The organism is Mesorhizobium sp. ES1-1 (genome assembly GCF_020164785.1).
Classification (GTDB): domain Bacteria; phylum Pseudomonadota; class Alphaproteobacteria; order Rhizobiales; family Rhizobiaceae; genus Mesorhizobium.
Genome location: NZ_JAIUGX010000004.1, coordinates 286,424 through 342,547, shown reverse-complemented (window position 1 = coordinate 342,547; position 56,124 = coordinate 286,424). Strand labels below are relative to the sequence as shown.

The following is a 56,124-nucleotide window of genomic DNA, read 5'->3' as shown; positions in this document are numbered from 1 at the left end:
ATGATGCGGCGCACCGCCCGCGCCTCGGCAATACGGACCGGCATGGTCGCCTCGCGACCGTCGAGGCCGTTGCGCGGCGAGCCCATCGACTTGAAGTGCACGAGATAGAGCGTCAGCGGCACGCCACCGATGGTAAGGTCAATCTCCAGGCAGTCGCGCCGGAAGATGCGCTCATTGGCCTGATTGCCGAGAGCCATCAGTTCAGGGGTGTGCATCCCGAACTGTTCGTAGGTAAGATAGGCATGGCTGGTCATGCGCACGAACTCGATGGGCTGGCCCTGGGCGGTCTCGTTGCGCATCATCACAGCCACATCGATGCCGCGCATATCATTGCCTGATGTGGTGTATTTCTGGCGGAAGCCCTGCCCCACCATCTTGAACAGATAGCCATATTCGAAGGCCTTCAGGGCCTCGATGTTGTCGACCTCCTGCAGACAGATGATGTCGGCGCGGGTTGCCGCGATCGCCAGCGCCGTCAGCTGGCGCGTATCGTCGGACTGGGCGATGGCGCGCGCCTGTTCCAGCATCCTGTATTCGGCCTCGCTCTGGATGTCGAAGAGCGCCAGAGTGCGATCCTCGTTGAGCTGGTTGCGATAACCGGAGAAATCGAACCTGTTCATCAGGTTCTCGACGTTGAACGTGGCAAGGCGCAGCGGCATGCCCGGAGCTTTGCCCGCAAGTGCGGCGGAAAACAAGGCCGCCGAACCACCCGCTGCGATCGATGAGCGCCGGGCTATTCGCGTCATGGTTGACGGAACCTTTCCGTTCATCCGCCGTTCAGACGCAAAGGTCCACTGTGGCCCCATCCTCGGGTAGGCGTGGGGCCTTTATCTCTTGGAGAGTGTTATGAACTCGCTCTTGTCCTCAACGGTCAAATCCGGGCTGATCGCCTTGGCCGCCATATCTGGCGTTACGTCGACATCCCTTGCCGGCCCGGTGATTCAGCCCGGCCTGTCAGTTCCTGCAAGCACCGCCGCGCCAACAATTACCCAGGTCAGGGATAATTGGGCTGGCGGCAACGATTGGAGATGGCGTCGGTCCGGCAACTGGAGCGGCAACCATTGGAATGGCAAGCATTGGAACGGCAACCACTGGAACGGCGGCGATAACTGGCGGTGGCGTCACCGCCATCACGGCGGTCGCTACTACGACGATGGCGCCAGCGCAGCGATCCTCGGACTTGGTCTTGGGCTAGGCCTGGGGAGCATGTACAACAACTACAATTATTACGACGCTCCGGCCCCGCGGCGCTATTATCGCGCAGGCCGGCTTTCCAATGCCCACGTGCAATGGTGCTACGATCGCTATCGCTCCTATCGGGCCTACGACAATACGTTCCAGCCCTATAATGGCCCGCGTCAACAGTGCTGGTCGCCCTATAGCTGAGTGGCAGAGCGGCTGTAGCCGAGAACCCAACAGACATGAAAACGGCGCCGTGTGGCGCCGTTTTCATTCCTAGGACTGGACCGGTCAGTTCTTGGCCTTGTCCACCAGCTTGTTCTTCGAGATCCACGGCATCATGGCGCGCAGCTTGGCGCCGACCTCCTCGATCTGGTGGCTGTCATTGTTGCGGCGGATGCCTTTGAAGCGGGACATGCCGGCGCGATATTCCTGCATCCACTCCGACGTGAACTTGCCGGTCTGGATATCCTTCAGCACTCGCTTCATCTCGGCCTTGGTCTCAGCGGTGATGATGCGCGGACCCGAGACATACTCGCCCCATTCGGCGGTGTTCGAGATCGAGTAGTTCATGTTTGCGATGCCGCCTTCATAGATCAGGTCGACGATCAGCTTGACCTCGTGCAGGCACTCGAAATAGGCCATTTCCGGCGCGTAGCCGGCTTCCACCAGCGTCTCGAAGCCGGCGCGGATCAGTTCGACCAGGCCGCCGCACAGCACGACCTGCTCGCCGAACAGATCGGTCTCGCACTCTTCGCGGAAATTGGTCTCGATGATGCCCGAACGACCGCCGCCGACGCCGCAGGCGTAGGAGAGCGCCAGATCCAGCGCATTGCCCGAAGCGTCCTGATTGACCGCAACCAGGCACGGCACGCCGCCGCCCTTCTGGTATTCGCCGCGCACAGTGTGGCCGGGGCCCTTCGGCGCGATCATGACGACGTCGACGCTCGATTTCGGCTCGATGAGGCCGAAATGGACGTTGAGGCCGTGCGCGAAGGCGATCGCGGCGCCATCGCGGATGTTCGGCGCGATCTCGTTCTTGTAGATGTCGGCCTGCAGTTCATCTGGCGTCGCCATCATCATCAGGTCGGCCCACTTCGCGGCTTCCGCCACGCTCATCACCTTGAGTCCATCGGCCTCGACCTTCTTGGCCGTAGCCGAGCCGGCCTTCAGGCCGATGGCGATCTCCTTGGCGCCTGAATCCTTCAAATTGAGCGCATGCGCCCTGCCCTGGCTGCCATAGCCTATGATGGCGACCTTCTTGCCTTTGATCAGGTTCAGATCGGCATCACGATCGTAATAGACACGCATTTTGTCTTCCTTCCCGTTTATTAATTAGAGGCCTTGCGGCCCGGTTTTGCTCCGAACAGAGCGAGAAACTGCTGCGCCGCCCGCGCGGCATCGCCGCCGATCGCCACCTCAGTCAATTCCAACCGGTCGCCAAGCAGCAGACGGATCTGCACGTCCCGGGCGACCAGCCCGAAAAAAGTGCGAAACGCCGTCTCGGCGTCCGCGAAATCGAGCAGCCCGGACTGCCTGCCGGCTTCCAGCACTGGCTTCAGCCTCTTGGCCAATGCGAAGCGGCCGTTCTCCAGAACGACGGCGCCAAGATTATCCTTGCCGGAGCCCGCATGACCGACCGCGACGCGGTTCAACGCGATCGACGTATCGCTGGAGATTACCCTCAGCCAATCGGAGGCAAAGCGCTCAAGGCTTGCCGTCAGCGAGGCAATGTCGAGGCCCTTGGCGTCGACCGGCGCCACCCGCACCTTGGAAGCCTGCCACTGGACGGTAGCTGTCAGCAGGCCGTCGCGGTCGCCAAACCATTTGTAAAGCGTCTCCTTGGAGCAACTCGCCCGGCGCGCAACCGCCGCCATGGTCAATTGATCGCCCTCCTCGACCAACAGCCGCAGGGCTGCGTCGAGGACGGCCTTTTGCCGCTCCGTCAGCGCTTCCGCGGTCTCGATGTCTGGTACGATGTGCAACACGCTCTTCCCTCAAGGACGGCTCACAGAAACCTCCTGAGCCGTACCGTACGTTACGGTTCGGCATATTGCGCAATCCGTTCCCATGCGCAAGAGGGCGGATTGGAATATTGTGTTGACGCTTCCAGACGAGGTCTCGTGCCGACTTTACCCAGTTTCCCAGCAGAGAGGCTTCACGCCCTCTGTCAGCGAAGACATCCTTCCCTTCAAGCCTCGTCGGCCAAGCGGCCCGGCCATTTCGCTTCCGCAAGTCCTATCCGTCTGAACGGGTCAATCACGGTCCCGGCCACCATTGAAGCAAGCAGCCTCGGGACAGGCGGGAGTCTCGCCACCCTCGCCACCAGCCTGTCACGCAAGAAGGGCAGCGCCACGGAGTCCGATTGATAGAATGGTGTGAATGCCAGCGAAAGCGCCTGGAAGACGCGAACATGCCAACGTCGTGCTGCCACATAGGCTTCGAGCGCTGCTTCGACGCTTCCCGTCCGCGCCAGCGCATAGCTCAGCGCAGCGGCATCGAGCAGCGCCATATTCGCGCCCTGACCCAGTTGCGGACTGGTCGAATGCGCCGCGTCGCCGATCACGGCCAGCCGCCTGCTGGTCGGGCGCTTCATTGTGTGGTGCCCATAGCGCGCCAGCGAAAGCTGATCGAAACTGTCGATCTGGCTGGTGTATGCCCGGCACTCGGGCCACAGCCGCACCACCCTCTCCTTCCATCGTTCCAGGCCCGCCGCGCGCACTGTGTCGGCGTCAGCCGGCTTCAGGCTCCAAAAGAAGGCCGCCATCTTTCCGGCGCCGGGCTCCGGCCGGCCTATCGGCAGCACGCCGATCATCATGCTGGCTTTGTCATAGCGCTGCAGCAGCGCGTGCTCGTCGAAGACCTCGCCGCGCCAGGCGAGCGACGCCCAGAAGGCGCCATAGACAAGCGGCCGTGGCTCGCCTGCCTCGGCGTTGCGTCGAAGTTTCGACTTCGACCCGCTGGCGTCGACGATCAGATCAAACGACCCTATCCGTCGCCCGCTGCGGCCAATCAGCGTTGACCGTTCGCCGACTTCCGTGGCCTCGACCTCGACGCTGGTCTCGATGCTGACCGCCTCGCGCCGGGCCGCGCGAAAAGCACGCCGAACAGCGCCGACCGATGCACCGCCAGGCCGAAGCGATGGCCGCGTTGCGCATCATATCGGACATCAAGCACCGTGCGGCCGGTGCCGGCCTCAGCGCCATGCAGCCGGTCGATGCGGCTGCCGAGCGCAAGAATCTCATCGAGCAGCCCGAGGTCGGCAAGCACGGTCAGGCCGGTCGGCTGCAGGATTAGCCCGGAGCCAACGGGCTTTGGTTCTTCAAAGCGCTCGAAGACGGTGACGTTGTGCCCGGCGCGCTTAAGGTAGAACGCCATGGCGAGCCCCGCCGGGCCGGCGCCGGCAATCGCGATATCGTAGGAAATGCGGATGCCCCCAGGCTAATTGCTCCGGACATTCCTTCAGCGGCTGGACGAAATCAAGCCAAGGCTCCGGTTTGGCCGGCTGCTCCGGCCATCGCCCCATCAAATCGCGCGCGCGCGGCGCGCACGGCGTCGTGGTTGAGTTCGGCCCACTCAAGCAGATGCCGCAAGGCGCCGAACATCGATCGTCCGAGATCGGTAAGGCTGTATTCGACGCTCGGAGGCTTGGTTGGAAACACTTCGCGATGCACATAGCCGTCACGCTGCAGGTCACAAAGCGTTTGTGTGAGCATACGCTGCGAGATGTCGGGAACCAGCCGCCGCAACTCGCCGAACCGATAGGGCTGCTCGGCCAGCGCTGCCATCAGCAATGAACTCCATTTGCCGCTAAGGCCCTGGATCACGTCACGGACCGGGCAGTCAGACAGGTTTCCACCACCGGTCATCGCCTTGTAGACGTCGAGCTTGGATTTCAGATCGACGATGCGGCTGTCCATGGTGGTTACCCTTCCGTGCCTACCTTCCCAAAAACTGCCTCCTTTACGCCGACGGGTCAATTCCTATTTTAGCGCTGGTCTCTTTTTGAGACCGCCCCTCGAACCGCCCTCGGCGCAAAGTCAGGATTTTCCATGACCGCAACCCTTCTCGTCACCGGCGCTTCCGGCCAGCTCGGCCGCAGCGTGATCAATCATCTGCTCGACACCTACAAGGTGCCGCCGGCGCAGATAATCGCAACCACTCGCACGCCCGCGACCCTGGCCGACTTGGCTGCGCGCGGCGTCACCGTTCGCGAGGCCAATTTCGACGACACGGCTTCGCTTGCCGCGGCCTTCGAAGCCGCCGACCGTATGCTCATCATCTCGACCAACGAACTGGCAGTGCAGGGAAAGCGGCAAGAACAACAGCTCGCCGCCGTGGCCGCGGCCAAGCAGGCGGGCGTATCTCATATCCACTACACCTCGATGCCGACCCCTGAAGGTTCGCCCATCCTCTTCGCACCAGATCACTACGCCACCGAACAGGCCATCAAGGCGAGCGGGATCCCCTACACGATCTTCCGCAATGGCTGGTATGACGAGAACCTGTTCATGGCGATGCCGCAGGTCCTTGCACCGGGCCAATGGTATACATCCGCCGGCGATGGCGCCATCTCGTACGGCGCGCGCGACGACTACGCGGCCGCCATTGCTGCCGGCCTGGCCTCGGACGCGAGCGAAAGCACGACCTACACGCTGACCGGCCCGAAGGCCTACACGGCGGCTGAAGTCGCCGCCCTCGTGACCGAAGTCACGGGCAAGCCCATCCAGATCGTCCAGCTCTCCGACGATGCGCTGACGGAAGGCATGAAGGCAGCTGGCCTTCCCGAGCCGATCGCCAGGCTTCTTGTCTCCTTCGACGCCGCCACCCGGGCCGGCGGCCTGGGCATGGTGACGGACTCTGTCGAAAAGCTCTCGGGCCGTAAGTCGGTTTCGCTCGAGCAGTTCCTCCAGAACAACAAGGCCGCCCTGGTTGGCTGAAGTCAGCACGGCGGAAGGCTTGGACCTTCCGCCGTGCTACTTCGATGATTTGAGCAGGCCGAGCCTGACCAGGCTCTCGCCGGTCGCGGCCAGTGCCTCCTCGCGCGGACGCGGCGCCCAGCCCAGCATGCGCACCGCTTTGGCGCTCGAGGCGTTCTTGGTCTTGCCCAGTTCCGGCACGATTTGTGCGGCTTCGGCGCTGAACAGTCCGACGAACCCGACCAGCCAATCGGGTAGCACCCGCGTCGAGACGCGCCCGGCCGAGGCGCCCAGCCGCGCTTTCAGGGTCTCCGCCATCTGCCGGACCGTCATGAAATCTCCCGCGACCGCCAGGAAGCGCTCGCCTCTAGCAACGGGATTGGTCATCGCGCGCAGGTGCAGGTCCGCTACGTCGCGCACATCGACGACACCGAACGACAGGCGCGGCAGGCCCGGTATCGCACCGTCCATCAGCCGCCGGATGAATCCGGTCGAGGTCGAATGATCGGCACCAAGGACCGGGCCGAAGATACCGACCGGATTGACAACCGCGAGTTCCAGCGAGCCGCCCTCTCTGGCAATGAAATCCAAAGCCGCTCGCTCCGCCAGCGTCTTCGATTTCACATAGGCACTGACCTTGCCCGAAGGGTCTGTCCAGTTCTCCTCGGTGAACGGCCGTCCGCCGGCTGGCGGCTCGCCATAGCCTATCGCGGCGAAGGATGAGGTCAGGACGACGCGTTTGACTCCGGCGTCACGTGACGCCCGCAAGACCCGCAGCGCCCCCTCCCGGGCCGGAACAATCAAATCGTCCTCATGCTTCGGCACACCGGGCGGGAAAGGCGACGCGACGTGCAGGACATAGTCGCAACCGGCGACGGCCGCCGGCCAGCCGGCTTCGGTCATCAGGTCGGCGACAGCGAAGGAGAGTGCGGCTCCCGGCTCCGCGCCCCCGGCCTTGAGCATGCGCAGCACGTCGGCTTCTCGCGTCGCCGATCGCACGGTCGCACGCACGCGATAGCCGGCCTTCAGCAGATGGAGAATGCAGTGAGCGGCGAGAAAACCTGAGCCGCCCGTAACAAGCACCAATTCGCCGCGCATTGCCGCTCCTGAACGAGCCGTCACCTCAAATGGCGACCTGCGTGCCGATCTCGACCACGCGGCCCGTCGGGATCTGGAAATACTCGGTCGCGTCGGCGGCCGTGCGCGCCAGGCCGATGAACAGCTTGTCTTGCCACACAGGCATGCCCGAATTGGGCGAGGCCTTGAGCGAGCGGCGGGACAGGAAGAAGGAGGTCGTCATGATGTCGAACTTCCAGCCCTGCTTGCGGCAGATCGCCAGCGCGCGCGGGATGTTGGGCTGCTCCATGTAGCCGAAGGTCAGCGTCACCCGCATGAACAGCTCGTTGACCGTCTCCATCTTGACCCGCTCGCTGTCGGGCACCACGGGCTGCGGTGCCGTCACCACAGACAGGATGACGTTCTGCTCATGCAGCACCTTGTAGTGCTTCAGGCTGTGCATCAGTGCTGTCGGCGCGCTCAACGGATCGCTGGTCAGGAACACGGCGGTGCCCGATACCAGCTGCGGCTTCTTCTTGAGCAGATTGCCGGCGAGGAAATCGAGAGGAATCTCGTTGCGACGGGTCTTGTCGAACAGATAACGGCTGCCGCGCACCCAGGTCCACATGGCCGTCACGATCGTGAACGCCACGGCAAGCGAGGCCCAGCCGCCTTCAAACACCTTGACGATGTTGGAGGCAAAGAAGCCGACGTCGATGAAGGCGAAAACCGCCGTCATCGCGATGGCCACCCACAACCGCCATTTCCAGATGCGCGTCATGACCACGAAGAGCAGCACCGTAGTCACCAGCATGTTGCCGGTCACCGAGATGCCATAGGCCGAAGCGAGCTTGCTGGACTCGCCGAAGCCGACCACCAGCATCATCACGACGAGCGCGAGCAGCAGGTTCACGCGCGGCATGTAGATTTGGCCGGACTGCCTCTCGGAGGTGTGCAGGATCTCCAGGCGCGGGAGCATGTTGAGCTGCACAGCCTGCCTGGTCAGCGAGAACGCGCCCGAGATCACCGCCTGGCTGGCGATGACGGTCGCCATGGTCGCCAGCACCACCATCGGGATCAGCGTCCAACCTTCGTTCATCTCGAAGAAGGGGTGGCCGACCACGCCGTTCTTGGCCAGCACGAAAGCGCCCTGCCCGGCATAGTTGAGGAGCAGGCAGGGAAACACGATCCACAGCCAGGCGAGCACGATCGGCTTGCGGCCGAAATGTCCGAGATCGGCATACAGCGCCTCGGCGCCGGTGACGGCCAGGAAGATGGCGCCGATGGTGACGAAGGCGACGTCGGGCGAATTGATCAGGAAGGCGACGATATAGTGCGGGCTGATCGCCCACAGGATTTCGGGGTCCGCAACGATGTGATTGAGTCCGGAGAGGCCGATGGCCAGGAACCACACCGCCGTGATCGGACCAAAGATCAACGCGACGCCACCGGTTCCGAAACGCTGTACCGAGAACAGGATCGCCAGGATGACCAGGGTCAGCGGTACGACATAGGGTTGGAAGGTTGGCGTGACCACATTCATGCCCTCGACCGCCGACAGCACGGAAATCGCTGGCGTGATGACGGCGTCGCCGAAGAAAAGGGACGCGCCGACAATGCCGATGCCTAGAATCACAGCCGAGCGTTTGGGGAAACTGCCGCGCGCCAGAGCCATCAACGACAGCACGCCGCCTTCGCCGCGGTTGTTCGCACGCAGAACGAAATTGATATATTTGACGGTGACGATGATCGTCAGTGACCAGATGATCAGCGACAGCACGCCCAGAATATCGCCGCGTTCGGCGACATTGCCGCCTGAGGACGCCACCAGCGCCTCGCGAAAGGCATAAATCGGGCTCGTGCCGATATCGCCATAGACCACGCCGAGAGCGCCCAGCATCAGAATCTTGGTGCTGTGCTGTTCGACCTCCGGATGGCTCGATTGTTCGACGGGTTCTGCCTCACTACCAGCGTTGGCAAGGGCCATGGACGACACTCCGATAAGCGCGCGGTGCTCTACGCTTGCTGCGATGCAATATCAAGTGCCGTGGCGTCATGCCCGCCATGACGGCGGCGCACGGCTGCCACCGCTACCATCCGCAAGCCTTGAGAAACCTGCCCACGGTAGCGGCCATGCCATACTCCAAGGCGTCCGCTGTCAACCCATGGCCGATCGAGACTTCGGCCAGAGCCGGAATGCGTCTGGCAAGCGGAGGGATGTTGCTCACCACAAGGTCGTGACCGGCGTTGACCTGAAGACCGGCGGCGATGGCGGCCTCCGCGGTTTTAGCCAGGCTTTCCAGTTCCCTGAGCGCTTTGGCGGAATCTGAATGATAGCCGCCGTAAGGACCCGTGTAGAGCTCTATCCTGTCGGCGCCGGTGTCGCGCGCTGCCGTTACGCCGAGAGGATCGGCATCGGAAAACAGCGATACGCGAAAGCCTCCCTTCTTCAGCCGCCTGACGATAGGCGTCAGGAACGCGGACTGGCCGGCGAAATCCCAGCCATGATCCGACGTCGCCTGCGCCGGGTCGTCGGGCACCAGCGTCACCTGTTCCGGCTGGTGCTTTTCCACAAGCGCGAGGAAATCCTCCGTAGGGTACCCTTCGATGTTGAATTCGGCCTTCGGAAACTCATCGTCGATCAGGGCCCGGATCTCGGGCAGATCCGAATGGCGGGTGTGCCGCTCGTCGGGCCGCGGATGCACTGTCAGCCCATGCGCCCCGGCCGCCAGCGCGATGCGGCCAAGGCCGGTCACGCTCGGCCATGGCAGGTCGCGCCGGTTGCGCAGCATGGCCACGGCATTGAGATTGACGGAGAGCTTGGCTGGCATGTGGAGAGCCTCGGAGATCATTCGACGCGCCACCTTAATGGGTTTGGCGGGAACAGACAGGGGGTTTCGGGTGTTCCAGCCATGACGACGATATGCTGAAAGGAACCGCACATGAATTTTCTGGATTCCATGCCGGCGATACGCCGTATCGAGACCAGCCGTGACGATCTGTTCGCCATCGACGTCGTCGGCCATGTTTCCTCCGCGGACGCGGAAAACCTGTTCGGCCTCTTGGAAGCAGCCTACGCGCTGCACCCCAGGATCGATGTCCTGGTGCGGCTGATCAATCATGATGGGGTCGATTGGGCAGATGTCGCGAGCGAAACTTTGAAACAAGGCGAGGCCAACGCCAAGCAGCATGTCGCGCGCTGCGCATCGGTCGGTGAACCCAATTGGATACCGGATGTGCAAGGCTGGTTTAGCGCGCCGATCCCGATAGAGCTCCGGCATTTCAAGGCCGAGGACGAGCAGGACGCCTGGCAGTGGCTTGGCGCCACGCCCATCGACGAGCCCGTGTGACGACCGACTATCTCACGATGGTCAGTCGTTCGGCCGCCCGGGTGATGGCGGTGTAAAGCCAGCGCTGCCGGGTCTCCTTGAAGGCCCAGCTTTCGTCGAACAGCACGATCTCGTTCCACTGCGAGCCCTGCGCCTTGTGCACCGTCAGCGCGTAGCCATAGTCGAAATCGTCGAAGCGCTTCTTCTGTTGCCACGGAATGTCTGCGTCTGGGTCTTCGAACGCCGCCTTCAGCAGCTTGATCTTGGCGACACCGCGATCCGGATCGTCTTCTTCCGGCGCCACCAGCAGGTTGATGCCGGGCTTCACCGTCTCGCGCGACGAGGTCATCACCTTCCACAACGAGCCGTTGAGCAGACCCTTGGCCGGATCGTTGCGCAGGCAGACCAGCTTGTCGCCGGCCTGTGGGTAGTCGGCGTTGAACCCCTTGAGCTCGCGCAGGCGGTGGTTGTAGCGGCGCCGCGTGCGGTTGGTGCCGACAAGCACCTGGTCGGCCTTCAACACAAGGTCCTGGTTGACGTCTTCCTTGCCGATCACCTGCGCCGTGCCATAGTCGCCGCGCATGAACTCACGGCCTTCGCGCACGTCCAGCGCCAGCCGCAGGATCGGGTTGTCGCGCGCCTGACGGTGGATTTCGGTGAGGAGTATGTCGGGTTCATGGTCGGTGAAGAAGCCGCCGCCCGAGATCGGCGGCAACTGGCCGGGATCGCCCAGCACCAGGATCGGCGTGCCGAAACTCATCAGGTCGCGGCCGAGCTGCTCGTCGACCATCGAGCATTCGTCGATGACCACAAGTTTTGCCCGCGAGATCGGGCTTTGCCGGTTGAGCGAGAAGGTCGGCGACATCGAGGTCTTGCCGGTGACCTCGTCCTCCACCGATTCCTCGCCCTTGGGCCGGTAGATCAGCGAATGGATGGTGCGGGCATTGACCGCGCCCTTGGAACGCAGAACCTGCGCCGCCTTGCCGGTGAAGGCGGCGAACTGCACCTGACCGTCGACATGTTCGGCGAAATAGCGCGCCAGCGTGGTCTTGCCGGTGCCGGCATAGCCGAACAGCCGGAACAGTTGCGGCTGGCCGACCTTGAGCCAGCGAGCAACCGCCTGCAACGCCTCATCCTGCTGGGGGGAGAATTCCATCGGCTCGACAGACCGGATTCGCAAGGGAAAGACAAGGAGCCGCCACCATCGTGGATGGCCGCGTGAGGGCCGTAGGCCAATCAGGGTATCAGGTGGATGTCAGAACGTAAAGAGAACATGTCGACTGACGAATTTGGAATTGAGCGCCTAACTCCCGACTGCCGGCCCGGACCTCGTAAGGATTCGCATACAAGCTGGTCTTCCGAAATTCAAGTGGAGGAAAGCTGTTTCCTACCTCCGTAGGATTGCAAGCGGCAACTGCCCGGAAATGCCACAATGACATACATATAATTCCTGATGATGGAATGCGGAAGCACAATCCTGAACAGACATATTCTCGCCTATGCGGTGGCTTTCACATGTCTGGCGGTCTTGGTGACCGGCACTGCAAATGCCGATGAAGTGCCTTTCTTCGCCAACAGCAATGTTCCTGATTACTCGGCATGGATGAACGTGTGGCGGGGGCACGGCAGGCCGCAACCTTATTCGCGCTCAGTCGTGCATCATAACGGTTTGACGCATGTCGAAGAGACTAATGATGGACGGAGCGAGATCTACTATGGAAATTTCTTCGGTAACGTCGTCCTACAGGCGGAGAAAAACGCCGCCGGAGACTTCACTTCGTTCCGCGTCAACACGACTGCAACGCAAGGCGGCTACCTGGATTTACGCGGTTCCAGGCTGACGGTCGAGAGCGATAGTCAGGCTGGTGAACGTTGCAGATGGTGGGAGATCGTCCGGCAGTCCTTACAGGACAGGCAGCAGAGCGGACCGTTATGGTTCAGCTGTCTGTCCGGCGACGGCATCGAAGTCGCTACAAAAGTGTTGTTTTCCGACGGAACGCCAATGGCAAAAACGCAGTTGGTGAAACTGGTGAGAAGACCCGTCGCGGATTCTGAAGTGAACCCGCCGGCGATTCTCTTTGACCCTGGCTTCTGGCTGAAGCCGTTCCGTCAGTATTCCGCCAAGCCTGCTACCGCTGCGGACTTCGAAGCTTCGATGGTCGGACGAAACTCGGAAATCAAACTGTTGAGGCACTATCCCTGGCGATCTGAAGAGTTTCGCGGCAAGGACGGCTCCAGCCGTTTCATGGTTTGGAACGAACTCGAAAACCAAGGCATCCGCGTCTACTCTTCCAAAGGCCACCAGCACCTCGATGCCTCCCGTAGGCCGCTCAATCCCAAGTCTCCATGGGATAGCTTCGACCACACAACAGGTCGCGTCGACCTAAACAAATCTGAATCACTTGAAGAGAGCTGCGCCTGGTTCGACATGATGCCCAACGTGGCCGACGCTGGACGTAGGCAGTGTCTGACCGCGGACGGCATTCCGTTGCGGGACGTGATTACGTCCGGATGGGGAGGTGGTGAAACCTACGAGGCTGTCAGCATCAAGCGCCGCTCGGTCGATCTGAAGGAGATGATCGCGCCTTTGGAATTGCTCGATCCATCGAAATGGGGCTTTTCTGTTGCGAACTGACCAGCCGTCCGTTGCAGCTATGCCTGACCCCTCGTAGGCCAATTGACACCGAGACAGGACCGACAATCGGATCCTATGGTCGAACCGGTCTATCGGTTGAGCCGCTACGAGTTCCGGTCGGGCCGGGATCGTTCTCCAGCAGGATCGGCTTGCCATGCGGCGTGGCGTGAGCGGCGCGCTCCCAGGCCTGCGCCACCGCATCGACATCGGATTTGACAGCCAGTCCTTTCGAGGCCAGCAACCCTTCCAGCGCGGCCAGCCAGTGCTCGTAATAGTCGTGTCCGTCGGCGGCCGCGCCCGGCTTCTTGACCTCCGCCGACAGGGCACCGGCCCACTCGCTCCACGAAAACAGGCCCTTCTCGTGCAGCGCCACCGTCATTGCGAAAGCCTCGGCCTGCCAGGGCTCGGCGAAGACCGGCGCATCCACGCCTGGCGGCAATTCGGCGGCGGCGCCGTCACGCCGGCTCAAGATAGCTCTCCCAGGCGTCGATCGATACGGTCAGCGTCGGATCGGCGCCCTCGCCCCATATCTCGATGCCATCGAAGACCACCGTGTAAACCCATTGCGGGTTCTCACCCTCTCCATGCGCATTGGTGTCCGGAAAGACAAAGCCGCCACGCACGGCCTCGATGAGGCCCGGTCTGTCGCGCGCATAGCGCGGCAGCCTGGTGTGCCCGGTCGGATTGAAATTCTTCGTCCGCACATGCTGGCCGACCTTGAAACGTGCAGGCGTGACGACCGGCCGGTCGCAGGGACCGCCCTTGGCCAGCACAGCCGGCACAGTCTCCGCCTTCAGCACCCTTTTGGGCACCGTTGTCGGATCGAGCGCGTCACCTGCCGCGAGATCGCGTTCGCTGACGAAGCCGTGACGTTTGAGCAGCGTCTCCAGCGCCTTGATCCAGATCTCGTAATAGGAGGAGGCATAGTAATCGGCCGGATGCAGCGATTCCCGCGCGTGCCGGCTCTCATCAATGTTCCACGCGCCCATGGCGCCGGCGGTGAGCGTCACGCCGAGCGCACGCTTTTCCCACGCGGCGTGGAAAGTGGGTTCGTCTCTTTCCGGCGCCACGGGGCCGAAGCCCATCTGTCCGCCGAGATCCTGCGGCCCATTCATGCCGGCTGCCCAGCCTGTTCCGGTTCCTTGGCCAGCCCCGTGCCGATCATCGCGTCGCGGCTGACGAGGTCGGCCAGCCGCTCCTCGCTCCAGCCTTCGGTGCCAGCAGGCCGCATGGGCACGACGAGATAGCGCAGTTCCGCCGTCGAATCCCAGACGCGGATCTTCATGGTCGCCGGCAAGGCCAGTCCGAATTCCTCGAGCACGCCGCGCGGATCAATCACCGCGCGCGAGCGATAGGCCGGTGCCTTGTACCAGACCGGCGGCAGGCCGAGGACCGACCACGGATAACAGGAGCAAAGCGTGCAGACGACGAGATTATGCGTGTCCTTAGTGTTGAAAACCGCCTGCATGTGCTCGCCCTGGCGCCCGGAATAGCCGAGCGAGCCTATGGCGGCCGTGGCGTCACTTCTCAGCCAGTCGGCGAATGCCGGATCCGCCCACGCCTTGGCCACCACCCTGGCGCCGTTGCGCGGACCGACCTTTGTCTCATAGGTGTCGACGATAACATCGATCGCGGCCGGATCGATCAGTCCCTTCCGGGTCAGGATCGTTTCCAGCGCGCGGACCCGTGCCGCGAAGGGATCAAGCTCATTGTCGTGGTGATGATCGTGTGACATCGCGACAAATTACGGTCCCACTTGCGCCGCCGCAAGCGCAAGCCCTTGGACCAGTCGCCGGCGGTGGGCTATTCGGCGGCCGCCTGTTGCGGAGACATACTTTCCCGCGGCGTGAACAACGAGGGCTGGTCGCCATCTTCGACCTGGCTTGGCCCGCCTTTGCCTCTCGACCACAGTGCGAGCAGCCAGCCGGAGAAGATTTCCATGTAAACATAGATCACCGGTGTCACGAACAGCGTCAGCGCCTGCGACGCCACGAGGCCGCCCACCACCGCCACGCCGAGTGGCTGGCGCAATTCGGCGCTGGCGCCGGTGCCGAGCGCGATCGGAATGGTGCCCATCAGCGCCGCCAATGTCGTCATCATGATCGGGCGGAAACGCATGATGCAGGCCTTGCGGATGGACTCGATCGGCGACATCCCGTCGCGGCGCAATTCGAGCGCCACATCGATCATCATGATGCCGTTCTTCTTGACGATGCCGATCAGCATCAGGATGCCGATCACGGCGATCACCGACAGATCCATTCCCGCCAGCCGCAAGGCCACCAGTGCACCCAGGACCGCCGAAGGCAGTCCTGTCAGTATGGTCAGCGGGTGGATGAAGCTCTCGTAGAGGATGCCAAGCACGATATAGATGGTCAGGATGGCGCCGCCGATCAGCAGGCCCTGATTGGCGAGGGAATCCTCGAACGTCTTGGCCGTGCCGGCGAAGGTGGTCGAGATTTCCTTGGGCAGGCCAATCTTGTCCTTCAGCGCATTGATGTGGGTGACACTGTCGCCAAGGGCGACGCCCTGCGGCAGATTGTAGGAGATCGTCACCGCCGGCAGCTGGCCGAGCTGGTTGAGCGTCAGCGCGCCCGCGGTGCGATCGACGCGCGCGAAGGCGCCGAGCGGCACCAGGTTGCCGCTGGCTGTTCGAACCTGGATGGCCAGCATCCGTTCCGGCGACCAGGCGATCTTCGGATCGAGTTCCATGATCACCTCATAGCTGTCCGCCGAGCCGAAGATGGTCGAGACCTGCTGTGTGCCGAAACCGCCATAGAGGCTCGAACGCAATGTGTCGGTGTCGACGCCGAGCGTCGCGGCCTTGTCGCGATCGACCACGAGCGTTGCCTGCAAGGCGTTGTTCTGCAGGTCGTTGGTGACGTCGGTGAAAGCCGCGTGGTCCGTCGCCATCGCGTCCGACAGTTTTTGCGCCCAAGTGTCGGTCGCCTGCGTGTCCAGGCCCTGCACCACCAGCTGGTAGGCGCTGGCCGATGAGCGGGAGCCCAGCCGAAGGTTCTGGACCGGCTGCATGTAGGTCTCGATACCGGGCACATTCGCCAGTTGCTTGCGCAGGTCCGAGAGCACCTTGTCCATGTCCGGGCGCTGGTCCTGGTCTTTCAACTGCACATAGAGCTGGCCCTGGTTCAGCGCCCTTCCGCCCCCGCCGGCCGAATAGGCAACATGCGAGACATAGGGGGAGCGGGAAAAGACGTCAGCCACCTGCCCCTGCAGTTTGACCATGGCGTCGAAGGAAATGTCCTGTCGCGCGATGCTGGTCACCGAGATCTGGCCGATGTCTTCCTGCGGAAAGAAGCCCTTGGGCGAAATCTGGATCAGCCAGACGGAAGCCGCCGCCGTGGCGACGAAGACTAGGAACACCAGGAAGGTGTGGCGCAGACAGAAAGTCAGCATCCAGTCATAGCCGCGCAAGAAAAAGTTCTGCTTCTTGTCTGGATCGTGCGCGGCATCACGATCGGCTTTCGAGACCGACAGCAGCCTCGAGCACAGCATCGGCGTCAGCGTCAGCGAGACGAACATCGAGGCCAGGATGGCGACCGTCACGACCACGGCGAATTCGTTGAAGATGCGCCCGATGACGCCGCCCATCAGAAGCACGGGGATGAAGACGGCGACCAGCGATATCGAGATCGAGATGATGGTGAAGCCGATCTCGCGCGCGCCTTTGAGCGAAGCCTCGAAGGCCGACAGCCCGTCCTCCTCCATATGGCGGAAGATGTTCTCCAGCATGACGATGGCATCGTCGACCACAAGCCCGACCGCCAATGTCAGTCCCATCAGCGAGATGTTGTCGATCGAGAAGCCGCATAGGAACATTACGCCGAGCGTTGCGATCAGCGAGATGGGCACCGCCACCGCCGGGATGATCGTCGCCGTGACCCTGCGCAGGAATATAAAGATGACCATGATCACCAAACCGATGGTGAGCAGGAGCGTGAACTGAACGTCGTCGACGGCAGCCCGGATCGAGGTCGAGCGGTCGTTGAGCAGCTTGATGCTTGCCGCCGCCGGCATCTGGTCCTGGAAGGATGGCAGCATCGCCTTGACACGGTCGACGACGTCCACCGTGTTGGCGTCGGGCTGGCGTTGCACCGCCAGGATCACCGCCCGGGTGCCGTCATACCAGCTAGCCGTTGTCGTGGTTTCGACCGAATCGATGACGCGGGTGACCTCGCCCAACCGCACCGGATGTCCATTCTTCGTCGCGATGATGAGATCGGAGAAGCCCGCCGCGTTGTTGAGCTGCGTATTTGCGGTGATGGTCAATTGCTGCTGGTTGTTCTGTAGAACGCCGAGCGGCGTGTTGCTGTTGGCGGACGCGATGGCGGTCTGCAGCTGGTCGATCGAGATGCCGCGCGCCGCGAGCGCCGTCGGATCGATCTGGACGCGCACGGCGTATTTCTGCTGGCCGAAGATCGACACCTGCGCCACACCGTCGATCGTCGACAGCGATGGCGAGATGACATTCTCGGCGAAGGCATCGAGATCGGTCAACGGCACCGTATCGCTGACCAGTGACATCAGCAGGATCGGTGCATCGGCGGGATTGACCTTGCGATAGCTTGGAGGCGCGGTCATTTCCTGCGGCAGTTGGCGTTGCGTGCGCGCGATCGCCGCCTGCACGTCCGCCGCCGCCGCGTCGATGTCACGGTTGAGCACGAACTGGATGGCGATGGAGGTCGAGCCGAGCGAATTGGTGGTGGAGATGGAATCGATGCCGGCAATGGTGGCGAACTGCTTGATCAGCGGTGTGGCCACCGAAGTGGCCATGGTCTCAGGCGACGCGCCCGGCAGCGAGGCCGACACATTGACCACCGGGAACTCGGCGCTCGGCAACGCCGCGACCGGCAGGAACTTGTAGGCGAACAACCCTCCCAGCACGAGGGCGAACGACATCAGCAGCGTGGCAACCGGCCTGCGGATGCAGAATTCGGAGATCATTGCGATGCCCCGCCGGTGCCGGTCGCCGCAACTTTGGCAGCAGCTTGGCCGTCGCTTCCCGCGGCGGCTTTGCCTTCATGCACCGCCGCACCGTTCTTCAGCCTCGTCTGGCCCTCGACGACAACGCGCTCACCGCTGTTCAGTCCCTGGCTGATGGCGCTGTTCGAGCCTTCCGTCATCGCCACGCTCACCGGCCGCATCTCCACCGTGTTGTCCGGCTTGACCACATAGACGAACGGTCCCTTCTGGCTCGGTTGAACCGCTACCGTCGGAACCGATGTCATGTGCGGCATGGTGCCGGCTTGCAGGACGACATTCACATATTGTCCCGGCCAAAGCGAAAGATCGGCATTCGGCACGCTCGCCCGTGTCGCGATCGTGCCCGAAGCGGTGTCGACGCTGGAGTCGACGAAATCGAGCGTCCCCTTGCCGATGGGCGTCGGGCTCCCGTCAGTGGTCAGCGTCACTGCGCCTTGCACCGGCGCGGCCAGCGCCTTGTGCAGCAGCGCAAGATTGCTTTCGGGGAGATTGAAGTTGACCTGCAGCGGATCCATCTGCGTGATCGTCAGAAGCGGAGTGGCCGTGCTGCTGTTGCCGCTGCTGGTGGTGACGAGATCGCCCACGGCCACGCTGACCGCGCCCAATCTGCCGGAGATCGGCGCCGTGATCGTGGCGAAGCCGAGCTGGACGTTGTCGGCCTCGATCGTCGCCTTGTCGGCATCGACGGTCGCCGCGGCAGCCTTCTGTGCCGCTGCCGCCTGGTCGTATGTTTGTTGCGTGCCGGCCTGCTTGGCGACGAGATCCTTGGCGCGCTGAAGATCGGATTGGGAACTGGCCAGCATGGCCTGGTCCTTGGCCAGCGTTGCCTGATCCTTGGCCAATTGTGCTTTCAAGGCGCGATCATCCAGCGAAAAGAGAACGTCGCCCGCCTTGACCATTTGTCCGTCCTTTACGGCGATCGACACGATCTGGCTGGACACCCGCGCGTTGATGTTGACCACAGCGGGCGAGGAAACGAAGCCAATGGCATAGCGCCGGACCGGGAAATCAGCCGTCGATGCTACAGCGGAGAGGATCGACGTCGAACGCGACGTGCCCGCTGCCTGCTGGCCAGAGGCAGGCTTGTCGGATGCAACGGCCTGCTTCTGGCCGATGATTTGTTGCACTTCGCCAAGCAATGTCGGTGACAGATAGAGCGCCGCCGCGACGACACACGCCACCGCCAGCAGCGAAACGACGAATTTTCCACGCATCGAAAAGGCCTCTCCGTCCGACACGCCGCGGCAGGGTGGTCGTATTGCAGCGAAACACACGGCCGGTGCCGTGACTTCGTCGAATAGATAGCGCCCAGCTTTGTCCGAAAAGGGCCAAAAGACGGCATTACGAAGATTTAATGTGCACTGCACAATGGACGTGCGACCTGCCGGTGATCCGGACAGGCAGCCGTGCCGGACACCGCAGGTTTGGCTTTAAGCCTTGCCCAGATGCCTCGGCCAAAACGCCTGATGAAGTTCGGCGGCCTCGTCTTCAAGGATCGGGCCGATCACGGTGACGACGCGCGCGCCCGTTTCCAGGACCGCACGGCTGGGCACGTTCAACCCAATCCCGGCGATCTCGCCAAGCCGCGCTTCGGAGCAGGCAAACACCATGCGCCCGATGCCTGACCAGTAGATTGCGCCAGCGCACATCGCGCAGGGTTCGGTGCTCGTGTAGAGGGTGCAGCCAGCAAGAAAAGCCCGGTCGTAGTCCCGCGCCGCCAGCTTGACCAGGTTCAATTCGGCGTGGTTGGTCATATCATGCCCGGTGAAGACACTGTTCTCGGCGCGCAGGATGACCTCGCCGTCCTTCACCAGCACGGAGCCGAACGGCTCGTCGCCGCGCTCCATTGCCGATTTCGAGAGCGCAATCGCCTCGCGTAAGAACGGCTCGTGACTTTCCATCGGGGCCTCCCAAGAGGTACGGCGAGATATCTTGGCTGGAAGACAAGGGATTTCCAAGGGGCTGCGCCGAAGTCTTTGGGCCGGTCCTCAGCGCAACATCGGCCAAAGCGTCGCGGCCAGCATCACGCCCATCACGATGTTGAACCACTTCAACCGCACCGGGTCCGACAGGAATCCGCGCAGCGCCGTACCGAATCCCGCCCAGATCGAAACGCTTGGAAGGTTGACGGCAGCAAAGGCCATCGAGATCAGAGCCACCGAGATGAATGGGTGATCGGGGTTCGTGTAGACCGCCATGGCGGTGATCGCCATCACCCAGGCCTTGGGGTTGACCCACTGAAACGCCGCCGCCTCGATGAAGCGCATCGGCCGCGCATCCGCCTCACCCCTGCCGCTCAATGAGCGCGACATGGCGATCTTCCAGGCGAGATAGAGCAGATAGGCGCCGCCGGCGATCTTGAGCGCGTTGTGCAGCGCCGGGAACGCCGCCAGCACCGCCCCAAGCCCGAAGCCGACGGCGAGCAACAGGACCAGAAAGCCGATGCTGATGCCCAGCATGTGCGGCACCGTCCGGGCAATGCCGAAATTCACGCCGGAGGCCAGCAGCATGAGGTTGTTCGGCCCCGGCGTGATCGATGTCACAAAGGCGTAGACGAGCAGAGCAAGGAACGACTCGAGTGACACGATGTCCTCCCGGACAAAAACAGCGCCGTCGCTCCACCATTGGGATGCGACCGCCACAGCCGGCCGCGGCGGGCGCGCCACCCTTCGAAGCTCGCGTATACCGAGAAATGACGACTACATCGCCTGCGGGCCGCGGTTCAAAGCAGCCACGCCGGTGCGGCAGATCTCGATCAGGCCGAGCGGCTTCATGATGGCGATGAACTGATCGATCTTGGTGCCCTTGCCGGTGATCTCGAAGATGAAATGCTCGGTGTTGGCGTCGATGACGCTGGCGCGGAACGCATCGGCCAGCCGCAGCGCCTCGACTCGGGCTTCGCCGGTGCCGGCCACCTTGACCAGCGCCAGTTCCCGCTCCAGCGGCCGCTCCTGGCCGGATTCGTGCGAGCGCACGGTGAGATCGACCACGCGGTGAACCGGCACGATGCGTTCGAGCTGGTGCTTGATCTGCTCCAGCACATGCGGCGTGCCGCGCGTCACGATGGTGATGCGCGACAGGTGCTTTTCATGCTCGGTCTCGGAAACGGTCAGGCTCTCGATGTTGTAGCCGCGCCCCGAAAACAGACCGATGACCCGGGCAAGCACGCCCGGCTCATTGTCGACCAGGACGGAGAGCGTGTGGTTCTCGGGCTTCTCGGTTTCCTTGGCAATGAAATAGGCGGAGCCGGTCGGTTGAAGCTGTGCGTTCATGACATGAATCTCGATTTCAAACTCTTGTTCTAACTCTGCGTTCGCGCACGGCTTCTTGCGACAAGCCTGCTCGGACACGACTGGCTAAACCAGCTCCCTGCCCTTGGCGTCGATGGCGTTGGCCACCGCTTCGTCGGTCGCCTCGTCGGGCAACAGCATCTCATTATGCGCCTTGCCGGACGGGATCATGGGGAAGCAGTTGGCGAGGTTCGCCACGCGGCAGTCGAACAGCACCGGCTTCCTGATCGAGATCATCTCCTTGATCGCATCATCGAGTTCATCCGGCTTTTCGCAGCGGATGCCATGGCCGCCATAGGCCTCGGCCAGCTTGACGAAATCGGGCATCGCCTCGGTGTAGGAATGCGAAAGCCGGTTGCCGTGCAGCAGCTGCTGCCACTGCCGCACCATCCCCATATATTGGTTGTTGAGGATGAAGATCTTGATCGGCGCGTCGTGCTGAACCGCAGCGCTCATCTCCTGCATGGTCATCTGCACCGACGCGTCGCCCGCAATATCGATGACCAGCGCATCGGGATGCGCGATCTGCACGCCGAGAGCCGCCGGCAGGCCATAGCCCATCGTGCCGAGGCCGCCCGACGTCATCCAGCGGTTCGGTTTCTCGAAATGATAGTGCTGCGCCGCCCACATCTGGTGCTGGCCGACCTCGGTGGTGATGTAGGTGTCCATGTCCTTGGTCAACTCGTAGAGCCGCTCGATGGCATATTGCGGCATGATGACGTCGTGATTCATCTTGTAGGCCAGTGAATCGCGACCGCGCCATTTGGCGATCTGCTCCCACCAGGGATAGAGCGCCTTCTTGTCGGCCTTGGCGCTCGCCCGCCACAACCGCACCATATCCTCAAGCACGCGGCCGACATCGCCGATGATCGGCACATCGGTGTGGACGTTCTTGTTGATCGACGACGGATCGATGTCGATGTGGATCTTCTTCGAATTCGGCGAAAACGCATTGAGCCGCCCGGTGATCCGGTCGTCGAAGCGCGCGCCGATGCAGATCATCACGTCGCAATCATGCATGGCCATATTGGCTTCGTAGGTGCCATGCATGCCGAGCATACCCAGCCAGTTCTTGCCCGATGCCGGATAGGCGCCCAGCCCCATCAGCGTCGAGGTGATCGGGAAGCCCGTCAGATCGACCAGTTCGCGCAGCAGATGGCTCGCTTCCGGGCCGGAATTGATGACGCCGCCGCCCGAATAGATGATCGGCTTCCTGGCGCTGGCCATCAGCTCGACCGCAGCCTTGATCCTGTCCAGGTCCCCCTGGACCTTGGGCTGGTAGCTGGTGCGCGGCGCAATCTGCGGCGGCACGTAGAACCCCTTGGCGAACTGCACGTCCTTGGGGATGTCGACCACGACCGGCCCGGGACGGCCCGTCGTCGCGACATGGAAAGCCTCGTGAATCGTGGCCGCGAGGTCGTTGACGTCCTTCACCAGCCAGTTGTGCTTGGTGCAGGGACGCGTGATGCCGACCGTATCACACTCCTGGAACGCGTCGGAGCCGATCAGCGATGTCGGCACCTGGCCGGTCAGGCAGACCAAGGGAATGGAGTCCATCAACGCATCTTGCAGCGGGGTCACCGCATTGGTGGCGCCGGGTCCAGACGTCACCAGCATCACTCCAGCCATGCCCGTCGCACGCGCATAGCCCTCCGCCGCATGGCCGGCGCCCTGCTCGTGGCGGACCAGTATGTGCTCGACCTCGTCCTGCTGGAAGATCTCGTCATAGATCGGAAGAACAGCGCCGCCCGGATAGCCGAACACATGCTTGACGCCATTGTCCTTCAGCGCCTGCACCACCATTTCGGCGCCCGTCATTTCGCGCCGCTCACTCTGTCCGTTGCTCATCGGTATGGTCCCGTACTGTCCGCCGTCTGGCGATTGCTGGTCGTTTAGTCGTGTCATGGGCAATAAAAAAGGCCCCCGAGGGAGCCTGTGTCTTGCGCATGGGGGGGGTTCGCCCGGCGGTTACACCGCCTTGCCCACGCGCCTTCCTACTACGAGAATGAGTGCCTTTTTCATGATGGCGGACAATAGGATTGGTTTTGCAGCGCTGTCAACGGCCAATATGCGGGCGATTTATCACAAGGGGCCGATGGCGTCGCCCAGTCCTGGTCGGGCAATTGCAGGTCCTTTCGTGCCAAATGCATGGATAACCCGTTGAAAACACTCCAAACTATTGGAGGACGTGACGCCGGACCAGTTTTCGCGAAATACTTCGCCCGTTCCGGACGCCCATGTCCGACTCGCATCCGCTCGATCAAGAAGCGGTCCGACCACGGAGGAAACGCATGCTCGACAAGGCCCCAAACAAGAAACTGTCCGACTTGCTCGATAAATTCGGCGGCGCTCTCGCCGCCGGCGACATCGAATTGGCGGTCGATTGTTTTCAGGAGGACTGCTACTGGCGCGACCTCGTGGCCTTCACCTGGAACATCAAGACCATGGAAGGGCGCGACCAGATCCGAGACATGCTGAAGAGCCAGTTGTCGAAGACCAAGCCCTCTCACTTCGCGATTGCCGAGGGCGAGGACGCCACCGAAAGCGGCGGGCTGATCGAAGGCTGGATCAGCTTCGAGACGGATTTGGCGCGCGGTTTCGGCCACATAAGGCTGAAAGACGGCAGGATCTGGACCTTGCTCACCACCATGGTCGAGTTGAAGGGCCATGAAGAGCCATCCGGCTTTGCGCGGCCAATGGGCGCCAAACATGGTTCGGGCAAGAACCGTCCGACCTGGAAGGAGGAGCGCGAGAAGGAGGCAGCCGAGCTGGGCTTCGTGACCCAGCCCGACACGGTCATCATCGGCGGCGGCCAGGGCGGCATCGCGCTCGGCGCGCGGTTGCGGCAGCTCGGCGTGCCCACCATCATCATCGAGAAGAACGCGCGGGCTGGCGACAGCTGGCGCAACCGCTACAAGTCGCTCTGCCTGCACGATCCGGTCTGGTACGACCATATGCCTTACATCGACTTCCCGAAGAACTGGCCGGTCTTCTCGCCGAAGGACAAGATCGGCGACTGGCTGGAAATGTACGCCAAGGTTATGGAGCTGAACTACTGGTCTTCCACGGAAGCCAGGAGCGCTTCCTATGACGAGGCGACGAAAGAATGGACGGTCGTCGTCCGCCGTGACGGCAAGGATATCACGCTCAAGCCAAGGCAATTGGTGCTAGCCACAGGGCAATCCGGCAAGCCCAACATTCCGAAATTCAAGGGCATGGAGAGCTTCAAGGGCGAGCAGCACCATTCCTCCAAACATCCCGGGCCAGACGCCTATGTTGGCAAGAAGGTCGTCGTCGTCGGGTCCAACAATTCGGCCCACGACATCTGCGCCGCACTTTGGGAAGCCGGCGTCGACGTCACCATGGTGCAGCGCTCTTCGACCCATATCGTCAAATCCGACACGCTCATGGATATCGGCCTCGGCTCGCTCTATTCGGAACAAGCGGTGCAAAACGGCATGACAACCGCCAAGGCGGACCTGATTTTCGCTTCGCTGCCCTACAGGATCCTGCCTGACATCCAGATCCCGCTCTATCAGAAGATGAAGGAGCGTGACGCTGCCTTTTACGAAGGACTGGAAAAAGCCGGCTTCATGCTCGACTGGGGCGATGACGGTTCCGGCCTGTTCATGAAATATCTCAGGCGCGGTTCGGGCTACTACATCGATATCGGCGCCTCGCAGTTGATCATCGACGGCGCCATCAAGCTGAAGAGCGGCGTCGACATCACGGAAATCAGGGAGCACTCGGTGCTGCTTAGCGACGGCACCGAACTGCCCGCCGATGTCATCGTCTACGCCACGGGCTACGGCTCGATGAACGGCTGGGCGGCGGACCTCATCTCGAAAGAGGTCGCCGACAAGGTCGGCAAATGCTGGGGACTTGGCTCGAACACCACCAAGGATCCAGGCCCCTGGGAAGGCGAGCAGCGCAACATGTGGAAGCCGACCCAACAGGAGGCGCTTTGGTTCCACGGCGGCAATCTCCACCAGTCGCGTCACTATTCGCAGTTCCTGGCGCTGCAGCTTAAGGCCAGGCAGGTCGGTTTGCCTACGCCCGTCTATGGGCTGCAGGAGGTGTACCACAAGGGTTAGCTGCGAGCGCCCCCGCCTCGGGGCGCCCATGACCGGCAGCCGACCTGCCCCGCTTGCGGCCGGTACGCTTCCAGCAAATCTTTGTGCTGGTCAGTCCGCCATGCGGTGGGTGGACGGTCGAGCAGCGTCACCGTGCCGAACAGGATGTCTCCGTCCGAAGCAACACCGCTTGTCTACAATCGTAGCGGGTTTCTTAAGCCCTCTTAAACCCTCCTGCCTCATCCGACCTTAACCCAGGTTTCGTAGGATCACAGCTTGGGAAATGGGAAACGGCCTCTCCATGTTTGTCGAACACGAAGCCTCCGTCGGCGAACTGACATCTCAGGAACGCCGCGACGCGATACAAAGCGAACGGCGCATACTCGGCAATGTGGTGCAATGCGACGGGGCCCGCGCCACCATCAGTGCCTATGCCGATGACATCGACGGCGCAGTCACAGGCCTGTGGACAGTCGGCAAGATGATTTCCATCAATCTGGGCGCGACGCGAACCGTCGGTCTGGTCTATGCGATCGGCAAGTCGGACCGTGCCTGGAGCAATGAGGGCCAGAACCCGATCGAGGTCAGCATCGAACTTATCGGAGAGGTGCGCGACGCAGCCGAGCCCGGCGCCAAACCGATCTTCGACCGCGGCATCACCACCTACCCCCATATCGGCGCCGTTGCGCATCGCATCCGCAGCCACGACCTGCAGGCCGTCTATGACCTGGCTGGGCGTCATTCGATCACCATCGGCGCGCTTTCCCAGGACGAGGCGATCGCCGCCAACATCGCTATCGACGACACGCTGGCCCGACACTTCGCCATCGTCGGGACCACCGGCGTCGGCAAATCCACCGCCGTTTCGCTGCTCTTGCGCAAGTCGATCGTGGCGCGGCCCGACCTGCGCATCCTGATCCTCGATCCGCACAATGAGTTTGCGGCATCGCTTCCTGAATATTGCGTCCGGGTCGATTCCAAGACGCTCGACCTGCCGTTCTGGATGTTCAAGCTGGAAGAATTCGCCGAGGTGCTGTTTCGCGGGCGCGAGACCGTACCGGAGGAAATCGATGCGCTGCGCGACCTCATTCCGATCGCCAAGAACCTCTACCGAACGCCGAATTCGGGTGCGTTCCTGCGGCGTGGCGGCGATGGACTGACCGCCGATACGCCCGTGCCCTACCGCATCGCCGACCTCATCAAGCAGATTGACGAGCGCATGGGCATGCTGGAAAGCAAGAATGATCGCCCGACCCTGAAATCGTTGAAGACCCGCATCGAATCGGCAGCTTCGGATCCGCGCTATCGGTTCATGTTCAATTCGCGCCTGATCGAAGACACCATCCACGAAACGATCGGCAACATCTTCCGCGTGCCGCATCATGGCCGCCCGGTGACCTGCTTCGAAATGGCCGGCATGCCGTCCGAAGTGGTCAATTCCGTCTGTTCGGTGCTGGCGCGCCTGGCCTTCGACCTCGCCTTATGGAGCGAAGGCAAGCTGCAATTGCTCCTGCTATGCGAGGAAGCGCACCGCTACATGCCCGCCGATCCGCGGCTCGGCTTCGCGCCGACCAGGCACGCGCTGTCGCGCATCGCCAAGGAAGGTCGCAAATATGGCTGCTATCTCGGCGTCGTCACCCAGCGTCCAGGCGAACTCGACCCGACCATCCTGTCGCAATGTTCGACCTTCTTCGCCATGCGACTTGCCAATGAGCAGGACCAGGCGATCATCCGCTCGGCGATCGCCGATTCTTCGGCTTCGACCCTGGCCTTCCTGTCGTCGATGGGCCAGCGCGAGGCCATCGCCTTCGGCGAAGGCGTCGCGACGACCATGCGGCTGAAATTCGAGAAATTGGCGGCCGAACTGATCCCCGGCGCCGCACGGCACGAAGAGGACACATTGAAGTCCGGCGAAGTCGATCTGGTCGCAATCGTCGATCGGCTGCGCAACGTACCCACCCACACGCAGCAGGGCATGCCCTTCGCTGAAGTGGTCGATTCCAGCCGCCAGGCCGGCGATCCCGATTATCGCAAGCCGCAGCCTTCCCGCATCCAGCCCGACGAAGACTTCGACATGCGCTACGGCCTCAAGCCCGCGACATTCGGCCTACGCCCGCGGAGCGGTTGAGTCCAATCTCCGGCCGATCGACTGGAAGAAGCACCAAGCCAACAGGTCCGGCTTCGCGAGCGCCTTGGGTAAATCCCGTCAGGGAATTCGTCAGCCTGAGTCCTGTTTTCGAGAACCGGAGCGGAGCGGACATTCAGTCCATGAGCACCGGAAGCGCGAAAACAGCTGCAACCGGCCGCGATTCAAGACGGATTTTAGGCGCAGACCCGGTTGCGGCCTTGCCTCTTGGCCTCATAGAGCTGGCGATCGGCGCGACGGTAGAAATCCTCCGCCGTCTCGTTCCCGTCCCAGACGGCAAGCCCGACGCTGGTGGTCACCTTGAGGCGCACATGACCCGACAGGACCGACATGCTGGCAATCGCTCTGCGGATGCGCTCTGCGAACTTCGCCAGGAGTTCGGAATCCATGTTGGGCGTGACCACGGCGAACTCCTCGCCGCCCAGCCGTGCCACCACGTCGTGATAGCGCGTCATGTCCTTGAGGCAATTGGCGACGGCCCTAAGGACGTCGTCGCCGACATCATGGCCGTGGCTGTCGTTGACCGACTTGAAATGATCGAGGTCGAGGATCATCAGGCCGACGGGCTTTTCGATGCGCCGGAACTCCTCCAGATACTCCCTCAGCGCATCGTCGAAATAGCGCCGGTTCTGCATGCCTGTCAGGCTGTCGGTCAGCGCGGCATGTTCCAGCGTTTCGGAACGGGCGCTGAGCGATACCGTCATGGCGCGCAGCTTGCCCTCTTCCTTGGCCTGCCTGCGGATCAGCGGATAGATGAAGAAGATGCCGAAGAACAGCGCGGTGGCCAGGAGGACTCCGATCGCCACCAGCAACTTATTGAGATAGACGACCTTGTCGAGACTCGAAACCGAGTGCAGTTCCGCGGTGAAGCTCTGCATCTGCCCATAGCTGTAGAGGGTCACCAGGCCGGCGGCCAGGATCACGAAGATAAAGACGAAAAACGCTGATTCCGCCTTGTGGAAACGCATCTGCTCCCCAGTCGAAAAGCACCCGCCGACCTTATGACATGGCCGACCTTACGGAGGGTTAAATTCCGACAACCATAACGCGAAACCTTCCCTGAGCGTCAACTTTTCAGGTTGTAGAGAAGATGCGCGTCATAACATGGTTTCCAGATCGTCACGAGAATGGATACGTTGCCATTCCGGCCCCATTTGGTGCCTGAACCACGTCGCCTGCCGCTTGGCATATTGCCGGGTCGCGATCTTGGCGCGCTCGATGGCCTCGGCAATATCCATCTCCGCAGCCATCGCGGCTCCCAATTCGCGAACGCCGATGGCTTTCATGGCCGGTAAATCCGGATCAAGGTTTAGCGCCGTCAACCGCTTCACCTCCTCGAGCGCGCCCTGATCCAGCATCCGGTCGAAGCGCGCCTGGATGCGGCCGACCAAGGCCGCGCGATCAGGCTCGATCACAAACAATCGCGCACTCTCCCTGTCGATCAGCGGGCGCCCGCGCTCAGCCTGCCACTCGAGGATCGAGCGGCCCGACGCGTCCAGCACTTCAAGCGCGCGCACCACGCGCTGGCTATCAGTCGGCTTCAAGGTCATTGCGACGGCCGAGTCCTGGCGCAGCAGCAGATCGTAGAGTTTGACGGCGCCTTGCTCCTTGAGTTCGTAGCGCCAGCGGTCACGAATCCGTTGCGGAATTTCGGGCATTTCGGAAATGCCCTCGGCCAGCGCGCGGAAATAGAGACCGGTGCCGCCGACAAAAATCACCGGCCCTTTCCCCAAGACTCCATCGTCGATCAGCCTCATCACATCACGCAGCCAGGCGCCGGTGGAATAGGCGGTGGCAGGATGGACATGGCCGTAGAGAAAATGCGGCGCACGGCCAAGATCGGCAGGACCCGGTCGCGCGGTCAGCACGTCGAGGACCGAATAGCCCTGCATGGAATCGGTGTTGACGATCACACCACCCTTGCGCTGGGCCAGTTCGAGCGCCAGCGCCGACTTGCCGCTCGCGGTCGGCCCGGCTATCAGGATCGCGTTCTTCACGCGGCCCTCGCCCGCCTGTCCGCCGGAATCTTCCATGCCGCTAGTCGCCACCCTTGTTTCCCATCCCACCGAACGCGCCTTGTCGGCGTCGCTTGCGAATATGGCGTCGCAGGCGGTCGGCGCAAGCGCTGTTGCATGGCTTGACGAAGGCATCGCCTGCGATCTTGCCTTGCCGTTGACCATGGACGCCGCGGATGCTCTTGCAACCCTGCGCACCGCACTCGCGACGCAGTCGATCGACGTGATCGTGCAGCAGGCTGAAACGCGCCGGAAGAAAATCCTCGTCGCCGACATGGATTCGACCATGATCGACCAGGAATGTATCGACGAATTGGCCGACGAGATCGGCGTCAAGGATCGCGTCGCCGCCATCACAGCACGATCGATGAATGGCGAGATCGCCTTCGAGCCAGCCTTGCGCGAGCGCGTCGCATTGCTGGCAGGCCTCGACGCCGCCGTGGTCGACCGCATCGTCGCCAATCGGCTGACGCTGGCTTCCGGCGGTGCCACCCTGGTCAAAACCATGCGGGCCAACGGCGCCTGGACGGCTCTCGTGTCAGGCGGGTTCGAAGTTTTCACAACCCGCATCGGCGCCTTGCTCGGCTTCCAGGAGAATCGCGCCAACCGGCTGCTGGAACAGGACGGGCGGTTCATCGGCCTGGTCCGAGAGCCGATCCTGGGACGGGCTGCAAAAGCCGAAGCGCTGATCGAGATTTCAGCGCGCCTCGGCCTGACACCGGGCGACGTTATCGCCGTCGGCGATGGCGCCAACGACCTCGACATGATTCACCTTGCCGGCACCGGGGTAGCGCTGCACGCCAAGCCCGCGGTGGCGGCACAGGCAAAGGTCCGCATCGACCATGGGGACTTGACCGCGCTGCTCTATATGCAGGGCTATCGCCGGGACCAGTTCGCTCAATGAAACCTATGCGCACCGCGCGTCTTATCCTGCGCAACTGGCAAGAGCGCGACCGCGAACTCTTCCATCGCATCAACTCCGATGAGCGCGTAATGGCATTCTTCCCGTTCCGGCGTGACCGTGCCGCCGCCGACGCCAAGATGGACGAGATCCGCGCATTGATCGACGAGGCGGGCTACGGCTTCGCGGCGGCCGAGATCGCCGCCACTGGCGAATGTATCGGCTTCGTCGGTCTGTCTGCAACAGAGGACATCGACGTCCTGCCTGCGGGTGCGATCGAGATCGGCTGGCGTCTGGCTCCTGAATTCTGGGGCAAGGGCTATGTCACCGAGGCCGCTCAGGCTTGGCTGACATACGGTTTCGAGACATTGGCAGTCGACGAGATCGTCTCCTTCGCGGTCGCGCAAAACCACCGCTCGACCGCCGTGATGAAGCGCCTCGGCATGACGCACGATCCCTCAGCCGATTTCGATCAGCCCGCTATTCCCGACAGCCATGCAGCGCTCAGGCGGCATGTGCTCTATCGGCTGTCGCGCGAAGACCGGCAGACGAAAAAGGCGGCTGGTTAGCCGCCTTTTTGAACTCGCCGGATTGGATCTCCATCCAACCGTATGGATTGTAAAATCAGTCCATACGGATCGTCACGAAACGCAACTCGCCCGTCTTGGAAGCCAGCATCAGAAGCGCATTCTTGCGGCCTTGCTCCTTAAGCGCGCCGATCCGCTCCATGACGTCCTTCGGCGTGGCAACGGATTCCTGGGCGATCTCGGTGATAACCTCGCCGGGCTGGATGCCGCGTTCGGCGGCAGCAGAATCCTTGGCGACGTCGGTGATCACGACGCCAGAAACATCGGCGGCGATGCCGAACTTCTTGCGCGTCTCGTCATTCAGTTCTCCGACGGTCATGCCAAGCACCGAGGCGGTCGAAACCGGCGGTGCCTTATCGCCCTTGTCCTGATCCGTGTTCTTGTCGTCCTCGCCGCTCGCGAGCTTCTCGCCATCCTCGAGGCGGCCGAGCGTCACCTTCACGGTTTGCTCGACACCCTTGCGCACGACCAGCACATCGACCGCCTTGCCAACCGGGCTTTCGGCGACCACGCGCGGCAGGTCGCGCATTTCATGGATGTCCTTGCCGTCGAACTTGATGATGACGTCGCCCGCCTGGATGCTGCCATTGTCGACCGGCCCACCCTTGATGACACCGGCCACCAGGGCCCCCTTGGCGGTCGCCATGCCGAGGCTCTCGGCGATGTCGTCCGTCACCGGCTGGATACGCACGCCGAGCCAGCCGCGCCGGGTCTCGCCGAACTGGCGCAACTGGTCAACGACGCCCGAGGCGAGTTGCGAGGGGATCGAGAAGCCGATGCCGATCGAGCCCCCCGAGGGCGAAATGATCGCGGTGTTGATGCCGATCACCTCGCCGGAGGTGTTGAACAGCGGGCCGCCCGAATTGCCGCGGTTGATCGCGGCATCCGTCTGGATGAAGTCGTCATAGGGACCGGAATTGATGTCGCGGTTGCGGGCAGAGACGATGCCGACCGTAACCGTGCCACCGAGGCCGAAGGGATTGCCGATGGCCATCACCCAGTCGCCGACACGCATCCTGGTCGAATCGCCAAATTTGACCGCCGTGAGCTTGTGGCCCTTCGGGTCGACCTTCAACACCGCGACATCCGTCTTGGTGTCGGTCCCGACGAGTGTCGCCTTTAGCGTGCTGCCGTCGGAGAAGTTGACCTCAATGTCGTCGGCGTCGGCGATCACATGGTTGTTGGTGACGACGATGCCTTGCTCCGCATCGATCACGAAACCAGAGCCCAGCGATTGGACCTTTTGCGATCCGCCATCCTTGTCGCCACCCCGGTTCTTGAAAAAGTCGTCAAAGAAATCCTGGAAGGGGGAGCCTTCGGGAAGCTGCGGCATCGGCACCGCACCTGGGCCTTCCGTGCCCTTGACCGTTTGCGAGGTCGAGATGTTGACCACCGCGCCAAGCAGCCCTTCCGCCAGATCGGCGACCGAGGCCGGTCCGTCGGCGGCGAAGGTCGGCGTCGTGAAAGATGGGACAGACGCAGTGCCTAGGAGCAGTGCCGCCGCGCCCGCGATCAGCGTCCGCCGCGCCGCGCGCAAAAGAGAATTGGATGTCATCGAGAAGCCTCCCGGTATTTCTGAAAGAAAAAGCGCTTCGACGAAAACGCCGCGTGGCGCCATGTTGGCAAGAAATACGGCACGTTTGCGGCTATGACCATCCGCCAGGGACAAATCACCCCTTGCCCTATAACGAAGCGCCCGCCCTCATCCACTCCGGACGAGCCAGACGATGCCGACACCGATGGCGATCGACGCCAACCCGGCGATCCTCAAGATCGTCTCAGGCAGCGACAGCACCTCGGTGGCAAGCTTCCTGGCCAGGCCGGGAAAGCCGCCATAGACCAGACCTTCTATCACAAGGACGAGGCCGATGGCGGCGAGAAAATCCTGCACCGGCGCCTACTGGCCGGTGGCGGGTTGAGCCGCAGGCGCCGCGGGTGCCGGCGGCGGAACAACCGGCCCCGAAGTGGACGAGCCCGGCGTCGACGGCGTCTCCTTGCCGCTCGGATCCCGGAAGAAGCGGAAGAACTCCGAGCTCGGCGACAGCACCATCGTCGTTCCGGTATTGTCCAGAGCCGTGCCATAGGCGTTCATCGACCGGTAGAAATCGAAGAAGGCCGGATCACGCTGATAGGCTCCCGCGAAGGTCGCACTGCGCTGGGCTTCGCCCTCGCCGCGAAGGATCTCGGATTCCTTGCGCGCCTCGGCAACGATCTCGACCACTTCGCGATCGGCGCGCGCCGTGATGCGTTGCGCCGCTTCGTTGCCCCTGGCCCGCAGCCGCGCGGCCTCAGCCAGGCGTTCGGCCTTCATGCGGTCGAAGGTTTGCTGCGAAACCTCGGCAGTGAGGTCGGTGCGGCGGATGCGGACATCCTCGATCTGCAGGCCAAGCGACGTGGCGTCGGGCCTGAGCTGGTCGCGAACCTCGCGCATCATAACCGCCCGCTCTTCGGAGAGAGCGGCCTCGAAATCGCGCAGGCCGTAGACGCGGCGCAAGGCTGCGTCGAGACGCGTGCGGAGCCGCGCTTCGGCCAGTTCGATCTGACCGGAAACCGCGGAGCGGAAAACACGGGGATCCGAGATGCGATAGGCGATGAAGGCATCGACCTCATAGAACTTGCCGCCCGACACCTGCACGCGGATATTGTCGAGGTCGAAGCGCAGCACCCGGTTCTCGATAAGCTGCACCGTGTCGGCGTCGAAGAACGAGAACGGCGCCTTGAAATAGATTCCCGGCTCGCTCTTGACGTCGACGATCTCGCCGAACCTGAGAACCAGTGCCTGCTGGCGCGCATTGACCACGAAGACCGACGAATAGATCAGGAACAGAATAACCGCCGCGACGACGACGAAGATGGGGAGACGATTGGCCATCACTGGGCACCTCCCGTCACGCCGCTAGCGGCCGGCACCGGCGCCTTCGGCTGCAATGCCGGCAGCGGCAGATAGGGGACAACCCCTTGGCCGTTGCCCTGCTCGACGATCACCTTGTTGGAATCTTTCAGCACCCTCTCCATGGTTTCGAGATAGAGGCGCTTGCGGGTCACGTCCGGCGCCTTGGCATATTCGTCATAGACGGAGATGAAGCGCTGCGCCTCGCCTTCGGCCTCCTGTACGACCCGGTTCTTGTAGGCGGCCGCATCTTCGCGGACCTGTGCGGCCTCGCCGCGTGCCTGGCCGAGTTTCTGGTTTGAATACTGGTTGGCCTGCTCGACGAACTTGTCTTCGTCCTGCTCGGCACGCTGCACCTCGTCGAAGGCGTCGGCCACTTCGCGCGGCGGCGCCGCGTCCTCGATCGATACGGCGTTGACATTGAGGCCGGCCTTGTAGCCGTCCAGCGTCGTCTGGATGATCTCACGCACGGAAGCTGCGATACCCTGGCGATCGTCGCGGAAGATGTCCTGCGCCGGCCGGCGGCCGACAGCCTCGCGCATGGCGCTTTCGGCAACCTGCCGCAGCATTCCGTCTGGGTCGGAGACGTCGAACAGATAGGCGCGCGGATCGGAGACCTGATAGGCCACCGAGAACTGGACGTTGACGATGTTCTGGTCGCCTGAGAGCATCAGGCCATTGCCGCTGGTGTTGCCGCCACCGATGTCGACGAGCTGCTCGGAAATCTTTGCCGTCTCCACGGTTTCGAGGGGCCACCAATGGAAATGCAGGCCGGGCTGGGACAGCTCAGGTTTCGGCTTGCCGAAACGCAGTTCGACAGCCACTTCGTCGGGCTGCACGGTATAGACCGCCTTGAAGGCCCAAAGCGCCACGAGCGCCACCGCGATCAGAGCGAAAATCGCCGGGCTTGAGCCCCCGCCGCCTGGCAGTGCGCGGCGCAGGCGGTCCTGGCCGCGGCGGATGATGTCTTCGAGGTCGGGAGGCGAGCCCTGCGGACCGCTCGGTCCCTTCGGACCCTGCCCCCAAGGCCCCTGATTGTTGCCGCCGCCACCCCATGGGCCGCCACCGCCGCTCTTGTCGTTCCAGGGCATGAATGTCCTTTCGCTTGGAATTCCCTCAAGCGCCGGAGTCTCGGCGCAAATCCAGTCAGTTTCTTCTATAGGGACGCCATGAAGCGCTTTCAACGCGATGCGGTGCCGACTTGGCTCGATTTAGGCCGGTCGCGACCCTTTGTCGTCTTCAATGCCCGTTTTTGGCTGCTCTGTCTCGGGGCGTCGCTCGTAAACCGAATAGCGCGTGGCGTGGCTGTCCTTTTCGCCGGCCGCAACGTCCTCCGAACCGACGACGCGCCAGAACTCGGGATCGATGGCGGGGAAATGCGCATCGCCTTCGACCGTGGCCAGAACATGGGTGACATGCAGCCGGTCGGCCAATGGCAGCGCCTGGGCGTAGATCTCGCCGCCGCCGATGACACAGACTTCGTCCACCCCAGCCATGCAGCGCCCACGCACCCTGGCCAGCTGGATCGCGGCCTCCAGCGTGTGCGCCACCTCGACCCCCTCGGCGCGCCATGCCTTGTCGCGGGTGACGACGATGTTCAGCCTGCCCGGCAACGGGCGGCCGATACCTTCGAAGGTCTTGCGGCCCATGATGATGGGCTTGCCCATAGTGTCGGCCTTGAAGCGCCGGAGATCGGTCGACAGCCGCCAGGGCAGCCCTCCATCCCGTCCAATCACGCCATTCTCGGCGATGGCAACATAGATCGCGACGTCCATCAGTTCGCGTCCCCGCCATTGCTGTTCGACGGATCGAGGATCAGGATGTCAATGTCGTGCTCCGGATAGAAATCCTCCGCGGTCATCTGGAAGGTTGTCGGGCTGGTTTTCCTGACATTGTCGCCGCAGAACGAGACCAGGGATTTAGGGTTGCCCTTGTCGACGGTTAGCTTGAACTTGCCGATGCTGCCGGCCGCCCAGTTCCCCCCCGTCGTCAGTATATAGGCGATCCGGCTCTCGTGGTACGGAGGATAGCCGTCCGGACCGTTCTTCGCGGCCTTCCGCACGGCGTCCTCGAATCCACCGTCCATGCAATAGCGGGTCTTGTAGCTGGCGTATGGTCCTTGGAACTGGCCGTCGTAAAAGAAGCTGACCGAGGACGTGCCGCCGACGCTTGGCTTGTAGCGATGGGAAACATGAACGTCTTTGTTGGCCGGAAAGGTCGAGCGCCACCAATAGGTCGAGCGGAGCTGCCAGAACGGCGCATAGGCGGGGGTCGTGCCGTCCGCAGACTCCGCGCTGTCCTCGATGATGATGCCGCGGTTGACCCAGTCCTCGACCACAGCCGGCGCCAGCTTGGCCAACGCTGCCTTGGCCGCATTGCCGAACGGATTGAACGGCACATTCTGCGCCTTGAGGTCGGCGCTGATGTCGATGCCGAGAGCGAACACTTTCTGCTCCAGCTGCGGCTTTGCCGCCACGCCGTCGATCGTCACCTCGAAGCCAAGGAAATTATCGCTCTGGTCCTCGGGGATCGCCGGCATCTCCTCGGGATCGCCCGATATGTCAGGCATCGGGAAGGCGACGATCGCCTCCACGTCCTTGTCGGTGTTGTTGTGGAAGACATAGTCGACCGTGACCTTTTGCGGCGAGATGAACAGATCCTCGCTCTGCATGGCCACCGCGTCGCTCCGCGACAGGATCAGGCCGCCGGTGCCGAGCTCGGCGACCGAATCATTGGCCAAGGCTGGTGCGACGCCCAGCGTCAGCATGGCGGTCAGGACGTATCGCAACATGGAAGCCCCCTAGGCGATGATTGCCATGTGAGCCTAGCGATTTCAATGTGGCGTTTCAAAGCCCTTCGAGACCGCAGGGGCCGGTGGCGACGCGGTCTGGACTAACCGGCCTCGATCGGGCAGGAGTTCGCTCCATGCGAAAGCTTCTCGTCATCGGCATCGGCGCCGGCAATCCCGACCACATGACCGTTCAGGCCATCGACGCCCTCAATCGCGCCGACGTCCTGTTCATCCCCGACAAGGGCGAGGCAAAGAACGACCTCGCGGATCTGCGCCGCCGGATTTGCGACCGCTTCGTCACCAACCCCAACTCGCGCCGTGTCGAATTCGACGTTCCGGTGCGCGCCGAGCCGGCGCCCTCCTATCGCCCGACCGTCGATGACTGGCACGAGGCCATCGCCGCGATCTACGAGGGCCTGATCCGCGACGAGATTGCCGGGAATGGCTGCGGCGCTTTCCTGATCTGGGGCGACCCCTCCCTCTATGACAGCGCGCTGCGCATCCTGGAACGCGTGCGGCTGAGGGAAAATGTTGCATTCGAGTTTGAGGTGATCCCCGGTATCACCGCGATCCAGGCGCTCGCCGCCAGCCACAAAATGGCGCTGAACCGCATCGGCGATTCCATCCTTGTCACCACTGGCCGCCGCCTGACCCTGGAAGGCTTGGCCGACAATGCCGGCAGCACCGTCGTTATGCTCGACGGAAAATGCGCGTTCAACACCCTGGCCGACAAGGATCTGATTATCCATTGGGGCGCCTATCTCGGCACACCGGACGAAATCATCATCTCCGGCCGGCTCGCAGATGTCGGCGCACAGATCGAAAAAGTTCGCGAGGAAGCCCGCCTGAGGAAGGGCTGGATCATGGACACATATCTGCTGCGCAAACCGGGCGAGGCGTAGGGCAATACGATAGCAGCGCGGCATGAAGCATGTTGCGCCTCTGAACTACTCGCTGGGGACTTCCCTATCCCGCGTCGATCTCCGATTGCAGCGCCTGCATATGCGTTGCCGCGGCCGCCGTCGCGGCACGCTCGATGGCGCGGAAACGGCTGACCACAGCAAGGCCGACCGATGTCAGCTGCGCGCCACCGCCCCTGCGACCGCCTGTTTGCGCGGCGACCAGCGGCTTGCCGAACACCCTGTTCATGTCCTCGACCAGGTCCCAGGCGTGCTTGTAGGACATCTCCATGCCGCGCGCCGCGGCCGAGATGGAGCCAAAGGCCGCGATCTGCTCCAGCAGCTCTATCTTGCCCGGCCCGATCCGCCCGTCGGGATCGAGATTTATGCGCAAGCTCAGCGACGGCATGTGTTCTCCATCATCACGCACCAGCCATTCTAGACGTTCTTAAGCCATACCGCTATTCCAAAAGGACATAACGGTGGATCAACCATGAATATCGCTAGGCAGTCCGGCGCCGGTGTTGGCGCGGTCGAAGCTCACCGTCTTGACCACGGCGAAAACGTGTCCGCCAAGCTGAAGCTTCAGCATTTGCCTGGATTGTTCGGTGATGCGCGCCAGCACGGTTGCGCCATTGCAATCGATGGCAATGTCGACCGTCGGCCCCTCGCCCCGGCCGATGGCGACAATGGTGCCAGGCAGAATGTTGAGCGCGCTCAAACCGGTTGGCTGTTGCGTGGCGATCATCACATCGCGTGCCCGGATACGGATGCGCACCGGGGCGCCCGCCTTCATTGCCAGGCGCGGCACGCGGATCTCGCCGGCCGCTGAGGCGAGCACACTCATGCCGAAGCTGTCGTCATGGCGCAGCACCCTGGCGTCGAGCACCGCGCCGCCTTCGCTGCGCTCCTCCGCCGGCAGGAGGTCGAGCCTTTGCATGACCGCCTCCGTAGGGCCACCGGCAACGACCTTGCCTTGCGCCATCATCACCACGTCGCTGGCGAGCCGCGAAACCTCGGCCACCGAGTGGCTGACATAAACGATCGGGATTTTCATCTCGTCGCGCAGCCGCTCGATATAGGGCAGGATTTCGGCCTTGCGCGCCTCGTCGAGCGAAGCCAGTGGCTCGTCCATGAGCAGCAATTTCGGACTGGCCAGCAGCGCCCGGCCGATAGCCACGCGCTGCTTCTCCCCGCCCGACAGTTTTGCCGGCCCCCTGTCCAGCAAAGAGCCGATGCCGAGGAGGTCTACAACGGTGTCCATGTCAGCGTAGCGCTCGCCCGGCGGTGTGAACCAGCGGCCATAGCGCAGATTGCCGGCGACGCTCATATGCGGGAACAGCCGCGCATCCTGGAACACCATGCCGATGCGGCGCTTGTGCTTCGGCACGAAAATCCCAGCGCCCGAATCCACGAGCACGCGGCCGTCCACCTCGATGCGACCCTTGCCGGGCCGGATAAGCCCGGCGATCATGTTGATAAGCGTCGTCTTGCCCGATCCGGAAGGGCCGAACAGCGCCATGAGCCGCCCGCCGCTCTCGAAGCGGGCATCGATGGCGAAATCGCCGAGCCGATGGCTGATGTCGACGAGGACGCTCATTCGATGCCCATTCGCCGGCCGACGCGCCGCGCCAGGACTTCCGAGGCGACCAGCGCCGCCATCGAGATCATGATAGAAATCAGCGTCAGCCGCAGCGCGCCCTCGTCGCCGCCCGGCACCTGTGTGAAGGTGTAGATCGCCGAGGGCAAGGTCTGCGTTTCATTGGGGATGTTGGACACGAAGGTGATTGTCGCGCCGAACTCGCCCATCGCCTTGGCAAAGGCAAGGATGGCGCCGGCTATCAGGCCGGGCAGGATCAGCGGCAGCGTGATCGTGACGAATACCCACAAAGAACTGGCCCCCAGCGTTCCGGCCGCCGCCTCCATCCGACGGTCGACAGCCTCTATCGAGAGCCGGATCGCCCTCACCATCAGGGGAAAACCCATGATGCCACAGGCCAGTGCGGCACCTGTCCACCGGAATGAAAAGACGATGCCCAAGTGCTCGGCGAGAAATGCGCCCGCCGGACCGCGCCGGCCGAAGGTGAGCAACAGCAGGTAGCCGGTCACCACCGGCGGCAGGATCAGCGGCAAATGAACCACGCCGTTGAGCAACGTCTTGCCCCAGAACTGTCCGCGGGCAAGCAGCAGCGCGATCAAGATACCCGGCGGCAGGCTGAAAAGCATCGCCACCGTCGCCACCTTGATCGACAGCCAGACCGCATTCCATTCGTCGGGACTGAGATCCAGCAACCAGGTCATATTGTGAGGTCAGGCCCTTTTCAGTTGCTGGGCGCGAGCACGGTAAAGCCGTATTCCTTGAAGAGTGCGCCGGCCTTGGCGGTCTGCAAGCATTTCAGCAAAGCTGCCGCATGCTTGTCCTTCGAATCCGCGGTCTGGGCAACCGGATAGATGATCGGCGGATGCGACGCCTCCGGGAAGGTGCCAACCACCTTGACCGTCTTGTCGGCATTGGCGTCCGTAGCATAGACGATACCCAGCGCGGCTTCGCCGGTCGACACCAGTTTCAAGGCCGCGCGAACGTTCTCCGCCTGCGCGACCTTGCCTTCGACCGACGACCAGACGCCAAGCGATTCCAGTGCCGCCTTGCCGTACTTGCCGGCCGGCACGGCTTTGACATCACCCATGGCGAGCTTGCCGTCGCCGACCAGCCTGGCCAGGTCAAAACCGCTCTCGATCTTGGTTTCAACCGTCGAATCCTTCGGCGCCACCAGCACGATCTCGTTGCCGAGCAGCTTCACCTCGGTGTCGGGCTTGGTCAGCTTCCTGTCGGAGAGATATTTCATCCAGTCGAGGTCGGCCGAGATGAAGACGTCGGCCGGCGCTCCACTCTCAATCTGCTTGGCCAATGCCGAGCTCGCCGCATACGATACGGTCGCGGCCTCGCCGACATCGGCCTCGCAGGTCTTGTTCACCGCATCGAGCGCGTCCTTGAGGCTGGCCGCCGCGAACACAACGACTTTGCCTTCGGCATGTGCGGCCGGCACCGCCGACATCAACGTCGCCGCAAGCCCGCCCATGGCGATCGCCCTCAACCCGAACTCTCTGCGAAACATCGGAAACTCTCCCTCATCTTAAAGTCTGATGACCGATATATCCGGATGAATATAACAAGGGAAGGCTTTTTGCGCGGCGCAGACAGTGTGCCGGGGTGGCGGAAGCCCGAGATGATGAGGTCGCGTACCGCGAAGGAGATTTTCAGCGAAGATTCAGCTCACGCAAACAAGCCTACGCCGTGTTCAAGGTCGCCGACGTGCTGTCTGTATGAATTGAAAGCGCGCTTCAGACCGCGATCGGTGCCTTAATGCTGGCATCGGCGACGTAGTTTTCCAGTCGGAAATCCTCGAAGCGGAATGCGAAGAGGTCCTTGACCTCCGGATTGATCCACATGGTCGGCAACGGCCTTGGATAACGCTTCAACTGCTCGCGCGCCTGCTCGAAATGGTTCGAGTAGAGATGCGCATCGCCCAGCGTGTGGACGAAGTCGCCCGGCTTCAGCCCGGTCACCTGCGCCACCATCATCGTCAGAAGCGCATAGGAGGCAATGTTGAACGGCACGCCGAGAAAAATGTCACCCGACCGCTGGTAGAGCTGGCAGGAGAGCCGTCCCTCGGACACGTAGAATTGGAACAGGCAGTGACACGGCGGCAGCGCCATAGCCTCCACCTCGGCCGGGTTCCAGGCCGACACGATCAGCCGGCGTGATTGAGGGTTGCGGCGTATCTCCTTGAGAAGATTCGCGATCTGGTCGATCGAACCGCCATGGCCGTCCGGCCAGGAACGCCATTGCTTGCCGTAGACCGGGCCGAGGTCACCATTCTCGTCGGCCCATTCGTCCCAGATCGAAACTCCATGGTCTGTCAGGTACTTGGTGTTGGTGTCGCCCGCCAGGAACCACAACAACTCATGGATGATCGATTTGAGGTGCAGTTTCTTGGTCGTGGTGACCGGGAAGCCTCGTGCCAGGTCGAAGCGCATCTGGTAGCCAAAGACGGAGCGCGTGCCGGTGCCGGTCCGGTCGCCGCGATCGGCGCCATTGTCCAGCACATGCTGCAGAAGGTCGAGATATTGGCGCATCGGCTTCGGTTTCGATTCGGTTATACCCGGCATCATAGCGCGCGGTGACGTGACATCAAATAGCACCCGGCCGCCCGCCTTGCGACCAGCTTAGCCCTGGCTGGCGCCGCCGCTCATCTGGCTGCGGGCATCTTCTCCTAGTTAGTGACGAGCAGAAATGCCCCGCCAATGAGGGTCGTGCTGACGTCCGGTGATTGCCATCAAACGCCGCTCGCGACAAAAGTCTCAGAGCGTCTCGAGCTTACCCAGATCCCTGGCCACGAGGTAGTAAAAGGTCACCCGGCTCTTGCTGTTGTCGGCGGCCAATGCCTTGCAGGCTTTTTCGATCGCAGCATCGGCCTTCGCCGCGTCGCTGACGCCGAGTTTCTTGGAAATCCAGTTCTCCTTGACCCGCTCGAGTTCCTTGGCGTCCGCGCAGGAAACCAGGGCGGAATCGCGATCCCTGAGTGCAATGCCCAGATGCTTGACGATCTTCTCGACCGCGTCGGCGTTTGCCGCGGCGTCGTATTTCTTTACGTCTGCAAGATAGTCGGCCATCAAAATCCCCTCATCGTCGCCACGGTTCCGATCGATGAGGGCTGTGGCGCTCAGCGCTGTCGCGCTCGGTCTTGGGCTCCTCACCGCCTGCGAAGCTTCGGTTGAGACCACGTCCGAGTCAACCCTTCGGAAAGGCGGTTTCGGTCGCGTGACAAAGTGCAGTAGCGGCCTTCCATTTTCGATGATCGGGACCTATATTCGGTTTGTCGGCTTGACCGACTATGGCGATAAATGGGCGATGAAATAAGCCGTTCGGACCCGGGGGCGGTACCCGGCGCCTCCACCAAAACCCGCTCGAGACCAGAGCGGCTTTTGCTGGGGGCGAAATAGGATCGACGAAGGTGTAAAGATCGTACTTTTGCCCGGCATAGTACCACCGTCATCGGGCTAAACCTGTAGTTGCAAATGACAACTATGCGGAAGCACGTCTCGCTGCTTAATGCAGTGCGATAGCTTCAAATCAAGTCCTAGGGGTTCGCACTTCTAGGCGGGGTTCGGAGGTACCTGGCAACAGAAACCTCCACTTCTCCCCTTCTTACGTTCTTCTGGAATATCCTTGGCCCGGGACACCAGTTCCCGCACGCAAGTCCTTGTTCGGCCTGCATCCGCGAAGGCGCCAACCGGTTCCGGCAAGAAAAAGGCCGGGAACGCCCGGCCTTTTGGTACAACATGCGGTGATTGCCCTACTCCGCCGGCGCTTCGACGGCTTCGCGCGAACGGCCGAGCGTAAACCTGGCGAGAGTGAACGAGATCACCGCGCAGAGCGTGATGCCTGCCACCATCGGCAGCGGCGTGCCGTCGAAGAACACGCCGGCGACGCCCATGGCAAGCGCGCCGATGGCGAAGTGCAGCGTCCCCATCAGCGCCGAGGCCGTACCGGCGATTTCGCCATGCTCTTCCATCGCCAGCACCGAAGTCGTCGGAATGACCAGGCCGAGAAAGCCGTAGCCGATGAACAGCAATGCAGCCATCACATCGAGCCGGTCGATGCCGGTCGCCATGACCGCGAGCAGCACCACCATCGTGGTCGCGTAGCCGGTCACCGCGATACGCACCACGCGGCGCAGCCCGAACCGTTCCGACAGCACTCCCGTCAGCTGCGACATGCCGATGAAGGCCACCGCGTTGATCGAGAAGAACACGCTGTAGACCGAGGGCGACAGGCCGTAATGGCCGATCAGGATGAAGGACGAGCTCGACAGGTAGACGAAGAAGCTGGCAATGCCGAAACCGGCGATCGCCACCAGGCCGAGGAAGTTGCGGTCGCCCATAAGCAGGCGGTAGCCCGACAGCGCGGTGCCGAAGGAGGAACCGACACGGTCCTCGACCGGCCGGGTCTCCCTGAGCGAGGTCGCCAGAAGGATGGTGGCCAGCGCGGCTGCGCCCGTCACAGTCCAGAACACGGCGCGCCAACCGAAATTCTCGATGATCTGGCTGCCGGTCAGCGGCGCCAAGATCGGCGACACCGAGAACACCAGCATCAGGAGCGACATCAGCTTGGCGGCTTCGGTTCCGGTGTGCAGGTCGCGCACGATGGCGCGCGGCACGGCCATTCCGGCGCTGGCGCCGAGGCCTTGCAGGAAGCGGAAAGCGATCAGCCATTCGATGGTCGGCGCCATTGCCGAACCGACGCCGCCAGCCATGAACAGCGCCAGACCGCCATAGAGCGGCAGCTTGCGGCCGACCATGTCGGAGATCGGCCCGACTACGATCTGACCGAAGCCCATCGACAGGAAGAAGATCAACAGGCTCATCTGCACGGCCGCGGTGCCGGCGTTCAGATCCGCACCGATTGACGGCAAGGCCGGGAGATACATGTCGATCGCGAAGGGGCCGATGGCGGACAAAAGGCCGAGCACGACCGCGATGCGGAGGAATTTGGGAGTCATGATAAAGGCTTTCTTTCGAATCTGGTTGCAGCCGCCAGGCGACGTCTGACCTTAGGACGTTCCATCCCGTAGGATTCCGACTCCCGCAGGAGCCGGTTTATTCGTCTCTCCGAGCCGAAATCTCGTGTCCACAAATTTAGACAGTCTTGTCTAAATCGTCAATCGCCTCTATATGGTTTTCATGAGATTGGGCGCTTCTCCTGACACTTTCCGGCCACGCGGCCACGAGGCCAAGCGTCTATCCATCGTCGATGCAGCGGCCGGGGTGTTCTGCCGGGAGGGCTTCGCAGGAGCCAACATCGATCTCATTGCCGCCGAAGCCGGGGTCTCGCGCCAGACCATTTACAACCATCATGGCGACAAGGAAAAGCTGTTCGTTGCCGTCGTGCGCGATCTCACCGAACGCTGCAATGCCGGCATCTTCGCCACCATCGCCACCTTCCCCGACCAGCCTAACGATCTCGAGGTAGACCTTGTCGGCTTTGCAGTGCGTCTGAACCAGAACTGCATCTGCAACCGCGATGGAAAATTCCTCCGCAAGCTGATCCAGACCGAAGGCGAACGCTATCCCGAACTGTTTGCCGAATGGCGTGAACAGGGCCCAGGTCGAACATGGCCGGCAATCGCCGCTCGCTTCGCCCGGCTTGCCTATGGCGGCTACCTCGATATCGAGGATCCCGACGTGGCGGCGCGCCAGTTCCTCGGCCTCGTCAATGCCGAGTTGCAGACCACTTTCATGCTCGGCGGTACACCAAGGGAGAACGAAGTTCTGCAATCCGCGACAAATGGCGTGCGCACCTTCCTGCGCGCCTTTGGCAAGCGCCGAACGGTGGCTCCGGTTGATAAGCAAAGCGCTATCGCCAGCGCCTGAGCGATCAAATCATGGCAACAGGCCTCGCTTCCTCGCTGCGGTGATCTATATGCGGTTTACGCCGCGCTCAAGCTTGACTACAGCTATGCGGACGATTCAACGGAACCCGACCGCCACATGGCCGACGACCACATACGCTACGACATTCTGGCCCAGGAGGCGTTGCGCGGCGTCATGCGCAAGGTCCTGGCAGAGGTCTCGCGCACCGGCCTCCCCGGCAACCACCATTTCTTCATTACTTTCCTGACCGGCGCGCCCGGCGTGCGCGTGTCGTCGCGCCTGCGCGAGCGTTACCCCGAGCAGATGACCATCGTCATCCAGTTCCAGTATTGGGACCTCAAGGTGACGGACACCGGCTTCGAGGTTGGGCTGTCCTTTTCCGATGTGCCGGAGAAACTCGAAATTCCGTTCTCGGCCGTACGCGGCTTCTACGATCCGTCGGTCAACTTCGAACTCGAGTTCGACGTGAAGACCGACGTCGCGGCAGCGGACGAACCGGCGGCACAGCCGGCTCCCGAGCCGCTGACCATCGTTTCGGAGAAAAAGCCGAAGGCCGAGAAGAAGTCCGCGGCCGAGCCTGAAAAGCAGCCTGCGGCGGCGGCAGACGCCGGGGCCAAGGGCGCCGACGTGGTGTCGCTCGACGCCTTCCGCAAGAAATAATTCTACGGTTCGCGCCATGGCCGACATCGTCAATCTCCGCCAGGCCCGCAAGCAGAAGGCAAGGCTGGAGAAGGAACGGGAAGCCGCTCATAACCGCGCATTGCACGGCCGCAACAAGGCCGAAAAGGAACGCGACCGCCTGGCCGCCGAGACAAGCGAAAGGTTCCTCGCCGGCCATCGCCGAGAAACCTCCAGCGCCGAAGACGACCGTTGAGCGCCTCGGCGTGAGCGCGGTCGAAAAACGCTCGGTGACCATTCGCGGCCACCGCACCAGCTATTCCCTCGAAAAACCTTTTCATGACGATCTCCTCGCGATCGCCACAGCCAGGGCTTTGACGCTCGCCGCCCTTGTCGCCGAAGTCGACGCGACGCGTCCGCGCGACACCAACCTGTCCTCGGCGCTGCGGCTTCATGTGCTGGAATGGGCGAAGCGCAGCGCGGGTTCCTAGCTCCGAGTTGACTCAACGGCCCGTTTGCTGCCTCACCCGCCGTTCAGCGACTTCAGGAGATTGTCGATCGCCGACGGCGCCAGCTTTGGCTTCTGCTCCGGCGGATTGTCGTTGGCCGGCGGCAGCGGCGTGCGCTCGACCTTCGGCGCCTGTTCGGCCTTGCGTTCGGCCTCAAGCCTTGCCTTTTCCTGCGAGGCAATGCGGTTCGCGTCCTCGGTCTTCTGACGCTGTTCCTCACCGGCCTGAGCCTTGGCCGCTTCGTCGGCGGCCCGCTGCTCGGCGGCAGCCTTGGCATCCGCATCTGCCTTTGATTTGGCTTCCGCGTCCGCCTTAGCCTTGGCTTCCGCATCGGCCTTCGCTTGAGCTTCCGCCTGGGCCTTCGCCTGAGCTTCCGCTTCCGCTTCGGCCTTAGCCTTAGCCTTAGCCTTAGCCTCGGCCTCGGCTTTGAGCCGCGCCGCTTCTTCCTGTTTGCGCAGTTCTTCGGCGGCCTTGTCGCGCGCGTCCTGCAGCGACGCGTAGTAGCGCACCTCGCGCCGCAGCCGCTGCTTCTCGAGCAGTGCGGCCTGCATGGCCTCGACGCGCTGCTGTTCCTTTTCAAGCGCCCGCTGGGTCAGGAACTGCGCCAGCGGCTCGCTGTCGAATTGTCGTTTCACGGCGCCGAATGGCCCTTCAGCGGTGAAATTCATGACCGGCTCGGAGCCGACCAAGGCCTCGTCACCGGGCCGATAGGTGATTGCTCCCTTGGCCAGGACGGTGCTGGCATTGAGGTTGGCCGTGATATCGGCCGACAAGGTCGCCGCCGGGTTCTCCAAGGTGATCGGTGGCGCCCTCAGCGTGCCGCCCGCAACCGTGAACGCGATCTCGGTATCCTTCGCCGCAAAACTGCCATCGGCGGCGATCTGCGGCGCGAAGCCGGCGGTCTTGGCTACATCGATGTCGCGCCCGATCGCGTCCGCCTTGGCAAGCAATGCATTTAACGCGTCAGGATTGGCGCCGGCGATCCGCAAGCTCCTGAGCGTCGCCGTGCCGGAACCCGAGAGAGCCGCCACCATCCCATCGACCGTCTTGCCGCTCGTCGACAACGACGTCGAGAAGTCGCCGCTACCGCTAATGCCGGCATCCGGCAGCATGGTTGCAAGATCGGCGCCCGCCAGTTTCATCTGGCCGCTGAAAAGGCCGGTACCCTCATTGTTCTTCACTTCGAACAGGCCGGTGAGCGCACCGCCGAGGAACTTTGCCTTGAGATCCGAAACGCGAATGCCCTCCTGGTCCAGCTTGAGCGAGAAGGCCGCGTCATAAGCCGTGGCGAATGGGCCCGCAGCCAGTGCCGCCGTTGTCAGGTCAAGATCGGCTGTAAATGGCAGGCTGGATTTCGGGCTGAACGGAGCCGAAGGCCAGGCGCCGCTATTGTCCGCTCCATCCTTGTCCGGCAGAAAAGCGGAATCACCAAACAACGCTACCGCAACCGGGTCGAGGTCAAGTTCGTCGAGGGCCAGCGCGCCTGCCAGATGCGGGACGCCGTCCTTTGTATCGAGGTTCACGTCGCCGGATACAGCGGCTTCGTTGATGGCTCCGCTGAGATTGTCCAGCACCAGCAACCCGTTGCCATAGTCGCCCTGGGCCGACAGTGTCATCGACATGCCCGCCCCCATGCCCGGCAGGCCGACGCCCGATGTCATCAGCCAAGGCTCGATGTCGGCGGCGTCGAGGCTGAGCTGGCCCTTGGCGGCGACACCTTGCGCCGTGTCCGATACCGTCCCCTCGAAAGCGGCCTTGAAGTCGTTGCCGGTGAGGCTGAAGGTCGTGGCCAGGCCCTCGCCAAGCGTGCCCTTGGCCGAGACATCCGTGCTCGCTTCGCCCAGCATGCCAAGCGGCAGCGCCGGCAACCCGTAGAGCGCGAGCAGCGCCGTCGCATCAGGGTTCTTGGCGTTGAATGTAAGCGTCATCGGCGCCTCGAGGAGCCTGTCGGCCGCCCCTTTCCCCGACAGCGACGCGGAAAAGGCCGAGCCACCGGCCTTGCCCTGTCCGCTGACCGCCAGACCCGTGGTGCCGTCGCGGTTGTCGGCGGCGCTCGCCACGAGGTCCAACCGCGCATCCTGGAACAGGTCGGGATAGGACGCGGCGCGGCTCGCCAGCCCTTTCAGCACGGCATTATCAGGATAATGCTGCGCTGCGACGTCGATCAACGGCTTCAGATCGACGGCGACCACCGATGCATCGAGCTTGCCGGTCGGGCTCGCCGGGAAATCCTTGATCCGGCCGGTAGCGCTGATCGAGGCACCGGCCAGCCCGCCCACGGACAGCCGGTCCACTTCAAGCAGCCCGTCGCGCAACCTGAGCACGGTGTCGACCGTGTCAGCGGTGAGTCCTGCGGCGCTGACCGGGCCGGCCTTGATCTGGAAATCGAGATCGCTGTCGGCAAATCGGTTGGCGCCCTCGTCGCTCACGAAAATCGAGGCAAAGGCCGCCAGCCCGTCGACGTCGAGGTCGCCGCCCTCAAGCCGCATCAGCACCGACGGCTTGGCATTGTCGGGCTGGCTCGCGTCGATGCGTCCGGAGAATTTCGCCTTGCCCAGGATGAGCTCGAGATCGCTGAAAGACTGATGATTTTCCGACAGATCGACTTTGGCCTTGAAGCCGGCCGCGGGCAGCCGGCGGATCGCCTCGTCGACATCCTTCGAAAGCCATGCGGCAAAGCCGGAGGGTTGCGCAACGGCCAGCAACAGCGAGCCGGTGAAACCGAAATGGCCCTGCATGTTGAGCGCAAGCAGGCCGTCGGCCTCCAGCTTGGTGCGACCGGGCAAGGTCGCCGCAAGCGACCTGACCTTCCATCCGCTTTCAATCGGCTCGGCTGAGAGGTGGACGTCGCGCACTGTGGTGTCGCCGGCAACCACCGCTGGCAGCCTGACTTCGACGGAGCCGGGCATCGTCGGTTTCGGCAGGTCGAGCAATGCCTGTTCCAGTCCGGCAATGCGCTGCTCCAACGTCAGTCCGGTGCCGGCCTGACCGCCCACAGCCTCGTCCAGCTTCACCTGTGCGCCATCCGCCTCGATGGCGAAGCTCGGCTTCAGGCCGAGATCGACCGAAGCTTTGCCATCGGCGGTGTAGGGATTGTCTAGCGGTCCCGTCTCGAAACGGAACTCGTCGACGCCGAGCTTCTGGTGGTCGAGCGAAAACTTGCCGTTCAGCCGAAAGCCCGGATCGGCCTTGCCGGCGCTGGCAGCCACCAATTCGCCATCCGAGCCGTACGGCCCGGTGGCGTGCTTATCGGCACCGGAGATCTTGAAGTCGCCGGAATAGACGGCCGCGCCATCGAGGATGCCGGCATTGCCGTCTGTTTCGATGACCAGCGGATAGTCATCGGGATCGGCCCTCACCCGCAACCGCATCTGACCGGAGCCCTCAGCCTTGCCGGTGGAGGCCGCAACAGTGGCGCGAAGCCCGTCCAATTTAAGCGTGCCATCCATTCGCCATGGGCCGGCGAGCGACTTTGCCGAGATGGTCGAATTGATCTCCGACAGGAGATGGCTGCGCCCGCCCGTCGCATGGCGCAACTCGATCCGCCCATCCGTCACAGTCAGCTTCTCGATCGAGATCTGGTTGAGGTCGAAGGGCGAGGACGGCCGCATCGCCCAGTCGACGGTGCCGTCATTGGCGATGTCGATGGTGGCTTTCGGCCGCACCAGCCGCATGTCGAAGATCAGCACTTCGCCGCGCAGGAACGGCGCCAGTTCGGCATCCATCGAGAACGTTTCAACCGTCATAGCGGGCTGGCCGCCGGGGCCACCGGCCACGGCGACATTCGAGAAAGTCACCGAAGGAAACGGCAGAAGTCTTGCCGTTGCATCCCCCTGCACTGTCACCTTGCGGCCCAGAATGGCGCTCGCCTCGCGCTCGAATTCGGCCCGGTAACCCGTCCAGTCGACAAAGTACGGCACCACCAGCGCCGCGAGCAGCACCAGCACGAACAGGCCACCAAAGATCACGAAAAGACGTGCGAGCATCAGCTCCGAACGGATTGGTTGAGATTCAGCGGCACTCTACCCGCATCCGCGTGTCGATAAAGAGGCAATTCTGTTTCGCGGATTCTTTAGGATGCATTCGACAGTCTGGAGCAGCCTGCCTTCTTCCGCGAAGATTTGAGGCAGTGGCGCGCCGGCCGAGGCAAGCGGCACCTCTAGCGGAGCAGAGTTTTGGCTGCCTTCTATTGCGCCGCGCCAGGCAGGATCTTGCCTGGATTCATGATGTTCTGCGGATCGAGCGCCTGTTTGATCGTGTGCATGATGTCGACGCCGTGGCCAAGTTCGCGGCGCATGAAGCCGATCTTGCCCTGGCCGATGCCGTGCTCGCCTGTGCAGGTGCCGTCCATTGAGATCGCCCGCAAGTTGAGGCGGGCGACGAACTCCTCACAGCGCGCGATCTCGTTCGGGTCGTTCACGTCCATCAGCACCATTGTGTGGAAATTGCCGTCGCCGGCATGGCCGACGATGGGGGCGATCAGGCCCATCTCCGCGATGTCGGCCTCGGTCTCGGTGACGCATTCGGCAAAGCGCGAGATCGGCACGCAGACGTCCGTCGATAGGCCCTTAGCGCCGGGCCGCAGCGTCAGCGATGCCCAATAGGCGTCATGCCTTGCCTTCCACAGCTTCGTGCGTTCCTCGGCGACGCTGGTCCACAGGAACGGCCCGCCGCCATTCTCCTCGGCGATCATGCCGAAGGTCTCGGCCTGCTCGGCGACCCCGGCGTCGCTGCCATGGAATTCGACGAACAGGCATGGGCTCTCCGGATAGTCGAGCTTCGAATAATTCTTCATTGCCCGCATCTGCAGGGCATTGACGAGTTCGATGCGCGCCACCGGAATACCCATCTGGATGGTCGAGATGACCGCATTGCAGGCGGCCTCAAGGCTCGGAAACGGGCAGACGCCGCCGGAGATCGCCTGCGGGATGCCCTGCAGCTTCAGCGTCAGCGAGGTGATGATGCCGAGCGTCCCTTCGGACCCGACCAGCAGCCGCGTCAGGTCGTAACCGGCCGAGCTCTTTTTCGCGCGCTTGCCGGTCGTCACCGTCTCGCCATCGGCCATGACGGCGGTCAGCGAAAGCACGTTTTCGCGCATCGTGCCGTAGCGCACCGCATTGGTACCGGACGCCCGTGTCGCCGCCATTCCACCAAGCGAGGCGTTGGCACCGGGATCGATCGGAAAGAACAGGCCGGTGTCGCGCAGATGCCGGTTGAGGTCCTCGCGCGTCACCCCGGGCTCGACTGTGCAATCGAGGTCCTGTGGATTGACCGACAGAATGCGGTTCATGCGCGAAGTGTCGACCGAGATCCCGCCGCCGGGCGCGTTGGTATGGCCTTCCAGCGACGAACCGACGCCGAAGGCGATCACCGGCACGCGATGCGCCGCGCAGGCGCGCACGACCTCCTGCACTTCGGCCGTCGTCTCCGGAAAGACGACGCCGTCGGGCGCCTGAGTCGGAATGTAGGTCGTGGTATGCGCATGCTGGGCACGGATGGCCTGGCCGGTCTGGAAACGTTCGCCCAATTGCTGCTTGAGGATGCCGAGAACCGCTGCGATTCCCTCTTCGTTGCGTTGAACCGGATTGAGGTCGCTCAGAGCCATGTATTCCTCCGCGAATGGACCAGCGCCCACCTTGCCATGCAATTATCCATGCGTAGTCTCACCAGCGGGGCTATGTCCAGCGCCAGAACAAGGAAGTTTCAATGCCCATTCCCGCCCCCTTCGTCTCCCAGCCAATGGGCATTCAGAAGGACTGGATCGACTATAACGGCCATCTCAACATGGCGTACTACAACGTGCTGTTCGACCGCTGCTCCGACGAGGCCTTCGCGGCGATGGGCATGGGCCTGGACTATGTCGAGCAGCGGCGGCTCACCATCTACACCGCTGAAGTCCACGTCTGCTACGTGCAGGAACTGCATCTCGACCACAAGGTCACGGTCTCGCTGCAACTGATCGACCATGACGAGAAGCGCCTGCGGCTTTACCAGGAAATCCGCCACGTCGACGGGTGGCTGGCCGCCACCTCGGAACAGCTTGCCCTTCATGTCGACATGTCCGGCCCGAAGGTCGCGCCCTTCCCCGCCGATGTCCTGGCCAAGGTCGAAGCCATGCGCGCCGCCCATGCGGGGCTGCCGACGCCGGAGCGCGCCGGTCGCTCGATCGGGATTCGTCGCAAGCCAGCTTGAAGCGACTCTGCGACCGCGTTAACCTTACCGGGGTTTTAACGGGAACAAGCCAATTGAGCCGTTGAACGACTCAGCGGAGCGGTCGAGAACGGTCCGCACAGGGTCGCTATATGGGGCGGCGGGCGACCCGGTTCGAGGGACGTGCATGAAAACCGACATCAAGGTCGAGGTCGACAGGCTTGCCGCCGATCCGCGCATCACCGACTATGATTTCTGGCGCTCGCTCAAGAACGTCAACAACGAGATCTTCCATATCGCCAACAACAACGAGCCCATCCCATTCGACATGATCCGCTGGCGCGCCATCCTCAAGCGCGCCCGCCTGAAGCGCGGCTTCATATAGGCAGCACCGCGCAGCTAGGGACATGGCAAGCCGCCCAGTTCGGGAATATCAGGCATTTGTGGGCACATCGGGTCTGCTCCCGATCGCCCAGGCTGCGACAAAGAAGCTCCAGTCTGAACCAATTCCGCTTGTTGGCCGTTGTCCCTCACGAAAACGGCTTGGAGTACATTATGGATTGGAAGGGGAGCAAGGAATCGGCGGATGCGTGGCATATGACGGATAACCTGCATGCTGAGCAGGGCAAGGGCGACCCATTCGCCGCAGCCATTCGTGCCACGCGCATGTCGATGATCATCACCGATCCTCGTCAGCCCGATAATCCTATCGTATTCGCCAATGACGCGTTTCTGAAACTTATCGGCTATGAGCGTGACGAGGTCATGGGCAGGAACTGCCGCTTCCTTCAGGGACCCAACACCGACCCATCGTCGGTCGACCGGATCCGCGTGGCCGTCGAGGACGGAACCGATGTGAGCATCGACATCCTCAATTATCGCAAGGACGGGTCGACATTCTGGAACGCGCTCTACATAAGCCCGGTCTTCAACGACAAGGGCGAATTGCAGTTCTTCTTCGCGTCACAGCTCAACGTGTCCGACCGCAAGCGTTCCGCGGATCGCATTGCTGCGGACAAGGACCGTTTCGAGAAAGCCGTCAAGGAACGCACCGCTGAACTCGAAGCGGCGCTCGAAGCCAAGACCACATTGCTGCACGAGGTCGATCACCGGGTGAAAAATAATCTGCAGATGATCTCGTCATTGATCATCATGCAGCGCCGTACGATCAAGGACGAGGCGATCCGGGCGTCGCTGACCACTATGCTCGAACGCATCGAAGCCCTGAGCACGGTTCACCGCCGGCTCTACCAGTCGAAAGATGTCAGCCGTTTCGATGTCGCCGACTTCGCCAAGGATCTCGTGACAGACCTGCTGGCGGCCTCGGGACGAGCCGAAATCGAGCCGGCGCTTGAACTCGAGCCGATCATCATCCCGGCCGAGAAGGCCACGCCCGTGGCCCTTATGGTCAACGAGTTGGTGACCAATGCTCTCAAGCATGCGTTCAAGGGCCGGCCCGACGGAACGACGGGCGGCCGTATCGGCATCAAGATGAACCAGCCCGATAGCCACTTCAATATCGAGGTTTCCGACAATGGCGTCGGGATGGACAGCGCAACCGGAGATGCCTCTTTCGGCATGCGCCTGATCAAGTCGCTTGCCCGACAGCTTCACGCCGATATCGAATGGCGCGATGCCGCCCCGGGCACCAGAGTCGTCATTTCCATGCCCAATGAAACGCGTCAAAAAGGAAGCTTCTCATGACCGCGCCGCTCAAGGTCTTGATTGTGGAGGACGAAGCTCTGTTGGCCATGGAACTGGAAAGCCTTGTCGAGGAGGCCGGCCACAGCGTCGTCGGCTGGGCGACGTCGGCGTCCGAAGCCAAGACCATGGCCGACTCGGTCGAAGCCGACATCGCATTCGTAGATATCCATCTGAGCGACGGACCCTCGGGGGTTGACGTGGCTGAATATATTGGCAGGAAAAACAGCTCGATGGTGGTGTTCATGACCGCCAACCCGAAGCGCATACCCGACCATTTCGCTGGCGCCGTAGGCGTGATCGCCAAGCCCTATACGATGAATGGGCTGATGTCCTCGCTGCGGTATCTGCAGGAGTGCATTAGGCGCCCGCCGCCCGTTTCCACGCGCCCGGCAGGATTTACACTCTCCCCGCTGTTTGAAGAGACGTTGGTGTCGGCTGCTTGATGCTGCACGCCGACCTGTCGGGCGTGCAGTTCGGGCTCAGAGGCTGAGGCCAACCCATTGGCGGGCCGCGATGCGCAAACGCGTTCTCTCTTATCGTCGACCATGCCTCCCATGGTCGACGAAACGGGATGGGAGTATAGCTGGCAACGCGGGGCAAGGCCGCATGCCAGGAGGATGGTCCATGGACGTACAGCAGATCGTCAACGCCGTTTCGCAAAAGGCCGGCCTCGATCAGGCGACGACCGAGAAAGTCGTCGGCACCATTTTCTCGGTTCTGGAACATGAGGCGGACGGCACAAGCGCCTCCAGCTTCTTCGCCCGCATTCCGGGCGCCGATGCCCTGGCGCGGCAATATGATGTGATGAGCGGCGCGCCTTCGCAGGGCGGCGGCTTTCTGTCGTCGCTGGAGGGCGCGCTCGGTGGCGTCCTTGGCGAAAAGGCCGGCGCGCTCATCAACGGCTTCGCCGCCCTCAAGGCGTCCGGCTTGACCATGGCGCAAATTCAGCAGGCAGGCCAAACCCTGGTGCAGCAGGCGGAAACGGCGGCTGGTCCCGGACTGACCAACCGCGTGCTGGGCTCGGTGCCCAGCCTGAAGAGCCATCTCGGGCTTGGCTGAGGACGGACTTGCCCCGTCTCCCCTGACGAAGGCTGGCAGGGTATGACGGCATCCGCAGGCAGCGCGGAGTCGGTCAGCCCAGGGGCCCGATGGCCCGCCGCCTATTTCGGCAGCGCGTAGGCCATGACATAATCGCCCGGCTTGGTGCCGACCGAGCCATGGCCGCCTGCGACGATCACCACGAACTGGCGGCCGTCGGCCACCGTATAGGTCATCGGCGTCGATTGGCCGCCGGCAGGCAGCCGCGCCTGCCAGAGCTGCTTGCCTGACGTCAGGTCGTAGGCGCGCAGATAATCGTCCACCGCGGCGCCCAGGAACACCACGCCGCCGGCGGTGATCATCGGCCCACCAATGCCGGGCACGCCGACCTTGAACGGCAGCGGCAGCGGCGTCATGTCGTAGACGGTGCCGTTGCGGTGCTTGTAGGCAATCTTGCCGGTGCGAAGATCGGCGCCCGCAACATAGCCCCATGGCGGAGCCTGGCAGGGAATGCCGAGCGGCGACAGGAACGGCCCCATCACCACGGCATAGGGAGCGCCCTCATTGCGGTTGAGCCCCTGTTCGCTGCCGCGTCCTCCATCTGGCGGAGGCACCTGGTCGCGCGGAACCAGCCGCGACTTGAACGCCAGGTAGGTCGGCATGCCGAACATCACCTGCCGCACCGGGTCGACAGCCACGCCGCCCCAGTTGAAGGTGCCGAAATTGCCTGGATAGATCAGCGAACCCTGCACGGAAGGCGGCGTATAGCGGCCCTCATAGCGCAAGCCCTGGAATTCGATCCGGCACGCCAGCTGGTCGAACATGGTGATGCCCCACATGTCCGCGCCGGTGAGCGGGTTGGGGCTGAAGGACAGGTCCGACACAGGCTGCGTTGGCGACGTATGGTCGCCTTCGACGGCACCGCCCGGCGCGGGCACTTCCTTGACGGCGAGGACCGGT

General features: G+C 62.7%; 53 protein-coding genes, 1 other RNA gene and 1 pseudogene (2 of these 55 only partly in view). 19 read left to right on the top strand and 36 right to left on the bottom strand.

Features of this window, described 5'->3' with window-relative positions:
* Nucleotides 1-659: the 5' portion of an endonuclease/exonuclease/phosphatase family protein gene (locus LB513_RS09410; protein ID WP_224663353.1), read on the bottom strand. 451 nt of this gene lie to the left of the window's left edge; the window shows 659 of its 1,110 coding nt (coding positions 1-659); the start codon lies at nt 657-659; the stop codon falls past the left edge of the window.
* A gap of 187 nt (nt 660-846) precedes the next feature.
* Here LB513_RS09410 and LB513_RS09405 point away from each other — a divergent pair, with 187 nt between their 5' ends.
* Entirely contained in the window at nt 847-1,386 is a 540-nt protein-coding gene (locus LB513_RS09405) for a BA14K family protein (protein ID WP_224663200.1), read from the top strand.
* 84 nt (nt 1,387-1,470) lie between these two features.
* Here the strand turns inward: LB513_RS09405 and ilvC are convergent, their stop codons facing one another.
* The 4 genes and pseudogenes from ilvC to LB513_RS09385 form a co-directional block, all read right to left on the bottom strand.
* On the bottom strand, nt 1,471-2,490 hold the full coding sequence (ilvC, locus tag LB513_RS09400; RefSeq protein ID WP_224663199.1) for a ketol-acid reductoisomerase: 1,020 nt from the start codon (nt 2,488-2,490) through the stop codon (nt 1,471-1,473).
* A gap of 20 nt (nt 2,491-2,510) precedes the next feature.
* The gene (locus LB513_RS09395; RefSeq protein WP_263482027.1) at nt 2,511-3,164 is read right to left on the bottom strand and encodes a TetR/AcrR family transcriptional regulator; all 654 of its coding nucleotides are present in this window, start codon (nt 3,162-3,164) and stop codon (nt 2,511-2,513) included.
* Nucleotides 3,165-3,370: 206 nt separating this feature from the next.
* A pseudogene (locus LB513_RS09390) lies at nt 3,371-4,557 on the bottom strand (FAD-dependent oxidoreductase).
* 101 nt (nt 4,558-4,658) lie between these two features.
* Entirely contained in the window at nt 4,659-5,099 is a 441-nt protein-coding gene (locus LB513_RS09385) for a winged helix-turn-helix transcriptional regulator (protein WP_224663197.1), read from the bottom strand.
* A 132-nt stretch (nt 5,100-5,231) separates the two neighbouring features.
* Here LB513_RS09385 and LB513_RS09380 point away from each other — a divergent pair, with 132 nt between their 5' ends.
* Nucleotides 5,232-6,119 carry an NmrA family NAD(P)-binding protein gene (locus tag LB513_RS09380; RefSeq protein ID WP_224663196.1) on the top strand — a complete coding sequence of 296 codons (888 nt, stop codon included), beginning with the start codon at nt 5,232-5,234 and terminating at the stop codon, nt 6,117-6,119.
* A 36-nt stretch (nt 6,120-6,155) separates the two neighbouring features.
* Here the strand turns inward: LB513_RS09380 and LB513_RS09375 are convergent, their stop codons facing one another.
* The 3 genes from LB513_RS09375 to LB513_RS09365 all read right to left on the bottom strand — a co-directional run bounded on the left by LB513_RS09375 (nt 6,156) and on the right by LB513_RS09365 (nt 9,985).
* The gene (locus LB513_RS09375; RefSeq protein WP_224663195.1) at nt 6,156-7,196 is read right to left on the bottom strand and encodes an SDR family oxidoreductase; all 1,041 of its coding nucleotides are present in this window, start codon (nt 7,194-7,196) and stop codon (nt 6,156-6,158) included.
* A 25-nt stretch (nt 7,197-7,221) separates the two neighbouring features.
* On the bottom strand, nt 7,222-9,141 hold the full coding sequence (locus LB513_RS09370; RefSeq protein ID WP_224663194.1) for a potassium transporter Kup: 1,920 nt from the start codon (nt 9,139-9,141) through the stop codon (nt 7,222-7,224).
* A gap of 103 nt (nt 9,142-9,244) precedes the next feature.
* The gene (locus tag LB513_RS09365; protein WP_224663193.1) at nt 9,245-9,985 is read right to left on the bottom strand and encodes a pyridoxine 5'-phosphate synthase; all 741 of its coding nucleotides are present in this window, start codon (nt 9,983-9,985) and stop codon (nt 9,245-9,247) included.
* Between the two features lie 111 nt (nt 9,986-10,096).
* Between LB513_RS09365 and LB513_RS09360 the strand changes: the two genes are divergently transcribed.
* The gene (locus LB513_RS09360) at nt 10,097-10,504 is read left to right on the top strand and encodes an STAS/SEC14 domain-containing protein (RefSeq protein ID WP_224663192.1); all 408 of its coding nucleotides are present in this window, start codon (nt 10,097-10,099) and stop codon (nt 10,502-10,504) included.
* A 7-nt stretch (nt 10,505-10,511) separates the two neighbouring features.
* Here the strand turns inward: LB513_RS09360 and LB513_RS09355 are convergent, their stop codons facing one another.
* The gene (locus LB513_RS09355; protein WP_224663191.1) at nt 10,512-11,639 is read right to left on the bottom strand and encodes an ATP-dependent RecD-like DNA helicase; all 1,128 of its coding nucleotides are present in this window, start codon (nt 11,637-11,639) and stop codon (nt 10,512-10,514) included.
* A 375-nt stretch (nt 11,640-12,014) separates the two neighbouring features.
* Between LB513_RS09355 and LB513_RS09350 the strand changes: the two genes are divergently transcribed.
* Nucleotides 12,015-13,118, top strand: coding sequence for a hypothetical protein (locus LB513_RS09350; protein ID WP_224663190.1), 1,104 nt, complete (start codon nt 12,015-12,017; stop codon nt 13,116-13,118).
* A 73-nt stretch (nt 13,119-13,191) separates the two neighbouring features.
* Here the strand turns inward: LB513_RS09350 and LB513_RS09345 are convergent, their stop codons facing one another.
* From LB513_RS09345 to LB513_RS09305, 9 genes are all read right to left on the bottom strand, one after another.
* A complete protein-coding gene (locus tag LB513_RS09345; protein WP_224663189.1) occupies nt 13,192-13,587 on the bottom strand; it encodes a nitrile hydratase accessory protein in 396 nt (131 codons plus the stop codon).
* A complete protein-coding gene (gene nthB / locus LB513_RS09340) occupies nt 13,574-14,233 on the bottom strand; it encodes a nitrile hydratase subunit beta (protein WP_224663188.1) in 660 nt (219 codons plus the stop codon). Before nthB ends, LB513_RS09345 begins: the two co-directional genes overlap by 14 nt.
* Nucleotides 14,230-14,853, bottom strand: a complete 624-nt coding sequence (nthA, locus tag LB513_RS09335; protein ID WP_224663187.1) for a nitrile hydratase subunit alpha — start codon at nt 14,851-14,853, stop codon at nt 14,230-14,232. Before nthA ends, nthB begins: the two co-directional genes overlap by 4 nt.
* A gap of 68 nt (nt 14,854-14,921) precedes the next feature.
* Nucleotides 14,922-18,080 (bottom strand): efflux RND transporter permease subunit, encoded by a 3,159-nt coding sequence (locus LB513_RS09330; protein ID WP_224663186.1) that lies wholly within the window; start codon nt 18,078-18,080, stop codon nt 14,922-14,924.
* Nucleotides 18,077-19,333 carry an efflux RND transporter periplasmic adaptor subunit gene (locus LB513_RS09325; RefSeq protein WP_224663185.1) on the bottom strand — a complete coding sequence of 419 codons (1,257 nt, stop codon included), beginning with the start codon at nt 19,331-19,333 and terminating at the stop codon, nt 18,077-18,079. The genes LB513_RS09330 and LB513_RS09325 overlap by 4 nt, the downstream gene beginning before the upstream one ends.
* 216 nt (nt 19,334-19,549) lie before the next feature.
* Nucleotides 19,550-20,020, bottom strand: a complete 471-nt coding sequence (locus tag LB513_RS09320; protein ID WP_224663184.1) for a nucleoside deaminase — start codon at nt 20,018-20,020, stop codon at nt 19,550-19,552.
* Between the two features lie 87 nt (nt 20,021-20,107).
* Nucleotides 20,108-20,704, bottom strand: coding sequence for a LysE family translocator (locus tag LB513_RS09315; RefSeq protein WP_224663183.1), 597 nt, complete (start codon nt 20,702-20,704; stop codon nt 20,108-20,110).
* Nucleotides 20,705-20,818: 114 nt separating this feature from the next.
* Nucleotides 20,819-21,391: an acetolactate synthase small subunit gene (ilvN, locus tag LB513_RS09310; RefSeq protein ID WP_224663182.1), complete on the bottom strand. Its 573-nt coding sequence runs from the start codon at nt 21,389-21,391 to the stop codon at nt 20,819-20,821.
* A gap of 84 nt (nt 21,392-21,475) precedes the next feature.
* The gene (locus LB513_RS09305; protein ID WP_224663181.1) at nt 21,476-23,257 is read right to left on the bottom strand and encodes an acetolactate synthase 3 large subunit; all 1,782 of its coding nucleotides are present in this window, start codon (nt 23,255-23,257) and stop codon (nt 21,476-21,478) included.
* Nucleotides 23,258-23,700: 443 nt separating this feature from the next.
* Between LB513_RS09305 and LB513_RS09300 the strand changes: the two genes are divergently transcribed.
* Complete coding sequence (locus tag LB513_RS09300) at nt 23,701-25,503, top strand: NAD(P)/FAD-dependent oxidoreductase (RefSeq protein WP_224663180.1); 1,803 nt, start codon at nt 23,701-23,703, stop codon at nt 25,501-25,503.
* 280 nt (nt 25,504-25,783) lie between these two features.
* Nucleotides 25,784-27,610, top strand: coding sequence for an ATP-binding protein (locus LB513_RS09295; protein WP_224663179.1), 1,827 nt, complete (start codon nt 25,784-25,786; stop codon nt 27,608-27,610).
* 194 nt (nt 27,611-27,804) lie between these two features.
* Here LB513_RS09295 and LB513_RS09290 read toward each other — a convergent pair whose 3' ends face one another.
* Together LB513_RS09290 and miaA are read right to left on the bottom strand one after the other, a co-directional pair.
* The gene (locus LB513_RS09290; RefSeq protein WP_224663178.1) at nt 27,805-28,596 is read right to left on the bottom strand and encodes a GGDEF domain-containing protein; all 792 of its coding nucleotides are present in this window, start codon (nt 28,594-28,596) and stop codon (nt 27,805-27,807) included.
* 129 nt (nt 28,597-28,725) lie between these two features.
* The gene (miaA, locus tag LB513_RS09285; RefSeq protein ID WP_224663177.1) at nt 28,726-29,661 is read right to left on the bottom strand and encodes a tRNA (adenosine(37)-N6)-dimethylallyltransferase MiaA; all 936 of its coding nucleotides are present in this window, start codon (nt 29,659-29,661) and stop codon (nt 28,726-28,728) included.
* Here miaA and serB point away from each other — a divergent pair.
* Nucleotides 29,660-30,547 carry a phosphoserine phosphatase SerB gene (serB, locus tag LB513_RS09280; protein ID WP_224663176.1) on the top strand — a complete coding sequence of 296 codons (888 nt, stop codon included), beginning with the start codon at nt 29,660-29,662 and terminating at the stop codon, nt 30,545-30,547. The two genes, miaA and serB, sit on opposite strands and share 2 nt — an antisense overlap.
* The gene (locus tag LB513_RS09275) at nt 30,544-31,113 is read left to right on the top strand and encodes a GNAT family N-acetyltransferase (RefSeq protein ID WP_224663175.1); all 570 of its coding nucleotides are present in this window, start codon (nt 30,544-30,546) and stop codon (nt 31,111-31,113) included. The genes serB and LB513_RS09275 overlap by 4 nt, the downstream gene beginning before the upstream one ends.
* 55 nt (nt 31,114-31,168) lie before the next feature.
* Here LB513_RS09275 and LB513_RS09270 read toward each other — a convergent pair whose 3' ends face one another.
* The 6 genes from LB513_RS09270 to LB513_RS09245 all read right to left on the bottom strand — a co-directional run bounded on the left by LB513_RS09270 (nt 31,169) and on the right by LB513_RS09245 (nt 36,812).
* A complete protein-coding gene (locus LB513_RS09270) occupies nt 31,169-32,686 on the bottom strand; it encodes a DegQ family serine endoprotease (protein ID WP_224663174.1) in 1,518 nt (505 codons plus the stop codon).
* A 147-nt stretch (nt 32,687-32,833) separates the two neighbouring features.
* Nucleotides 32,834-33,022 carry a DUF2065 domain-containing protein gene (locus tag LB513_RS09265; RefSeq protein WP_224663173.1) on the bottom strand — a complete coding sequence of 63 codons (189 nt, stop codon included), beginning with the start codon at nt 33,020-33,022 and terminating at the stop codon, nt 32,834-32,836.
* A 6-nt stretch (nt 33,023-33,028) separates the two neighbouring features.
* Nucleotides 33,029-34,003: a protease modulator HflC gene (gene hflC / locus LB513_RS09260; protein ID WP_224663172.1), complete on the bottom strand. Its 975-nt coding sequence runs from the start codon at nt 34,001-34,003 to the stop codon at nt 33,029-33,031.
* On the bottom strand, nt 34,003-35,112 hold the full coding sequence (gene hflK / locus LB513_RS09255) for an FtsH protease activity modulator HflK (protein WP_224663171.1): 1,110 nt from the start codon (nt 35,110-35,112) through the stop codon (nt 34,003-34,005). The genes hflC and hflK overlap by 1 nt, the downstream gene beginning before the upstream one ends.
* Before the next feature lie 120 nt (nt 35,113-35,232).
* Entirely contained in the window at nt 35,233-35,796 is a 564-nt protein-coding gene (locus LB513_RS09250) for a dihydrofolate reductase (RefSeq protein WP_224663170.1), read from the bottom strand.
* Nucleotides 35,796-36,812 (bottom strand): DUF4424 domain-containing protein, encoded by a 1,017-nt coding sequence (locus LB513_RS09245; protein ID WP_224663169.1) that lies wholly within the window; start codon nt 36,810-36,812, stop codon nt 35,796-35,798. Before LB513_RS09245 ends, LB513_RS09250 begins: the two co-directional genes overlap by 1 nt.
* A 134-nt stretch (nt 36,813-36,946) precedes the next feature.
* Here LB513_RS09245 and cobF point away from each other — a divergent pair, with 134 nt between their 5' ends.
* Nucleotides 36,947-37,714, top strand: a complete 768-nt coding sequence (gene cobF / locus LB513_RS09240; protein WP_224663168.1) for a precorrin-6A synthase (deacetylating) — start codon at nt 36,947-36,949, stop codon at nt 37,712-37,714.
* Between the two features lie 64 nt (nt 37,715-37,778).
* On the opposite strand, the gene LB513_RS09235 is transcribed toward cobF, so the two are convergent.
* The 6 genes from LB513_RS09235 to LB513_RS09210 form a co-directional block, all read right to left on the bottom strand.
* On the bottom strand, nt 37,779-38,120 hold the full coding sequence (locus LB513_RS09235) for a winged helix-turn-helix domain-containing protein (RefSeq protein WP_224663167.1): 342 nt from the start codon (nt 38,118-38,120) through the stop codon (nt 37,779-37,781).
* 78 nt (nt 38,121-38,198) lie between these two features.
* The gene (gene modC / locus LB513_RS09230; RefSeq protein WP_224663166.1) at nt 38,199-39,311 is read right to left on the bottom strand and encodes a molybdenum ABC transporter ATP-binding protein; all 1,113 of its coding nucleotides are present in this window, start codon (nt 39,309-39,311) and stop codon (nt 38,199-38,201) included.
* A complete protein-coding gene (gene modB / locus LB513_RS09225) occupies nt 39,308-40,012 on the bottom strand; it encodes a molybdate ABC transporter permease subunit (protein ID WP_224663165.1) in 705 nt (234 codons plus the stop codon). Before modB ends, modC begins: the two co-directional genes overlap by 4 nt.
* Nucleotides 40,013-40,032: 20 nt before the next feature.
* Complete coding sequence (gene modA, locus LB513_RS09220) at nt 40,033-40,827, bottom strand: molybdate ABC transporter substrate-binding protein (protein WP_224663164.1); 795 nt, start codon at nt 40,825-40,827, stop codon at nt 40,033-40,035.
* Nucleotides 40,828-41,053: 226 nt separating this feature from the next.
* Nucleotides 41,054-41,848 carry a thymidylate synthase gene (locus tag LB513_RS09215; protein WP_224663352.1) on the bottom strand — a complete coding sequence of 265 codons (795 nt, stop codon included), beginning with the start codon at nt 41,846-41,848 and terminating at the stop codon, nt 41,054-41,056.
* A 225-nt stretch (nt 41,849-42,073) separates the two neighbouring features.
* On the bottom strand, nt 42,074-42,385 hold the full coding sequence (locus LB513_RS09210) for a DUF2853 family protein (protein ID WP_224663163.1): 312 nt from the start codon (nt 42,383-42,385) through the stop codon (nt 42,074-42,076).
* A 166-nt stretch (nt 42,386-42,551) separates the two neighbouring features.
* Between LB513_RS09210 and ssrA the strand changes: the two genes are divergently transcribed.
* Nucleotides 42,552-42,910: a transfer-messenger RNA gene (gene ssrA, locus LB513_RS09205) on the top strand.
* Nucleotides 42,911-43,068: 158 nt separating this feature from the next.
* Here ssrA and LB513_RS09200 read toward each other — a convergent pair.
* Entirely contained in the window at nt 43,069-44,274 is a 1,206-nt protein-coding gene (locus LB513_RS09200) for a multidrug effflux MFS transporter (RefSeq protein ID WP_224663162.1), read from the bottom strand.
* A 181-nt stretch (nt 44,275-44,455) separates the two neighbouring features.
* On the opposite strand from LB513_RS09200, the gene LB513_RS09195 reads away from it, so the two are divergent.
* From LB513_RS09195 to LB513_RS09180, 4 genes are all read left to right on the top strand, one after another.
* Nucleotides 44,456-45,145 carry a TetR/AcrR family transcriptional regulator gene (locus LB513_RS09195; protein ID WP_224663161.1) on the top strand — a complete coding sequence of 230 codons (690 nt, stop codon included), beginning with the start codon at nt 44,456-44,458 and terminating at the stop codon, nt 45,143-45,145.
* 117 nt (nt 45,146-45,262) lie between these two features.
* Nucleotides 45,263-45,805: an SspB family protein gene (locus LB513_RS09190; protein ID WP_224663160.1), complete on the top strand. Its 543-nt coding sequence runs from the start codon at nt 45,263-45,265 to the stop codon at nt 45,803-45,805.
* Between the two features lie 16 nt (nt 45,806-45,821).
* Nucleotides 45,822-46,019 (top strand): DUF4169 family protein, encoded by a 198-nt coding sequence (locus tag LB513_RS09185; RefSeq protein ID WP_224663159.1) that lies wholly within the window; start codon nt 45,822-45,824, stop codon nt 46,017-46,019.
* Nucleotides 46,020-46,029: 10 nt separating this feature from the next.
* A complete protein-coding gene (locus LB513_RS09180) occupies nt 46,030-46,254 on the top strand; it encodes a ribbon-helix-helix domain-containing protein (RefSeq protein ID WP_224663158.1) in 225 nt (74 codons plus the stop codon).
* A gap of 32 nt (nt 46,255-46,286) precedes the next feature.
* Here the strand turns inward: LB513_RS09180 and LB513_RS09175 are convergent, their stop codons facing one another.
* The gene (locus LB513_RS09175) at nt 46,287-50,258 is read right to left on the bottom strand and encodes an AsmA-like C-terminal region-containing protein (protein ID WP_224663157.1); all 3,972 of its coding nucleotides are present in this window, start codon (nt 50,256-50,258) and stop codon (nt 46,287-46,289) included.
* Between the two features lie 200 nt (nt 50,259-50,458).
* Nucleotides 50,459-51,877 (bottom strand): FAD-binding oxidoreductase, encoded by a 1,419-nt coding sequence (locus LB513_RS09170; protein WP_224663156.1) that lies wholly within the window; start codon nt 51,875-51,877, stop codon nt 50,459-50,461.
* Nucleotides 51,878-51,978: 101 nt separating this feature from the next.
* On the opposite strand from LB513_RS09170, the gene LB513_RS09165 reads away from it, so the two are divergent.
* The 5 genes from LB513_RS09165 (at nt 51,979) to LB513_RS09145 (ending at nt 55,185) form a co-directional block, all read left to right on the top strand.
* Complete coding sequence (locus LB513_RS09165; protein ID WP_224663155.1) at nt 51,979-52,464, top strand: thioesterase family protein; 486 nt, start codon at nt 51,979-51,981, stop codon at nt 52,462-52,464.
* Between the two features lie 145 nt (nt 52,465-52,609).
* Entirely contained in the window at nt 52,610-52,807 is a 198-nt protein-coding gene (locus LB513_RS09160) for a hypothetical protein (protein ID WP_224663154.1), read from the top strand.
* A 212-nt stretch (nt 52,808-53,019) separates the two neighbouring features.
* The gene (locus LB513_RS09155; RefSeq protein WP_224663153.1) at nt 53,020-54,126 is read left to right on the top strand and encodes a PAS domain-containing protein; all 1,107 of its coding nucleotides are present in this window, start codon (nt 53,020-53,022) and stop codon (nt 54,124-54,126) included.
* Nucleotides 54,123-54,569 (top strand): response regulator, encoded by a 447-nt coding sequence (locus tag LB513_RS09150; protein WP_224663152.1) that lies wholly within the window; start codon nt 54,123-54,125, stop codon nt 54,567-54,569. Before LB513_RS09155 ends, LB513_RS09150 begins: the two co-directional genes overlap by 4 nt.
* A gap of 181 nt (nt 54,570-54,750) precedes the next feature.
* Nucleotides 54,751-55,185: a hypothetical protein gene (locus LB513_RS09145; RefSeq protein WP_224663151.1), complete on the top strand. Its 435-nt coding sequence runs from the start codon at nt 54,751-54,753 to the stop codon at nt 55,183-55,185.
* A gap of 101 nt (nt 55,186-55,286) precedes the next feature.
* On the opposite strand, the gene LB513_RS09140 is transcribed toward LB513_RS09145, so the two are convergent.
* Nucleotides 55,287-56,124 carry the final stretch of a glucose/quinate/shikimate family membrane-bound PQQ-dependent dehydrogenase gene (locus LB513_RS09140; RefSeq protein ID WP_224663150.1) on the bottom strand. Its footprint extends 1,478 nt past the window's final position, so 838 of the gene's 2,316 nt are visible here — the last part of the coding sequence; its start codon lies beyond the right edge, outside the window — the gene reads right to left on this strand; its stop codon occupies nt 55,287-55,289.

Excerpts from the sequence above, each read along its gene's own strand:
- LB513_RS09405 (WP_224663200.1), top strand. The coding sequence starts at position 847 with ATGAACTCGCTCTTGTCCTCAACGGTCAAATCCGGGCTGATCGCCTTG.
- ilvC (WP_224663199.1), bottom strand. The coding sequence starts at position 2,490 with ATGCGTGTCTATTACGATCGTGATGCCGATCTGAACCTGATCAAAGGC.
- LB513_RS09385 (WP_224663197.1), bottom strand. The coding sequence starts at position 5,099 with ATGGACAGCCGCATCGTCGATCTGAAATCCAAGCTCGACGTCTACAAG.
- LB513_RS09380 (WP_224663196.1), top strand. The coding sequence starts at position 5,232 with ATGACCGCAACCCTTCTCGTCACCGGCGCTTCCGGCCAGCTCGGCCGC.
- LB513_RS09375 (WP_224663195.1), bottom strand. The coding sequence starts at position 7,196 with ATGCGCGGCGAATTGGTGCTTGTTACGGGCGGCTCAGGTTTTCTCGCC.
- LB513_RS09370 (WP_224663194.1), bottom strand. The coding sequence starts at position 9,141 with ATGGCCCTTGCCAACGCTGGTAGTGAGGCAGAACCCGTCGAACAATCG.
- LB513_RS09365 (WP_224663193.1), bottom strand. The coding sequence starts at position 9,985 with ATGCCAGCCAAGCTCTCCGTCAATCTCAATGCCGTGGCCATGCTGCGC.
- LB513_RS09360 (WP_224663192.1), top strand. The coding sequence starts at position 10,097 with ATGAATTTTCTGGATTCCATGCCGGCGATACGCCGTATCGAGACCAGC.
- LB513_RS09355 (WP_224663191.1), bottom strand. The coding sequence starts at position 11,639 with ATGGAATTCTCCCCCCAGCAGGATGAGGCGTTGCAGGCGGTTGCTCGC.
- nthB (WP_224663188.1), bottom strand. The coding sequence starts at position 14,233 with ATGAATGGGCCGCAGGATCTCGGCGGACAGATGGGCTTCGGCCCCGTG.
- nthA (WP_224663187.1), bottom strand. The coding sequence starts at position 14,853 with ATGTCACACGATCATCACCACGACAATGAGCTTGATCCCTTCGCGGCA.
- LB513_RS09330 (WP_224663186.1), bottom strand. The coding sequence starts at position 18,080 with ATGATCTCCGAATTCTGCATCCGCAGGCCGGTTGCCACGCTGCTGATG.
- LB513_RS09325 (WP_224663185.1), bottom strand. The coding sequence starts at position 19,333 with ATGCGTGGAAAATTCGTCGTTTCGCTGCTGGCGGTGGCGTGTGTCGTC.
- LB513_RS09320 (WP_224663184.1), bottom strand. The coding sequence starts at position 20,020 with ATGGAAAGTCACGAGCCGTTCTTACGCGAGGCGATTGCGCTCTCGAAA.
- ilvN (WP_224663182.1), bottom strand. The coding sequence starts at position 21,391 with ATGAACGCACAGCTTCAACCGACCGGCTCCGCCTATTTCATTGCCAAG.
- LB513_RS09305 (WP_224663181.1), bottom strand. The coding sequence starts at position 23,257 with ATGAGCAACGGACAGAGTGAGCGGCGCGAAATGACGGGCGCCGAAATG.
- LB513_RS09300 (WP_224663180.1), top strand. The coding sequence starts at position 23,701 with ATGCTCGACAAGGCCCCAAACAAGAAACTGTCCGACTTGCTCGATAAA.
- LB513_RS09295 (WP_224663179.1), top strand. The coding sequence starts at position 25,784 with ATGTTTGTCGAACACGAAGCCTCCGTCGGCGAACTGACATCTCAGGAA.
- LB513_RS09290 (WP_224663178.1), bottom strand. The coding sequence starts at position 28,596 with ATGCGTTTCCACAAGGCGGAATCAGCGTTTTTCGTCTTTATCTTCGTG.
- serB (WP_224663176.1), top strand. The coding sequence starts at position 29,660 with ATGCCGCTAGTCGCCACCCTTGTTTCCCATCCCACCGAACGCGCCTTG.
- miaA (WP_224663177.1), bottom strand. The coding sequence starts at position 29,661 with ATGGAAGATTCCGGCGGACAGGCGGGCGAGGGCCGCGTGAAGAACGCG.
- LB513_RS09275 (WP_224663175.1), top strand. The coding sequence starts at position 30,544 with ATGAAACCTATGCGCACCGCGCGTCTTATCCTGCGCAACTGGCAAGAG.
- LB513_RS09270 (WP_224663174.1), bottom strand. The coding sequence starts at position 32,686 with ATGACATCCAATTCTCTTTTGCGCGCGGCGCGGCGGACGCTGATCGCG.
- hflC (WP_224663172.1), bottom strand. The coding sequence starts at position 34,003 with ATGGCCAATCGTCTCCCCATCTTCGTCGTCGTCGCGGCGGTTATTCTG.
- hflK (WP_224663171.1), bottom strand. The coding sequence starts at position 35,112 with ATGCCCTGGAACGACAAGAGCGGCGGTGGCGGCCCATGGGGTGGCGGC.
- LB513_RS09250 (WP_224663170.1), bottom strand. The coding sequence starts at position 35,796 with ATGGACGTCGCGATCTATGTTGCCATCGCCGAGAATGGCGTGATTGGA.
- LB513_RS09245 (WP_224663169.1), bottom strand. The coding sequence starts at position 36,812 with ATGTTGCGATACGTCCTGACCGCCATGCTGACGCTGGGCGTCGCACCA.
- cobF (WP_224663168.1), top strand. The coding sequence starts at position 36,947 with ATGCGAAAGCTTCTCGTCATCGGCATCGGCGCCGGCAATCCCGACCAC.
- LB513_RS09235 (WP_224663167.1), bottom strand. The coding sequence starts at position 38,120 with ATGCCGTCGCTGAGCTTGCGCATAAATCTCGATCCCGACGGGCGGATC.
- modC (WP_224663166.1), bottom strand. The coding sequence starts at position 39,311 with ATGAGCGTCCTCGTCGACATCAGCCATCGGCTCGGCGATTTCGCCATC.
- modB (WP_224663165.1), bottom strand. The coding sequence starts at position 40,012 with ATGACCTGGTTGCTGGATCTCAGTCCCGACGAATGGAATGCGGTCTGG.
- modA (WP_224663164.1), bottom strand. The coding sequence starts at position 40,827 with ATGTTTCGCAGAGAGTTCGGGTTGAGGGCGATCGCCATGGGCGGGCTT.
- LB513_RS09215 (WP_224663352.1), bottom strand. The coding sequence starts at position 41,848 with ATGCGCCAATATCTCGACCTTCTGCAGCATGTGCTGGACAATGGCGCC.
- LB513_RS09210 (WP_224663163.1), bottom strand. The coding sequence starts at position 42,385 with ATGGCCGACTATCTTGCAGACGTAAAGAAATACGACGCCGCGGCAAAC.
- LB513_RS09200 (WP_224663162.1), bottom strand. The coding sequence starts at position 44,274 with ATGACTCCCAAATTCCTCCGCATCGCGGTCGTGCTCGGCCTTTTGTCC.
- LB513_RS09195 (WP_224663161.1), top strand. The coding sequence starts at position 44,456 with ATGAGATTGGGCGCTTCTCCTGACACTTTCCGGCCACGCGGCCACGAG.
- LB513_RS09190 (WP_224663160.1), top strand. The coding sequence starts at position 45,263 with ATGGCCGACGACCACATACGCTACGACATTCTGGCCCAGGAGGCGTTG.
- LB513_RS09185 (WP_224663159.1), top strand. The coding sequence starts at position 45,822 with ATGGCCGACATCGTCAATCTCCGCCAGGCCCGCAAGCAGAAGGCAAGG.
- LB513_RS09175 (WP_224663157.1), bottom strand. The coding sequence starts at position 50,258 with ATGCTCGCACGTCTTTTCGTGATCTTTGGTGGCCTGTTCGTGCTGGTG.
- LB513_RS09170 (WP_224663156.1), bottom strand. The coding sequence starts at position 51,877 with ATGGCTCTGAGCGACCTCAATCCGGTTCAACGCAACGAAGAGGGAATC.
- LB513_RS09165 (WP_224663155.1), top strand. The coding sequence starts at position 51,979 with ATGCCCATTCCCGCCCCCTTCGTCTCCCAGCCAATGGGCATTCAGAAG.
- LB513_RS09160 (WP_224663154.1), top strand. The coding sequence starts at position 52,610 with ATGAAAACCGACATCAAGGTCGAGGTCGACAGGCTTGCCGCCGATCCG.
- LB513_RS09155 (WP_224663153.1), top strand. The coding sequence starts at position 53,020 with ATGACGGATAACCTGCATGCTGAGCAGGGCAAGGGCGACCCATTCGCC.
- LB513_RS09150 (WP_224663152.1), top strand. The coding sequence starts at position 54,123 with ATGACCGCGCCGCTCAAGGTCTTGATTGTGGAGGACGAAGCTCTGTTG.
- LB513_RS09145 (WP_224663151.1), top strand. The coding sequence starts at position 54,751 with ATGGACGTACAGCAGATCGTCAACGCCGTTTCGCAAAAGGCCGGCCTC.